This window comes from Paenibacillus sp. FSL R5-0810, assembly GCF_038002285.1.
Taxonomy (GTDB): Bacteria; Bacillota; Bacilli; order Paenibacillales; family Paenibacillaceae; genus Paenibacillus_AQ; species Paenibacillus_AQ lactis.
Genome location: NZ_JBBOCF010000001.1, coordinates 3231959 through 3289629, shown reverse-complemented (window position 1 = coordinate 3289629; position 57671 = coordinate 3231959). Strand labels below are relative to the sequence as shown.

Genomic DNA, 57671 nt, shown 5'->3' with positions numbered 1-57671 from the left:
GCGAGCCGGGGCGCGGGACCCCGGATGTTAACGATGAGGTCAGCGGCCGTTACAAAGGCTCGTTGCGCCTTATGGGGCTGATCCGCCGCTTTGTCGAACGGATGGAGCGCAATGCGCTCCCGGACGAGGACTTCTCGCCTTGGGACGGGGCCGTTCTGAAGCGGGAGGCGATCGCCGAGTGGTTCGAGCAGGAATATAAGCCTTATCCGCTTGCCAAGCGGAAGGAACGGCTGCTTGCCCGGCTGCATCGCTGGATCGAAATGGAGCTGAAGAAATCGCCATCCGGGGCCGTCATGAAGGAACGGAAGAAGAAAGCGTCCCAGCGGGAAAAAGCGTACGCGAACCGGTGGCCGAAATTTGAGCCGCTTGCCCTGTATAAACAGCTGTTTGGGGCATCGAAGGCAGCTGGAGCATGGGTCGAGGAGCTGTCGGCGGAAATTCCGGCCGATGTGCTTAAGGCAACGCGGAAGGATCTGAAGCAAAATATCGTTCGGGAAGAGGATCTGCCGGCGCTGTTATATTTCCACTGCCTGCTCAATGATATTACGGGCGAGCAGCGCTTCGACCATATCGTCATCGACGAGGCGCAGGATTTCTCCCCATTTCAGGTAGCCGTACTGGATCTGTTCGTCAGGGGGCATTCCTTCACCATCCTCGGCGATCTGTCGCAGGGCATTCATGCCTATCGCGGCGTTCATGCCTGGGAGGAAATGAGCTCCTTATTCAAGGAGGAGGAGACCGCTTATTTTGCCCTGACGCGCAGCTATCGGTCGACGATGGAGATTATCGAATTTGCGAACGGTATTTTGGAAAAGGGTGTCGGCAGCGATCTGCTTGCGGTTCCGGTGTTCCGGAGCGGGGATGCGGTGCGTTTGATCCCTTATGCTTCCGGAAGCTCAAGGACGAACGATCTGAAGCGGGCGATGGAGTCACTGATCGCGAAGGATTATCGTACGGTAGCGATTCTGACGCGGACGCTGCTTGAGGCGGAAGAGCTTCACGTAGAGCTGCGTGCGGCATGGCCGGAGCTGAACTTGATCGACGGCAGCGAAGGTACGTATCAGGGCGGATACTCGGTGCTGCCGGTCTATTTGTCCAAAGGCCTTGAATTCGATGCAGTCATCGTTGCGGATGCAGATGCGGGACATTACGCGGAGAAAGCTTGGGATGCCAAGCTGATGTATGTTGGCTGTACCCGGGCACTGCACGAGCTGTGGCTGCTGCATGGGGAAGCGCGTCCTTCTTACGTGACGGCGGAGGCATCGGATATTACAGCCATTGGCTGGCCGTGACGTCGTGATACAAGGATACATGGCCGGATATGAATCGATTGCATAGGCATTGACTACGAGCGGAAATAAAAATGCTAGACTAGGGATAGCCCCTGAAGTTAGCGGTTGCTGCATGCACCGTTTCTTCAGGGGCTATTTCCTATGGCGGGGAATTCGTCCTTTGTCTATTCCATACAGCGAAATACACGCCAATAAACGCAAATAAACGCACGGAATAAGTATTCTATCCCAGCATCCGGTACGAATCACCGAGATGGCCGATATACCGAAGCAGCGTCCACACGATGAGGGCAGCAGCTGCCAGCAGCGTTCCCGAGAGAATCGCAATTTGCATTTTATTTCTTTTCATAACAACCTCCGTCGATGCTTATCGAATTACCGGAAGGATTGGCCCTCGTCCCGGCGGATTTCCTGCTTGTATTCCCATATCCGAATAGCAGAGCGGATCAACACGTACAGGGAGTACAAAAGCTGGAGCGAAAGAATGATATAGATCATTCGAATGGCGAGAAGATGCTCTGTCAGAGCTTCAGGCTCATAGATTTGGAAGAGCACTTGATTGTGCTGGGCATGAATGCACATTATGAGCAGACTCGCCCCGATTCCGATGGCCGCATGAACCATTTTCCGCTTGGCGTTCCGGATCTTCATGCCCGCTTCCACCCTCCCCTTAATAACGGCTTTATATATATTTAACGCTCACAAGTAGAAAAAAGTTAGGATAGATCTAAAATGAATCTAAAACGGGAGGATGAATCAAAAAGCAAATGCTCGACGTCAACTCCGAATCGTGTGGGAACGAACCGGACCGACCATCTCTCTGGGAGTGAGAGAATGAACCGCCGCCGCCATCTCTCGGGGATGGGAATGAACCGCCGCTGTCCATCACTCGGGGCAGTGTAGGGAATGAAACGTCGCCGACCATCACTCGGGGCAGTGTAGAGAATGAACCGGCGCCGACCATCACTCGGAGCAGTGAGGGAACGAACGGCTGCCGTCCATCGTGCCGGCAGTGCGGGCACGCCTGCTGCATATATGATATGATAAGGTGTGATAGATTTTAAGGGGCCAGGGTCTGGCCGACGACTGATCTAGAGACAAGGAAGTGTAGCAAATGGATTTATTCAGTTACGGACGCGAAGCCGACCGGGATTCCAGGCTGCTGGCCGACCGAATGCGGCCGGTTTCGCTGGATGAATATATAGGACAAGAGCATATCATCGGGCCGGGGAAGCTGCTCCGGCGAGCCATCGAAGCGGACCAGGTATCATCTATTTTGCTGTACGGTCCTCCCGGATGCGGCAAAACGACGCTCGCCCATATTATTTCACAGCAGACCAAAGGCCATTTTGTCCGGCTTAATGCGGTTGAGGCCTCGGTTAAGGATGTGCGGGAAGTCATTGAACAGGCTCAGAGCAACCGCAGCTTGTACGGTACGAAGACGATTCTGTTCCTGGACGAGGTGCACCGATTCAATAGTTCCAGACAGGATGCGCTGCTGCCGGCGGTTGAGAACGGAACCATCATCTTCATCGGAGCGACAACGGAAAATCCTTTTCATTACGTGAACGGGGCCTTGATGAGCCGGTCCACGTTGTTTCAATTGCAGCCTTTAACCAAGGAGCATTCGCTGATTGCGATGCGGCGCGCGCTGACCGATTCCGACAAGGGACTTGGCTATATGGATTTGATCGCGGATGACGAGGCGCTGGAGCATATTGCCACGATGGCTAACGGCGACATTCGCCGGGCCTTGAACGCCCTTGAATTGGCGGCCATGACCACGCCCCCGGATGAAAACGGCACCGTTCATATTACGCTAGATGTGGCCGAGGAATCGATCCGCAAGCCCCTCGTGAAGGCGGATGAATCCACGCAGTACGACGTGCTCTCCGCCTTCCATAAGAGCATTCGGGGCTCGAGCGATGCGGCGGTGTTCTGGTTCCTGTACGCCGTCGAAAAGCTGGGGATGGACCCGATAGTGTTCATCCGGCGTCTTATCGCCGCAAGCAGCGAGGATATCGGCCTTGCCAACCCGCAGGCGATGGTTCAGGCTGTCAGCGCCTTGGAGGCTTATAGGAACAACGGCTGGCCCGAAGCGAAGCTGAACGTTGTCCAAGCGATTGTGTTCGCGGTAGAGAGTCCGAAGTCCAATGCAGTCGTTGAGGCCATATCCCGCGCCATGGCAGCTATGGACGAGGTGAAGTCGGCGGAGGTTCCACTGCACTTGCGGGATGCCCATTATCAAGGGGCAATCAAGCTTGGGCATGTCGGATATAAATACCCGCATGATTATCCAGGGCATTACGTGAAGCAAGAGTATTTGCCGAAGGAGCTATCCGATCGGGTGTTTTATCAGGCGACGGAACAGGGGAACGAGGCGAAGATTGCCCACAATCAGCGGCTGAGACGTGAACAATAGGCGTTTTCGGGATGCAGGGAAGCAGGAATGCAGGGAAGCAGGAATCCAGGGATGCAGGGATGCAGGGATGCAGGGATGCAGGTATGAGCAGCTCGTCCTGGGCGGGCACTAATGATTTAAGGGAGGATGAAGATGAGAATAGGGAAAAGAAGCTTTGTCATATTACTGTTATCGATTGGTGTTGTGCTGGGCGGTTGTTCAGCCAAGAGCGGCCAGGAGCAGGCGCCTGACGGACAGGCTGCGGAGTCTGCGCATGCCCATGGACACCAGACGCAGTTGGCCAACGGAGACCTTCAGGAAATGACAGCTTCGGCCGATGTGCTGCCTGAATTTTTGAAGGGCCAGACGAGCGAAATTCAGACCATTTATGCATTGTCCGCTCAGGTGAGCGACGTGCTGAAGCATATACCCTGCTATTGCGGGTGCGGGGAAAGTGCCGGGCATCAAAGCAATCTAAACTGCTTCATTGATGAAATTCGCGAAGACGGGAGCGTCGTATGGGATGATCACGGCACCCGTTGCGGTGTATGCCTTGACATTGCGGTGGAATCGGCAAAAATGAGCAGTGAGGGCAAGAGCTTAACGCATATTCGCCAGACGATCGACGATAAATATGGTACCGGCTATGCAAAACCGACCCCTACGCCGATGCCGCCAGCGGAGAGCTGATTGGCTGTCTGGTGTGCACCGTGCAAACTGAGATCTGTGTGTGATCTAATGGTTTGTATAAGGAGATGCTGGGCTGATTGACGACTATAACCCTTGAAGCGCTTATTCACGATCATACAGGATCGGAAGAGGCGCTTTTTTTTTTTTGCATGATTACGGGTCCCGTTCAGCTTGACAGATCCCTTAATGGATTGATGGAACGGTCCTTCTCGAAAGAAGGATACCCTGCATTGTTAACCGATTTTTCAACGTACCGTGATCGAAGTCACAGCTTAATACTATATGTAGATTATAAATTATTATTCGTACACCATATATAGTATTCAAAGTGATAGATGGATAAGGAGCTGAGACGTCACATGAAGGTGATCAAGCGTGATGGAAGCGGGGCGCCCTTTGAGGCAGGCAGGATCGTGAATGCGGTGGACAAAGCTTTTGCAGCCGTTGAAGGCAACGCGCGGAAGGAGGCCTCCGTTCGGATCGCAGGATTCGTAGCCGAAGCGCTGCGGGGGAAGGAACGGATTACGGTCGAGGAGATTCAGGATCTGGTCATTCGGCATTTGCAGCAGGAGGGATTTCGGGAAGTGGCTGCGGCTTACCGGAAGTACCGGGAGTCCCGGGACTTGGAGCGGATTAGGCGGGGCGAGCTGTACAAAATCAGCAGCGACGTGCTCTTGTCGGCCAATCCCGATCTGCTGAGGGAGAATGCGAATTTGAACGGTGAATCGTTCAGTGGAAAAATGAGCAGGATTGGCTCGGAATACAGCAAGTGGATGGCAAGCCGCTTTGTGCTTCCCCCAGAGCTTGCGAATGCCGTACGGGAAGGATCCATTTACGTCCATGACCTGGATCAGTACGCGCTCGGCACGACCAACTGCATCTTCATCCCCTTTGACCGTCTGCTCGCCGGAGGCTTTAATACGGGTAACGGTTCGGTACGGCCGCCGAAAAGCATCATGACGGCGATGGCGCTCGTGGCGATCATTTTCCAATCCCAGCAGAACAGCCAGTACGGCGGCGTCTCCGCGAACAAAATCGATTGGGACCTCGCACCGTACGTTGGCCAAACGTTCCGGCGGCATTTCCGCAAGGGTGCGGCTTATCTCGGAGATGCCGAATCTTCACCAGGGACGGCCGATTGGAATGACGATGAGCTGTACATCGACAACCAGCAACTGAAGGAGAACGCTCCGCGAATTTACCGGTATGCCTATGAAGAAACGCTGAATGAGGTGAGGCAGGCCGCCGAATCGCTAATCCACAATTTGAACACGATGAGCAGCCGGGCCGGGGGGCAAATCCCGTTCACGTCGCTCAATTACGGCATGTGCACATCGACGGAAGGCCGCATGGTATCCCATGCGCTCCTGGATGCCACGATGAACGGACTCGGGCGGGGGGAGACGCCGATTTTTCCGCAGCATATTTTCCAGTGTAAGCGGGGAGTGAACCAGGCGGAGGGCGAGCCCAACTACGACCTGTTCCTGAAGGCGGTCGAATGCTCCAGCCGCAGGCTGTACCCGAATTTCGTCAATGTGGACGCTTCATTCAACCTGCCGTATTACAAGCCGGACGACCCGGATACCATCATTGCCACGATGGGATGCCGAACCCGGACGATCTCCGACCGCTTCGGGCGAAACCGATTGAGCGGCAAAGGCAATCTGTCCTTCAACACCGTCAATTTGGTCAAGTTGGGGATCGAGCATGGCATCGTCCTGCAGCAGCGGGGGAAGCCGGATCTTGAGGGCTTTTTGTCCAGGCTCGATGATTGCATAAGGATCGCTGTAGCCGGTCTGGTTCACCGCTTCGGGATCCAAGCCGAACAGCCGGCGAAGGCGTCCGATTTCATGATGAGGGAGGGCGTATGGGAAGGCGGAGAGAAGCTCGCGCCGGAGGATAGCGTAAGGGAACTCATCAAGCACGGCACCTTGGCGGTGGGCTTCATCGGGCTGGCCGAATGCCTGAAGGCGCTGACCGGATGCCATCACGGCGAGGATGAGGCGGCCTTTCAGCTCGGCCTCGAGATTGTCCGCCATATGCGGCGGCGATGCGATGAAGCCAGCGAAACCCATAACCTGAACATCACCTTGTTTGCCACGCCGGCTGAAGGCTTGTCCGGGAAATTTACAAGGCTGGACCGTAAGCAGTACGGCGTAATTGAGGGTGTTACCGACCGGGAGTATTACACGAATTCTTTTCACATTCCCGTCTATTACAGCATGCCCGCTTATCGAAAAATTCGCTTGGAGGCTCCGTTTCATGGGCTGTGCAACGCCGGAGCGATCTCGTACGTGGAGCTGGACGGCAGCGCAAGGCTGAACACGAAGGCCTTCCAAGACATCGTCCGCTTTGCCTTGGACGCCGATATCGGCTATTTCTCCGTGAACCATCCGATCGACCGCTGTCTAAGCTGCGGGCATGAGGGGGTAATCGGCAGCATTTGCCCGCAGTGCGGGATCTCCGAAGGGGAGGGGCGCTTCCAGCGGCTGCGGAGGGTGACGGGATATTTAACCGGCAGCTATACCGAGCGTTTCAACTCCGCGAAGCAGGCGGAAGTGAGAGACCGGGTGAAGCATCTGTGAACCTGATCGGCTATGTTCCGGAAAGCATTAGCGAAGGCGAGGGACTCCGGGCAGTGCTCTTCATCAGCGGCTGCCGACATGCCTGTCCGGGCTGCTTCAATCCGGCGTCTTGGGATTTTGAGGCAGGGGTTCCTTTCACGGAGGAAGTGTCCGCGCGGATCCTTCGGGATATCGCCTCCAATCCTCTGATCGATGGATTGACTTTATGCGGAGGCGACCCGTTCTTTTCGCCGGAGGAGTGCACTGCCTTTGTAGAGAGCTTCCGTTCACTCTGTCAGGACAAAACCGTATGGGCTTATACAGGCTTTACATTCGAGGCACTCATGCGGCACCCGAAGCGGCGCGAGCTGGCGCTGCTGTGCGATGTCATTATCGACGGACGGTTCGTGCTTGAGCTGAAAGATGTGTCGCTGCCTTTTCGCGGCAGCTCTAACCAGCGGCTCATCGATGTGGCGGAGACCGTGTGCAGAGGGGCAATCACGGAGTATGTGTTGTGAGCATGTTCATTGAAGTGGCTTTACAAGTCCCGGTGCGCAATCACTCCGCATGTGGATCATGCAACAAATGGGGATGAGTATCTTCACAAGTCCGGTTGTGTGGGATCACTCCGCGTGCGGATCATGCCTCCAAATGAGGCATGAATCGGCCTCACAAAGTCCCGGTGCGCAATCATCACTCCGCATGCGGATCATGCCTCCAAATGAGGCATGAAATGGCCTCACAAAGTCCCGGTGCGCAATCATCACTCCGCATGCGGATCATGCCTCCAATCTCTGTTGTCCACTAATTTTCTTGGAATTGTCTCCAATGTCGTAAAAATTAGCGGACAAAGGAGAGCGCTGACGCTTTTCCGGCATGATTCCGCCTGCTCCGTTGAAGTCTTTGTTCGTGGGTGTTGGAGCATGCCCTTTGGGTTTCATTGCAGCTTGGATACGCTGCTGTAGGCCGTCGAACAAGACCCTCTTAGGGACTTGTTCACTCCCAAGGGGCTCAAACCGGCGTCACAAAACCCTTTTGGGGACTTGTTCGCTCCCAAGGGGCTCAAACCGTCGTCACAAGCCCCTTTTTGCTCTTCTGTCAAGAAAGTAGACACCTCTAAGCTAAGCTATACACTCGTAATAGCACTGCTCAAAACGCACCGGGGACATATACCCAATCGTACTGTTAGAACGTTTTCGGTTGTAAAAAAATTCAAGGTACCGGTACAGCTTCTGCCCGGCTTCCTCTTTTGTTTTAAACTTAGGTTTGCTGTAAATGAATTCTCGTTTCAGGATACTGTGAAACGCTTCAATACAGGCGTTGTCGTAGCAGTTTCCTTTGCGGCTCATGCTGGGCTTCATGTTAAATTGCTTCAACTGTTCACGGTACTCTTTAGCGGCATATTGCGAACCGCGGTCGGAATGGTGAATCAATCCCTTCGGTGGCTTCTTCGCAGCATACGCCATCTTTAGGGCATCGAGGGTAAGGTCTGTGGTCATCCGATCGCTTAGCTTCCAACCGACGATTTGTTTGGTGTACAGATCCAGGATGCTCGCAAGATAGAGTTTCCCTTGGCGGCAGGGGATGTACGTGATGTCAGCGACCCACTTTTCGTTGGGCTTTGTGGCTTTGAAATTTTGTTCCAATACGTTAGGGGCAATCGGGAGATCATGTTTGGAATCGGTCGTAACCACTCGGAACTTACGGGCCATGCATGAACGAAGGCCATGTTCGCGTAGAATGAGGCCCACCGTACGTTCCGATACCGTCCATCCTTCCTTCACCAGCTCGTTTCGTATTCGGGGACTGCCGTAGGTTTCATCGGAGTCATAGAAGTGCCATTTCACGCGTTCAGTCAGCGTTGCCTTACGTTTTTCCCGTTCAGAAGCTTCAGAGGTACGCCATTTGTAATAACCGCTCCGAGACACGTGAAAGAGAACGCACATCTTCTCCAATCGAAACTCGGAGCGATGATCTTCGATAAACTGGAACCTTAGTTCTTTTCTTTGCTGAAGATGTGCATGGCCTTTTTTAGAATCGCAATTTCTTCTCTCAAATCATCAATTTCGCGTTTTTGGTCTTCGATAAGTTGGGTTTGCTGACGTAAGGTTTCCCCATGATTGACAGGCTCGTGCTCGAATGCTCGATACTTTTTGACCCAGTTACGTAATGTGCCTGGATTAATGTTCAACTCATCGGCGATCTGCTCCAGCGTCTTCGACTGTTCTTGCACGTACTTTACGGTTTCACGCTTAAATGTCTCGTTATAATGCTGCCTGTTACCACTCATATTTTTGACACCCTTTCGTCTGCTTTGTTTCATTATCGTTTTATCACTAAGGGGTGTCCACTTTTTATTCTAGCTGCATTTAGGGACTTGCTCGCTCCCAAGGGGCTCATAACGGCCCGACAAGTCCCTTTTAGGAACTTGTTCGCTCCCAAGGGGCCAAAACCAGCGTCACAAGACCCTTTTAGGGACTTGCTTACCCCGGCGCCCCCCAAGTCGGTTGGGGTGGTATGTCCAACGTCATTGCCTTTGGGGTTTACGGACGTCCATCGGCGGATCCCCTTCACCTGCTAGGTTTCAACGTACGCACATTCTCCCCTCGATGCACTGCTTCCCGTACGAACATGGTTCCTCTAAGTACATACTCTTTATAAAGCACATACTCTCTCTAAAGCACATACTCTCTGTAAGCACATGCTTCCCGTAAGCACATTTCTCTTGTGCACGGTTCGGGTCCGGGGAGGGTTGATATGGCTACCGCACATAGAGATATGGTTGCAGGCCCTTAGAAATTTAGCTGCCGAACGTGGCTGCCGCCCAAAGAATTACTTACTAAAGAACATGCCATAGAATCATCCTGCCCACATAGAAAAATGCCTGCCTACCATAGAATCTTCCTACTCACCTTAGAGACAGCTGGGCATTTCAGTCTCGTTCCGGCAGAAAAAATGCACCTCCGTTGTCACCTCACCACTTTCCAGTGAGGTATGACAGAGGTGCATTTTTATGTTGCATTGAGGTCGAATTAGCCGACAATCAAATGCTTCCTAATTTAGCCGCCAGATTAATACGGGATTTTATCCGCGGATTCGATCGTTCCGCCGCCAAGGCATTCTTCGCCTTGATAGAACACGACGGCTTGTCCCGGAGTAATGGCTTTTTGCGGCTTTGCAAACGCCACATGCACCGTGCCGTCTTCACGCGGCGTAAGCGTCACTTCCTGGTCTGGCTGACGGTAACGGAATTTGGCGGTGCAGGTGAAGGCGGCTTTGGGCATAGCGTCCGCGCCTGCAATCCAGTTGACTCCCGAGGCGATCAATCCTGTTGAATACAAGCTTGGATGATCTCCTTGCACAACGTAAAGAATATTGTTGTTCAGATCTTTGTCAGCCACAAACCAAGGTTCGCCCGAGCCGGATCCGCCAATGCCGAGACCTTGGCGCTGGCCGAGCGTATAGTACATGAGACCGTCATGACGGCCTTTCACCTCTCCGGTGACGATATCCACCATGTCGCCGGATTGGGCCGGCAAGTACTGGCTCAGGAATTCCTTGAAATTCCGTTCGCCGATAAAGCAAACGCCGGTGCTGTCTTTTTTCTTCGCGGTGTACAGACCGGCTTCCTCCGCGAGGCGGCGCACTTCCGGTTTAGGCAAATGCCCGATCGGGAACATGGCTTTAGACAGCTGCTCCTGGTTGAGTGCATTCAGGAAATAGGTTTGGTCCTTGTTGCCATCGACACCACGGAGAAGATGGAATTGCCCGTTCTCCTCGGTGACGCGCGCGTAATGGCCGGTTGCCACATAATCGGCTCCGAGATCGAGCGCTTTGTTCAGGAACTCGCCGAATTTGATTTCACGGTTGCACATGACATCAGGGTTCGGCGTTCTTCCGGCTTTATATTCATCAAGAAAATAGGAGAATACTTTATCGAAGTACTCCTTCTCGAAATTGACGGTGTAGTAGGGAATGTCCAGCTGTTCGCATACCCGGCGCACGTCTTCCGCATCCGCTTCGGCGGTGCAGTAGCCGAATTCGTCGGTATCGTCCCAGTTTTTCATAAAGATGCCGATTACTTCATAGCCCTGCTGCTTGAGCAGCAGCGCCGTTACGGAGGAATCGACTCCCCCTGACATGCCGACAACGATCCGAGTGTTCTTATTATCTGTAGACATCGTTATCACCATTTTCATCTTAAATTGTGCCCATGACGTATTTTAACATACTTTCGCCAAGGTTCCCATGCTTGGATATGTCCACTCAGGGTGAACAAATTTTTACGATTTGATCCGGATTATTAGCCATTGGCATTCAGGATATGGTACCATAAGCTGAGGGTAATGATCGGAATACGGAGAAAACTCAGAATTAGCAGGAATCGAGCATACGTGTACCGTATTTATCGTGTTATCCGATTCCCCTAACAGCATGTTCAAGTATGGACATCATATACAAATATTCGAAAGAGGTGTCACCTTTGAAGATATCAACTAAAGGAAGGTACGGATTGACGATTATGATGGAGCTGGCCGCCAAATTCGGCGAAGGCCCGACCTCGCTCAAAAGCATAGCGGAGAAGAATCAGCTCTCGGAGCATTACCTGGAGCAGCTGATCGCGCCGCTTCGGAACGCAGGTCTGGTCAAGAGCATTCGCGGCGCATACGGCGGCTACATCCTGTCCCGCGAGCCGGCTTCGATTACGGCGGGGGACGTCATCCGCGTGCTCGAAGGGCCGATCTCACCGGTGGATTTTACGGAAGAAGACGATCCGGCGAAACGGGATTTGTGGCTTCGTATCCGCGACAGCATCGCCGAGGTACTGGATTCCACGACGCTTGATAACCTCATCAATTTCCAGGAACAGTCCGCTGCGGACAATTACATGTTCTATATTTAATTCGAAGGCTGAAGCATTAACCGGCTAAGCCACATATAATCAAGGGGTATTGCGTCTCTCTGTGGTATCCCTTGATCTATAACATGATCCCACGTTTTCTACAGATCGCCTCCGCGTCAACTTGGAAGTTTGAACTCCTTTGTTATCTGATCTGATCGATCGCTCCATATGCCTTCCGAATGGGGTAATCTCATTCCATCTGTAGCTGTATCCGACATCTTCACCGTTTCATTGCTTTTTCGCTCCATGATTAGAACCCGCCTTCCCCGGACATGCCAGGTAGCTTTCTTATATGGCATGCGATGTGCCGGAGAAATCGAAATCACCAAAACTCGGTGAAGAAAAAAGATGAGTTAGCATAAGGGAACATCGGGACAAGCGGAACGAAATCCCAAGAACATAAGCTTGACAGCTCGTTGTTGAACAAAAAGGCTTTAAATGAAATAGAAGGGGTAACAATATGGGTTGGTCGGTGTCTAATGATGTAGGCAAGTGAACTTAGACTAAAAGGGGAGAAATTATGAGTAGAAGCTGGCAAGAGGATATGAATCTTTGCCATTCGGTTGATGAGGAAAGTAAATCTGCCGCGTTAAAATACTGGCTTGAGCAAGCAGCAGCAGAGAAACAAAGGGCGGATACGCTCAATAACGCAGTAAAAGAAGCCATCGACATTTGCGAAAGCATGACGGAGTCCGATGACCCCCTGGAGATTCTTGAGCAAGCGTTGATTAAATTGCAATTAGTCGTGTCTCTTCCATTGAATAAGGGAAGCTTGAATACTATGAGCAGCTGGAGCTTTGGAGAAACGAGTTTTAAGAAAGAAAGTTTATAGAAAACAGTTTATAGAGAATAGGCTCCTTGGTCGTTATTCTTGATCCGTTGACTTCTGTTTTTGTATGCCTGGAAGGGGGGTATAATTACAACCTTTTTGTTGTTGTTTTGTTTCAGAAATTTTTCATGAGAAGTTGCAGAGCTGGGGCTCATCGTATATGCTATTATCGGGTTGTGATAAAAAGAACTTCCACGAGCCAAAGGGATGAACAGCCCTCCTGAGCTTATTTAGAATCCATGACAGAAGCCAATGAGGTTTTCATCGATAAGCTGCGGATAAGAGACCACATTTTTGCTGTAAAGCTTCCTTAATGTTTTAGCATAAAAATCACATTCCGGCATATGGGCGCGATCACGATGAAATGACGAATCGCCTAACCGCCTAATCTCCTTAATCGCCGGAAATGTGAATACTCGACTAATATCAAGGTGCGTGAATAAACATGAAAACCGTGTATTTGGATCATGCGGCCTCGACACCGATGCATCCGGCCGTCGCGGAAGCAATGATGGACATCATGACGAACTGGCACGGCAATGCTTCGAGCGTCCATGCATATGGACGGGAAGCGAAGAAGATTGTGAACGGGGCGCGGGATCGAATCGCGTCCCTTTTGGGATGCCAATCGGATGAGCTGGTATTTACCTCCGGCGGCACCGAGAGCGATAACCTGGCTATCTTCGGCATCGTTGAGGCGGCTGGGGTAAGCGGCAAGCATGTCATTACCTCCGCGGTGGAGCATCATGCGGTGCTTCATGCCTGCCAAGAGCTGGAGAAGAGAGGCTGCGAGGTTACCTACATTCCGGTCGACCATACCGGTCGCGTCTCGGTAGAGGACATCGCCGGCGCCATCAAGGAGAACACCGTGCTTGTTACGATTATGTATGGGAATAACGAAGTAGGCACCATCCAGCCGATAGCCGAGATCGGCGAGCTGTGCGCAAGCCGTGGCGTCGTATTTCATACGGACGCCGTGCAGGCGCTGGGATCTGCTCGAATATCCTGCCGTGACCTCCCCGTCGATATGTGGAGCTTCTCCGCTCACAAAATTAACGGCCCGCAAGGTGTCGGCGCTTTGGTGGTCAAACGGGGATTGAGCTTGTCACCGCGTCTATTTGGCGGGCTGCAGGAGAAGAAGCGCCGTGCCGGAACCGAGAATATGGCGGGAATTGCCGGATTTGCGGCGGCAGCGGAGCTCGCCGTTAACGGGATTGAGCAGCGGCTTGCGCATTATCGGCTGCTGCGGAACACGCTGCTCGAGGAGCTTCGCCGATTGATCGGTGAGGAGGCTTTTGCGATCAACGGAAACCAGGAGTACTACCTCCCGCATGTGCTGAATCTCAGCTTTCCTGATGTGAGCACCGAGACGATGCTGATGAATCTGGATATGGAAGGCATAGCGGCTGCAAGCGGCTCGGCCTGCACCTCGGGCTCGCTGGAAATCTCTCATGTGCTTCAGGCCATGAAGCTTCCGGACCCGATTTTGCGATCTGCGATTCGATTTAGTTTCGGTTTGGGTAATACTACTCAAGAAATGGAGTTCACGGCCCAAAAAATTGAAACCATCCTTAAACGGCTGCGTAAATAAATGTTGAGGGATTTCTCTTTTCGCTAATAAAGGGGGTATGCGTTCATCCATTTCATCCTTAGAAGCCGAGGGGCTGGCTGCATGCCATGCTGGATTGCCGGTTTCAAACAAGCGGAGGATGAGGAGGTATCCATCTAGCAATGAAGCTTCAGGAAATGATCGGACTGGCTGTATTCGACGTGGAAAACGGTAAAGAAATCGGAAAAATCCACGATTTTATACTAGATGATAACTGGCTGATAACCGGATTGGAACTTGAAGGCAGAGCTTTGTTCTCCACACATGTGAAAAGCGTTGCATGGGAAGACATCGTAGCCTATGGAGAAGATGCCGTCATGATCCGGAGCCAAGAGGCCGTACGGAAGGTAGGAACGGGCGAAATTGGCTTAACTTACCTTACAGGCAAGCGTAAATTGAAAGAAATGCAGGTCCTGACGGAGGACGGAGTTCTGCTCGGACGTGTTTCGGATGTTTATTTTGAGCAGGAACAGGGCAATACAATATTAGGATTGGAAATATCCGACGGTTTTGTATCGGATTTGATCGAAGGCCGCAAATGGCTGCCTTGCACAGCGGAAATGGCTGTCGGTGAACATGCCGTAATGGTCCCCCCGATGAGCGAACAGCGTCTGGAAAAAGCCATTAATTCTGTGAACGGATAGGGTGAAGTAGGATGAAATGTCCAAACTGTAGTTCCAAAGATATCGGAAAAATCGGCTCCCACCAGTTTTACTGCTGGGGATGCTTTATTGAATTGACGGTGAACGGGGAGAAGATGTCCGTATACCAGGTTGAAGAGGACGGCACGCTCAGCTCGCTGGATGATTTATTCTTCGGCGATGAGATGCAGCCGGAGTTCCCGCATTTGCACGCCTCTTCCTAAAGAGCGCGTACATATTCTCAGAGAATAGGGCCTTCCCGCCGGATCCATGGAGATCTTCCGCGAGGGAGGTCCTTTTTCTATGAACCAGAGGAACTGAATGTTAGATTAAATCCGGAAGCTTGGACATATACTACAGGGTAAGCTTTTGCCGTAAAGGAGAGTGCCCTGTGGAACAGCTGACCGAGAGCAAGTGGTTTCGCTTTTTAATATGGCTGCTGCTTGGACTGATTACCCTTTATTTTGTATGGCTTCTTAGGCCTTTATTTCTCGATGTCTATCGTTTTGTCAAAGCGGTGCTTGCTCCGTTTCTGATAGCCATGATCATATCCTATGTCCTGAATCCGATTGTATGCATGCTGTCCGACCGTAAGGTCCCGCGAAGCGCTGCGGTGCTCCTGATCTATGCGGTGTTCTTGGCCGCACTTGCCGTCATTCTCATCAATTTGATTCCGATGCTGATACGGCAGCTGGAGGAATTAAACGAGCATCTGCCTGAGCTGACGATGAACGCGCAGTCGCTGATGACCAGTCTGGATAGCCGTCTGCTGCCGCCGGGCGTACGAACCGGGGTGAACAGCTGGTTTCTGACCATCGAATCGAGGCTGGCCGGAGGCATCTCGGACTTTATGGACAATATCGGCAATGCGATTAACATATTGTTCAATGTCATGATCGTGCCGTTTCTCATTTTTTACATATTAAAAGATTTCGAGGTGTTTCAGCGGACGACCGTTTCCTATCTGCCCCGAAGCCACCGCAAGTCGATCGTTATCCTGCTTAAGGACATTGATAATGCCCTTGGCAATTATGTCCGGGGGCAGTTTCTCGTTTGCCTCATTATCGGTATTCTCGCATACATCGGTTATATGATCGTAGGCATGCCGTATGCGCTGCTGCTTGCCAGCATCGTGGCCGTGTTCAACATCATTCCGTATTTGGGGCCTTTTCTGGGCGCCGCTCCGGCGCTTGTTATGGCTTCGACCCTTTCATGGAAAATGGTGCTGATGGTCGCGCTCGTCAATATGGTGTGCCAGACGCTCGAAAGCAATGTGATCTCTCCGCAGGTGGTTGGGAAGAAGCTGCATATGCATCCGCTTCTTATCATATTCGCCCTGCTTGTCGGAGGCCAGATCGCGGGAACTGTCGGCCTTATTCTCGCCGTACCTGTCTTTGCAGTGCTGAAGGTCCTCTTGCAACATGTGTTCGCTTATTATGTAAGGCGGAAATCGGGCTGAGATCCGAGCAGACGTTGACGATCGGTGGCGACGGATTGACAATAAGCCGTTTCCGTGGATATACTTGAAATATTAAACGAATATTCGTCCAAATCGATGAGAAAATCCCAGTAAGCTTCGTGCACCTTGCCCAGAGAACAGGTTCCTTTCGGCGGATCGATGCGATCCAATACGAATGGCTGCGAGAACCTGGAAGCGTCCAAGCTGAAATGCTAATTTTTGAGTGTGAACAAAATTCACCGGGTGGCTGCCGTTATCCAGCTGCAATGAGGCGATCGTCGCATGTCTTTTCGGTTAACCAACCGGACGGATTCTTGCACGATAACCAGGGTGGTACCGCGAGAACATCGTCCCTGAACTATTTCAGGGGCGTTTTTGTGTTCGGGTTAATTTGGCCCGGGCGTTATATTATGACTGGAGGATGCTAATGATGAAAGCAAGTGAAATTCGATCCAAATGGCTGGCGTTTTTCGCCGAGAAAGGCCATCACATTGAGCCAAGCGCTTCGCTTGTCCCGCACAACGATCCGTCGCTGCTGTGGATTAATGCAGGCATGGCGCCGCTGAAGCCGTACTTTGACGGCCGGGTGATCCCGGACAATCCGAGAATCGCCAACTCGCAGAAATGCATTCGTACCAATGATATCGAGAATGTCGGCAAGACGCGCCGTCACCACACGTTCTTCGAAATGCTCGGAAACTTCTCCATCGGAGACTACTTCAAGGAAGAAGTCATTACCTGGGCATGGGAGTTTCTGACCGACAAGAAGTGGATCGGGTTCGATCCGGAGCGCCTGTCCGTCACGGTATACCCGGAGGATGAGGAAGCGTTCAAGCTGTGGAACGAGAAGATCGGCCTGCCCGAGAGCCGGATTATCAAGCTGCAGGACAACTTCTGGGATATCGGGGAAGGGCCATGCGGACCATGTACCGAGATTTTCTACGACCGCGGGGAAGAGTATGGGCACGGAGCGCCGGAAGAAGAGCTGTTCCCGGGCGGCGAGAACGAGCGCTGGCTTGAGGTATGGAACCTCGTATTCTCGCAGTTCAACCATAACAAGGACGGCAGCTACACGCCGCTTCCGAACAAGAACATCGATACGGGTGCAGGACTTGAGCGTTTTGCCTCCATTTTGCAAAATGTCGATTCCAACTTCGATACCGACCTGTTCCAGCCGATCATTCAAAAGACCGCTGAGCTTGCCGGTGTGAAATACAAGGAGAAGGCGGAATACGACGTGGCGCTCAAGGTCATTGCGGATCATATCCGCACCGTCGCCTTTGCAGTTGCCGACGGCGTGCTGCCTTCTAATGAAGGACGGGGCTATGTCATCCGCCGTTTGCTCCGCCGTGCGGTTCGATACGGGAAGGTGCTCGGTCTTGACAAGCCGTTCATGTTCACGTTGACCGGCACGGTCGGCGACATTATGGGCGCCTACTATCCGGAGGTTGTGGAGAAGCAGGCGTTCATCGAGAAGGTAATCGCAACGGAAGAAGAGCAGTTCCACAAGACGCTCTCCGACGGGCTGGCGATTCTGGCAGAGATGAGCGCGGAAGCGAAGAAGCAAGGCCAATCGGTCATTAGCGGCGCCGATGCGTTCAAGCTGTACGATACCTATGGTTTCCCGTTCGATTTGACGGAGGATTATGCGGCTGAGCACGGCCTGAGCGTCGATCGCGAAGGCTTCGACGAGGCGATGAAGGAGCAGCGCGAGCGTGCGCGCAAAGCCCGCCACGAAACGGAAAGCATGAAGGTTCAAGGCGGGGTTCTGTCCGATTATACGGTTAAAAGCGAATTTGTTGGATATAATGACACCGTTCGCGATGCGAAGGTGCTGGCCATCATTACGGATGATCAATTTGCCGATGGAATCGGCGAAGGACAGTCCGCCCAGGTCATTCTGGATGCAACGCCGTTCTACGCCGAAAGCGGCGGCCAGGTCAGCGACCAAGGCGTGCTTGAGGGCGATACGGTACGCGCAAAAGTAGAAGGCCTGTTCAAAGCCCCTCACGGACAGCATGTGCATTTTGTAACCGTGGAGGCAGGCGAACTGAAGGTAGGCGACGTCGTAGCCGCCAAGGTGGATGCCAGCCTTCGAAATGATATCGTGAAGAACCATACGGCAACCCACTTGCTGCATAAAGCGCTGAAAGAAGTGCTTGGCGAGCATGTCAACCAGGCGGGCTCCCTTGTCGAGCCGCAGCGGCTGCGCTTTGACTTCTCACATTTCGGCAGCATTACCCAAGAGGAGCTGGCCGAAATCGAGCGCCGCGTCAACGAGCAAGTGTGGAAGAGCATCCCGGTGGTCATCGACCTCAAGCCGATCGATGAAGCGAAGGCTATGGGAGCGATGGCGCTGTTCGGGGAAAAATACGGGGATATCGTCCGCGTCGTCCAAGTCGGCGATTACAGCATCGAGCTGTGTGGCGGATGTCATGTGGACAATACGTCCCGAATCGGCATCTTCAAGCTGCTCGGAGAGAGCGGCATCGGCTCCGGCGTGCGGCGGATCGAAGCTGTGACCGGGCGCCATGCCTATGAGTACCTGGAAGGACAGCTGGATCTTCTCAAGCAGGCATCAAGCCTCTTGAAGAGCAACATCTCTGACGTGCCGAAGCGAATTGAGGGACTGAACCAACAGCTGAAGGAGCTGGCCCGTGAGAATGAATCGCTGCAAGGCAAGCTGGGAGCGATTGAGGCCAGTCAGCTGACGGATAAAGTGAAGCAAGTGGGTGAAGCCCAGCTGCTGGCGGCTGAAGTTCAGGCCGGCGGCATGGACGGACTTCGCAGCATTGCGGATGAGCTGAAGGGCAAGCTGCCGAATGCGATCATCGTACTCGGCGCCAAAGTGGGCGAGAAAGTGAACTTCGTCGTAGCTGTGCCGCAGGATCTGGTGAAGCAGGGCTATCATGCAGGCAAGCTGGTGAAGGAAGTCGCTTCGGTCTGCGGAGGCGGAGGCGGTGGCCGTCCGGATATGGCCCAGGCTGGCGGCAAGGATGCATCCAAGATGGCCCAGGCTCTCCAGCGGGCAGAGGAGCTTGTCGCCCAAGGCGTTTAATGCGTTGTCCTTCGGTGGTGTACAGCGGGCGGGGACGCATTCGCTGTACACTATCCTGAATTTTTTGGAGCACCCTCTAAATATTTCGCTTTGGATTTCCGTAGAGACGACGGAGTATGGTATGATATAACAAGATCAAGCTGGTAAATTTTCGACGAGGCATGGTTTACATGTTCTTTGAAGAAGCGAGGTGTGTCACACATGGACTCCATGGATAAGACAGTCAAGTTCAATGTAAAAGGTGATGAGAAGGAGGTTTCCGCTCAGGACATTTTACTTTCGGTATACGACTCGTTGGTCGAGAAGGAGTACAATCCGATTAACCAGATCGTGGGATATCTTTTGTCCGGGGACCCTGCTTATATACCTCGGCACAACAATGCCAGAAGTTTGATCCGGAAGAAAGAGCGAGATGAATTGATTGAAGAACTGGTCCGGTTCTACTTAGCCAGTCACCGTTAGGAGTATAGGGAATGCATAGAATCATGGGATTAGATTACGGGGACCGCAGAATCGGGATAGCCCTAAGCGACGTATTCGGATGGACGGCCCAAGGGCTCGAGGTCGTCGAACGCCGCCGGGACGGGAGCGAGCTGAACCGAATCGCCGAGCTTGTAAAAGAGCATGAGGTTGGTGAGATCGTGGTCGGCCTTCCGAAAAATATGAACGGCACGATTGGTCCCCGGGGTGAAATCTGCATGGAATTCGCAGGCACGCTGCGGGATTCCCTAGACTTACCCGTTCACCTTTGGGATGAACGGCTATCAACAGTATCCGCTGAGAGGACATTGCTGGAAGCCGATGTCAGCCGAAAAAAGCGAAAACAGGTCGTGGACAAAATGGCCGCAAGTTTGATATTACAAAACTACTTGGATTCTAAAAGGTGAGGGTGATTACGAATGGCGAATGAGCATATTGGCATGGAAGAAGAACCGGAAATTATTTATATTCCCGATGACGAGGGCAATGAGGAAGAGTTTGAAGTCATCATGAAATTCGAGGTGGACGGCTCCGACGCCAGATACATGATGGTCGTGCCGCGTGAAGCAGCCGATGAGGAGACCGATGAAGTGTACGCCTTCCGCTATGAGGAAGACGGAGATGATCTCAAGCTGTTCATGATCGAGGATGACGAGGAATGGGCGATCGTCGAAGAAACCTTCAATACGCTCGTGGATGAGCTGAATGGGAGCGACGAGTAATGGCGGATTTTTCGGTTGAGAATATCGTGTGGACCCAGGTGCTCAAGGAAGCATTCGGTGAAAGCATCGAGCTTGAGGACGAGAAGGGTCAAGTCGAGGTCTATGATATTGCCGCCGAATTTGAAGTGGATGGCCAAGGCTATGCCATTCTGGTGCAGCCCGACCGGATGGACGAGGAGTACGAGGTGCTCCGGATCGTGACGGACGCAGACGGCAGCTTGCAGCTGGCGACCATTGACGACGATGAAGAGTGGGAAAATGTGTCGGAGCTGTATGATGAGCTGACGTTTCCGGAGGAAGACGAGGATTAAGGGCTGCTGAATCGATACTTACGCGGATTCTCTCGATTTGATTTCAAATGAGTTTATGGAAGGGGCGGACCTGTCCGCCCCTTTTGGTGTGAAGGGATGAGTAGATTGAAGAAACTGGCTATAGCAGCACTGGCGTTGATCCTCATTGCCGGCGGGGCTGCATTCTATGTGTGGAACGGCCTTCAGCCTGTTCAGAGCTCGGATGCCCCGGTAGAATTTACGGTGGAGCCGGGCATGAGCACATCATCCATTGCCGATCTGCTGGAGGACAAGGGATTAATTAAGAACGCCCTACTACTTAAAGGTTATTTGAAGCTTACGAATGAAGGGAGCCGGTTAATGGCCGGCACCTACGAGGCAACGCCCGGCACTCCCTTTCAGGATCTGCTGACGATGATGAATAACGGCGAAGTCAAGCCGGAGGAGATGGTCCGCTTTACGATACCGGAAGGCTTCACGGTCGCTCAAATGGCGGAGAAGATATCCGAGGAAAGCGGGATCGATGAGAAAGAAATTCTGGACCTCGCTGACCAGTCCTCCGGATGGGACATTCCGGTGGTGGCCGAAATCCCTGAGGATCCGGAGCTGAAGCATCATTTGGAGGGCTATCTGTTCCCGGCAACGTACGAGCTCCCGAAGAAGGATTTATCGGCCAAAGGAATCGTGGAGACCATGCTGCAGGAGACCGAAAAGCGTCTTGAAGAAATCCCGAATTGGGAGGAGCAGCTGAAGGCTCGCGGCGTGACGTTCCATGAGCTGATGACGATCGCTTCACTGGTCGAGCGCGAGGTGGTCGTCGATCATGAGCGTCCGCTTGTGGCCGGCGTGATCTATAATCGCCTGGAGCAGGACATGAAGCTGGAGATTGACGCTACGGTGCAGTACTTGCTGGATAAACCGAAGGAGCGGCTGCTTTATGCCGATCTGGAGGTCAAGAGCCCTTATAATACGTATCGCCAGAAAGGTCTCCCTCCAGGGCCGATCGCAAGCCCGAGTCTGGAATCGATCAAGGCGGCGCTGAACCCGGAGAAGTCCGATTACCTGTTCTATGTCACGAAGAAGGACGGGACCCAGGAGCATTTGTTTGCCAAGACGTATAAGGAGCATTTGAAGAACATCGAGACGAGCAAGAAGATGGGACAACAGGAATAGGAGGAATCCTAAAATGAGTAACAAACCCGAATTACTGGCTGCAGCCGGTTCGACGGCTGAAGTGCGAGCTTACCTGGATGCAGGGGCGAACGCTGTCGTCGTCGGCGAGGATCGCTTCGGCATGAGGCTGCCGGGGAGCATGACCTTAGAGGAAATCCGTGAGGCTGCCGAGCTGGCGCACAGCCGCGGCAGCAGCATTTATGTGTGCGTGAACAATCTAATGACCAATGAGCTGTTGAATGATCTGCCGGATTATATCCGGTCGCTGGGAGAGATCGGGATCGATGCTGTTGAATTTAACGACCCATCGGTGTTGACCGCAGTCAAGGAGCATGCTCCGAAGGTCAAGCTTCATTGGAACGCCGAAATGACGGCGACCAATTACTCCACAGCCAACTATTGGGGAAACAAAGGCGCTTCACGCGTCATCCTTGCCCGTGAACTGAATATGGATGAGGTAACCGAAATGAAGCCCCGCCTCGAGCTTGAGGCCCAGGTGCAGATTCATGGCATGACGAATATTTACCACTCCAAACGCCGTCTGGTCAAGAGCTACATGGCTCATCAGGGAAGACCGGTGGAGGAAGGGAACCTCGGCAAAGAGCGGGGGCTGTTCCTCATTGAAGCGGAGCGGCAGGACGAGAAGTATCCGATCTATGAGGATATGAACGGCACGCATATTATGAGTTCCGAAGATATATGTATTCTTGAGGACCTTCATCTGTTGATGGCAGCAGGGGTGGACAGCTTCAAGGTAGAGACTTTGCTGAAACCCCGACACTACAATGAGATTGTCCTCCGTACGTATCGCAAGGCAATCGATACGTACGCAGCCGATCCGTCAGGCTATGCGTTTCAGGAGGAATGGCTTGATGCGATTCGTGAGGTGCAGGATCCGGAGCGGGAATTGTCGTTTGGATTCTTCTATAAGGAACAAGTTTATTAAGGAGTGGACAGCATGGAAGCTATGGCACAGCCAAAATACAAAGGCAAACGCTATCGCCTGGACAAGCCGGAGCTGCTCGCCCCGGCCGGAAATTTGGAGAAACTAAAATTTGCGGTGCACTACGGTGCAGACGCTGTATATATTGGCGGACAGAAATACGGCCTTCGTTCCAATGCGGATAATTTCAGCTTTGAGGAAATGAAGGAAGGCGTAGAGTTTGCGGCCAAGTATGGCGCAAAAGTGTTCGTTGCAACGAACATCTATGCCCACAATGAAGATATTGAAGGAATCGAGGAATACTTGCGGAGCTTGCAGGATGCGGGTATTGCCGCCATTATCGCCGCCGATCCTGCGATCATAGAGGTGGCTAAGCGAGCTGCACCGAAGCTGGAGGTTCATCTGAGCACCCAGCAATCGACGCTCAACTGGCAGGCAGTGAAATTCTGGAAGGATGAAGGGCTCCCCCGCGTCGTTCTGGGCCGGGAGACGAGCCTTGAAGAGATCGCGACGATCAAGGAGCATGTCGATATCGAAATCGAGGCCTTTATCCATGGCGCGATGTGTTCCTCGTTCTCCGGCCGCTGCGTGCTCTCGAACCATTTCACCGATCGGGACTCGAATCGCGGAGGCTGCTGCCAGTCCTGCCGCTGGAAATACGATTTGTTCGAAGACGGAAGAGAGGATGCGGCAGGCTGGGTATCCGAGGAAGACCAGCTCATGCAGCAGGCCGCTTCTGCTCCGGCACCGTTCAAGCCGGGAGTGACCCAGATTCCGCTGTTTCAGCCGCAGGACAATCCGTTTACGATGGGATCGAAGGATCTGTGCATGCTGGAGCATATTCCGGATCTCATTGAAGTGGGGATCGACAGCTTTAAGATCGAGGGCCGGATGAAGTCCATTCACTATGTAGCCACGGTCGTGAACGTCTATCGGCAGGCAATCGACTCCTACATGGCCGATCCGGAGAATTATGTATTGAAGCCGGAATGGATCGAGGAGATTAATAAGGCGGCCAACCGCCCGCTCAATACCGGATTTTTCTACGACACGCCGGATCATGAGGATCATATCTACGAGCCGGAAGAAAAGGCCGTCCCTTACGATTTCGCCGGATTGGTCATGGAATATGACGAGGAGACCGGAATTGCCGTGATCCAGCAGCGGAATCATTTCAAGCCGGGCGACGAAATCGAGTTTTTCGGTCCGGACGGAACGTTCTTTAAACAGGCTGTTGGCCGGATCGAAGACCAGCACGGTCAAGAACTGGATGCAGCCCGCCATCCGCTGCAGCTGGTGCGGATGAAAGTGGATCAGCCGGTGCGCTTCTTTGACATGATGCGAAAACGCAAAAATTAGAATTTTATGGTTCTGTGGAACTACACAAAAAAGAATCCAAGGTCGTTAGACGGACCTTGGATTCTTTTTTATTTAAAATAATTAGGAAAAACAGATTATTTTTTTGCGAAAAGCCAAAGGAAAACACCCCCAATTGACGAAATATAAAGTAACGAATACGTTACGCGGATCCTTTTGATAACGTATCCAAGATTTAATACTATGATTGTGGTAGGTGAACAGCAAAATGTCAGGAGTAGAACAGCATGAACAGAAGCCGAAGAAAGATAAGAAACCCGGAGGGAAGCAGAAGAACGGGGATAAGACCAAGAAGAGCCCTTCGGTTTCACAAGGAATACATAATGCCAAGTCCATGTTTTCTTCCATGGGGGCAGCCGTAGCGCGGATGCCGGTCAATCCATCGAAATCCGTCGGGATCCGGCTGTTTTTGATCTTTTTTGCGGCCATCGTCTTCTTCGTTATCGTATTAGGCTGGTTGTCCTATGACAAGGCGAGAAGCACGATTGAGAAGAATGCGGCGAATGCCAACCAGCAGACCATCATTCAGACCTCGGAGAAGATCGACATCATCCTGGAGAAGTATGAGAGCGCAGGCCGGTCGATATTCTACGATGTTGAACTGCAGAAGCTGCTTGATGAAGTATCGGGCACGAATCTGAGCGATTATGATCGATTTACGATGGAGCGGGAAATCCGGGACAAGCTTTCCAATCAGATCAATTCGGATTCTTCGATCCGGGCGATGTATTTGATTCCAGCCCAAGGGGAGCGGATTTTCTCGGCAGGACAATCCTCGAAGGCATCGCAGACCGTCTTTGAGCAGGCATGGTACAAGGAGCTTATCGAGGGGACCAAGAAGGTCGTATGGCTGCCGTCGGCGGAGGACAGCGGAGCGCCGTACTTTACGGTGGCACGGGCATTAAGCTCCATGAACAACCTGAACTCCAAATATGTCGTGATGTTCGAGCTGAATTCGTCCATCCTCAATCAGCAATTGGAGGGCATCGATCTCGGAGACAACGGGGAGCTTCAGCTCGTAAGCCCGGACGGGACGGTTGTATCGTCCGCGAAGCCTGATCAGGTTGCCGCTCCGACCGAGTGGACCTTTACGAAGGAGCTTTCTGAGGAGTCGAAGACGGACAGTCTGAGAACTCAGGATGCGAACGGAAGAGAAGTTCTTGCGGTTTACAATACGCTGGGCATCAATGATTGGAGATTGATTGGCGCCGTACAGACCGGCGAATTGACGAAGGATGCCAACAGCATCTTGATGATTACGCTGATTGTCGCTGTTGTTGACGTGATCGTGGCGATCCTGATCGGATTATGGATGGTGCGGATGATCGCCCGTCCGCTGGGCAAGCTCAACCTTCTGATGAAGGAAGGGGCGAAGGGCAACTTGAACGTCCGCACCGATCATAAGAGCCAGGATGAGATCGGTCAGCTGTCCGCGAGCTTCAACGATATGATGGAGCAGATTACTTCGCTCGTACAGCAGACGAACAACACGGCTCAGGATGTATTGAAGACCGCTGCGGAGCTTAGCGATGCTTCCAAGAAGACGGCTCTTTCCGCGAAGGAGATCGCCATCGCCACGGAAGAAATCGCGAACGGAGCCAGCAGCTTGGCTGTGGAAGCGGAACGGGGCAGCGATCTGACGAACAATATTTCGAAGCAGATGGAAATCGTCGTGAATGCCAATGAGGAGATGGGCAAATCGGCCCGTCATGTTGAAAGCGCGAGTGAGCTCGGCACGAAGCATTTAAGCGACTTGCTTGATAAGACTCATCAGACCGAGAATATGACACGCTCCATGATGCATAAGGTGGATGGGCTCAAGGAGACGACTTCTTCGGTAGCTAAAGTGTTGGATGTATTGCAGAATATTACGAAGCAGACTAATATCCTGTCGTTGAATGCTACGATTGAAGCTGCCAGAGCCGGTGCCGCCGGACGCGGATTCATGGTCGTAGCCGATGAAATCAGGCAGCTTGCGGACCAGTCCAGACAATCGATCGACATGGTAAGTCAGATCACGGACCGCATCATGGCTGAAATGAACGAGACGGTCCAAGTGCTGCTTGATGCCAATCCGCTGTTCAAGGGCCAGATCGATGCCGTCAAGGAAACGAACGATATCTTCGTATCGGTCCAGCAGCAAATGGTCGAGTTTATCGAACGGCTGGATTCGGTCACGTATTCCATTGACGAGCTGAATCAATCCCAAAGCGTGCTGTCGGAAGCGATGACGAATGTGAGCGCCGTGGCCGAGGAATCCTCTGCAACATCGGAGGAGGTTGCTTCCCTCTCTACGGAGCAGCAGAGCGTCAGCAATCAGCTGGTGAATCTATCCACCAAGCTTGAAAATGTATCCAATGAGCTTAAAGAGACGCTATCGCGTTTTAGGCTGTAATCCGAAAAAACAGGGGCCCGCAGGTCGAAGCGACCGGGGCTCCTGTTTTTTCGCTCTGTATCCCGCTCGGTATCTCGCGTTTTCGCTCCGTATCCCGTTCGGTATCTCGCGTTTTCGATCCGTATCTCGCTCTGATTCGCTCCGAGTCGAAAGCAACCTATGCCCTTCATTCCGGCAGCAACCAAGGTTATGAAGCGATAGGACGGGCTTTAAGAAGAAAGCCATTAATTTAGGCGATTTGGTCAATACTAAGGGCTCACGCGAATCCTAAGTCTGTAAGCATGGTGGGTTGTTTCCCGATGCAAATGGAAATAATGGACATCAACGATTCGCGTGGAGGTAGAGAATTGATGAGGCTGGTCCGTAACCGAAGAATAAAATACGGATGGATCATATTGACCGTGCTCCTGATGATCGTGACGGTTCGCCTGGCATGGGTCCAGCTGGTGATGAAGCATCAGCGGGTGCCGGGGAGCCGGCATACGATGGTGGAAGCATCGCTTATTCAGCGCGAGCGAGGGATCGTGCTCGATTCCGGGCGAGGCCATTTTACCGACAGGCATGGACAAGCCCTGACAGGCGGACTCACATGGGCAGCTGTCTTGTTCCCTGTAACGGAGAAGGAGCTAAACGATTCAAAAACCCAGATCGATCGCCTTGCCAAGATCCTGCGAACGGATGCGAAGCATTTGAAGCAAGTGTGGGGGAAACAGAGGGAGCCCCAGCTGTGGCATGGAAAAAATGCTGCCATTCCGCTTACCTTGTCCAAGGATCAGATCCGGCAAATTCAGGAGCTCCATCTGCCCAAGGTCAAAATTCTTCCTTACGAGCAGCGATATGGAAACCGGCAGTCGGGCATGCAGTGGCTGGGATTCGTGTCGGGCCAGCGAAAAGAAAGCCTGTTTTATCAAGATGAACCGGAGATTACGGGGACCAGCGGATTGGAAAAAACATTGGATGCGCTGATCCGGGGCGATGGTTCAACGATTGTGTATTATCCCGTTAATAGCGGCAATGAAGTCATACAGGATCTGAAACCGATGGTCAAGGCGCCCAGCAATCCCTATTATCCGTTGCGCGTCGTCACCACCGTGGACGCTAAGATCCAGCAAGGGATCGAGCAATTGACCGAGACCGCAGGCATGAAGGAGGGGGCCGTCGTTGTTTTGGACACCCGTAACGCGGATATCGTAGCGATGGTTTCGAGGCCTTTTTACAATCCGGAGTCGATTCAGCCTGAAGACGGGGCCTGGGAAAATCGCGGGATCAAGGCGAAGGCACCCGGATCCATCTTCAAGCTGGTCACGGCTGCGGCGGTTCTCGAGCACGGCTTGAGCACAGAGGACGAGGTGTTTCACTGTGATGGGGAGTACGGGAAGTTCGGGCTGTCCTGCTGGAAGGAAGGGGGACATGGGACGATCGGACTGCGCGAAGGCTTCGCGGAATCGTGCAATGTCGTTTTTGCCGCACTTTCAGAGCGGTTGACGGCGTCCCAAATGCAGTCGGCGGCAGCGGCCCTTGGCTTTGGTCAAACCGTCGGCTGGGAGGCCAGAGATTTTCTGGGGCTCCCCACCTTGCGGCCGCTGGATCTTGAACAGAAAGGGACCGTCTTCTCAGACAAGGCCGATGCGGGTGATGCCGGTGTGCGGGTACAAACGGGGATCGGACAGCGGGATGCGGCGGTTACGCCGCTCCAGGCTGCGAATGCGGTTGTGACGCTGCTTCACGGCGGGGTGAAGACGAGGCCCCGCATTCTGAAGCAGATCCATTATGCCAACGGACAGCTGCTTAAGGAGGCAAGCCCGCTGGCAGAACTGCCGGCCAAGGGAGGGATTTCCCGAAGAACCTCATCCATTCTCCTGGAGTGGATGGAGAATGTTGTTCAGGATGGGACAGGCTCCTCCTTAAAAGACCGGAAATGGAAGCTGGCAGGCAAATCGGGAACCGCCCAGGTAACGATAAAGGGCCGTCCCCGAAATAACCAGTGGTTTATCGGGTACGGCCCTGTGGAGCAACCTCGTTATGCGATCGCTGTGCTGGTCGAGAATCGGAGTCCGAACAGCCGCAATCAGGCAACCGACATCTTCGGTCAGGTTGCAGACTTGCTCGCTTCGTTGGAGTCCGGATCCAAATCGGGATCTGGATCGTCATCGGAATCGTGAACTGAATCGGGATCCGAATCGGAAGGGGGATCCGTTTCGGGCTTGTCCGGCGATGGAGTAAATTCCCATGGGGAGACATCGAATTCTTCGCTTGGCAGATGAATCCATTGCTGCAGATAACCTTGCGCAATCAGCTCTTTAATAAGAATGAGCAGAATCGGCGCCAGGATCAGCCCTGCGACCCCGAATATCGACAGGGAGATCATCATGAAGGACAGCATGAGAAATGCCGACGACACGCCGATGGAATTGCCCGTGATCTTCGGCTCCAGCAGCTGGCGGGAGATGACGACCACGGCAAGAAGAACGATCAAGCCGACCGCAAGCCCCGTGTTGCCGACGATGAACAAATAGATAATCCATGGAATAAGAATGACGGGAACGCCAAGCAGCGGCAACACGTCAAACACGGCGCAAATCAATGCGATGGACAAGGAATTCCCCGTTCCCAGAATGAGCAACCCGATATATACGATCACAAACGTGATGCTCACCAGCTTCAATTGTGCCTTCAAATAGGAACCGATCGCTTTGAAGACGTTATTCTTCAGGAACAGGAATGCGGTTTTGAAGGTTTTCGGGGTTTTATCTTTGGCAATTTTGCGCCAGCTCCCGATTTCCGTGCTCAAGAAGAAGGCGAGAATAATCGCGACCCCGAAATTAGCGATAAAGGCGGAGAACGAACCCATGAAGCCGACGATATAATGTAGGAACGATTGGGCCGCCTCGGTCGCGATGTTGGTGATGTCCTCAAAATATCCGTTCAAACGAAGCGTAAGATCCGGCGGCAGCGCCTCCAGCTTATTCTGCAGGAACAATACCGTTTCCGAGAAATGGCGCTGAAGGGTCCTCGTGTAGTCCGGCAGATTATCTTGAAGGTGCAGGAATTGGGATACAATGATTGCTCCCGCTCCGAACAAGATCCCGAGGATGATCAGCAGGAAGAGCAGAACCGATATCGCTGCGGCAAAGGGCTTTGGAAGGCCCCTTCGGTGAAGAAATCTGGAGAACGGTTCAATAATCAGAAATACCAGAAAGGACAGGAACACAGGGGCGGCGATCTGGTAAAGCTTACTGAATATGAACATAATCAGGTACACGGTGAGTACGATTAAACCAATATCGAATGCGGTTCTCCAATATTTTTTGTACAAGGGAAGCATAGTAGAGTATCGGCTCCTTTAAACTATAATAATTGATACCATTGTACACGATTTAAGAAAAAAAAGCCTATTTCTCAATGTGCTATGCTAAAATAATATAGGGGAGTTACTTAGAAATAGAAATAAAAAGCGGGGAGTTAGCATGCAGACACTACTGCTATGGTTGTTTTATCTTTCATCGTTTTATGCATTTATTCCCGGCATCCTGACCCGGATATTCGGTTTCCGCGTATTCCGCCGAGGTTCGGGCACGAATGAATTTGCCTTGACCTTTGACGACGGTCCAGATCCGTTATATACGCCAAGACTGCTTGATTTATTGAAGCGGTATGATATGAAGGCAACCTTCTTTGTTGTCGGTTCCCATGCCGAGAAGCATCCGGAGGTTGTCAGACGGATTCACCGAGAAGGCCATCTGATCGGGATCCACAATTATGTCCATAAGAGCAACTGGCTGATGAGACCGGTCACGGTCCGCAAGCAGGTGAAGCGGACGGATGATATCATTTACGAGATAACCGGTGAACGTTCGACCTATTATCGGCCGCCTTGGGGAATTGTGAATCTGTTCGATTTTGCCAAGAATACGGGATGTCGGATCATATTGTGGTCCTCCATGTTCAGTGACTGGCGCAGCAAAATCGGTGCCGACCGGTTGACGGAGCGAATCCTGGCCAAGCTTCGCGGCGGGGAGGTCATGCTGCTGCACGATTGCGGCACAACCATGGGTGCCAATCCGGATGCGCCGGAGCAGATGCTCATCGCGCTGGAGCGGGTGCTGGAGGTCGCACAGCAGAAAGGAATGAGAAGTATCCGCGTGGACGAAATGATGGCCAAGGAAAGCAAGTCGAAGGTGAAGAAGGTGTCCCTCCTGAAGCGTATGCTCGTCTCTGTCTGGCTCTTGTGGGAAAAGGGATTTCACGCCCTGTTCTCGCTGGAAACCGTCACGCCTGACGATCCGATGCTTCATTTCCGCAAGCGTGCCTATACAGGCAAGCCGGTCGTGATGGAGGACGGCACCCGGTTGGATAAAGGAGATCAGGTGCTGGAGCTTCATTTTGACAATCGCAAGCTATACCAGATCGGCAGCCGCTCCCGTTCGGAGATGCAGCTGGCCATTCAGATGATCCGTGCGGTGCAGAAGGATTTGCCGACTCTGGCGAATATGGTGCTGGAACGGCCCGAATTTAAGGAAGTTCGCGGTCTGTACGGGGTCAGCATGATATCCCGCGGACCCGAGCAGTTCGGATTCCATGTGCTCGATCTTCCGTCCGGACTGTTTGCAAGCTCGACACGTCTGTACCTAAAGCTTCTGCTAAGCGTGATTCATCCGAAGGGCCAAGCAAGGCTGAAGGAAGGAAGCCAGGTCATGGAGCCGAAAATGCTGATGATGCCTGTGGAGGTACTGATTGAGCGCTACGCGGAAAAGCGGACGCCTTCGGTTAAGCCGCCGACCGAAGAGCCTCATGAGCTGGCGCAAGAGCAGGTTGTGGACTTAACGATAGCGGGTGCCACTGCATCGAGAATGTAATGGTAACAGATTCATATCAGGGTACGAACCTATGCAATAATGACAGATTCATTTCAGAATTATTTTTGAAAAAATAAAGGGTTACTCCTACAGACCGCTATGATCTGAGGGAGTAACCCTTTTGTTGTATTAGATTTTCATGACGCCGCCGGAGCTTGCGTTCGTAACCAGCTTGGAGTAGCGGGCCAGATAACCTGTTTTCACTTTAGGCTGGAACTCGACCCATTTGCTGCGGCGCTCAGCCATTTCTTCTTCGCTTACGCCGAGCAGCTGAATCGTCCGGTTGTTCAGATCAAGCTCGATGATATCCCCGTCCTCGACGAATGCGATCGGGCCGCCCTCAGCCGCTTCCGGTGAAATATGGCCGATGCTGATGCCGCGGGATGCGCCGGAGAAGCGTCCGTCCGTAATCAGGCCGACCTTCGCTCCAAGGCCCATACCGGCGATTTGGGAGGTAGGCGCAAGCATTTCCGGCATGCCCGGTCCGCCCTTCGGACCCTCGTAGCGAATCACGACGACGTGGCCTTCCTTGACTTTCCCGTTCGCAATGCCTTCAAGTGCCTCTTCCTGCGAGTTAAAGCAGATGGCAGGACCCTTGTGGTAGCCGCCAACCGATGGGTCGACTGCGCCTACTTTAATGATCGAGCCTTCCGGAGCAAGGTTGCCGTACAGCACGGCCAGGCCGCCGCGTTCGGAATAAGGACGGTCGATCGGATGGATGACGTCGGTGTCCTGAATTTCGCATCCGGCCACGTTCTCGGCAAGCGTCTTGCCGGTTACCGTAATGCAGTCCCCGTGAAGCGCGCCCGGCTTCTTCAGCAGCTCGTTCAGCACGGCGCTGACGCCGCCGGCCGTGTGCACGTCCTCGATGAAATAGTCCGAAGCCGGAGCCAGCTTGGAGATATGCGGCACGCGGTCAGCCACCTCGTTAATCCGCTCCAGCGGGTAATCCAGCCCAGCTTCATGCGCAAGGGCGAGCGTATGCAGAACGGTATTGGTCGAACCGCCCATCGCCATATCGAGCGCAAACGCATTGTCGATCGCTTCGATCGTTACGATGTCGCGCGGCTTCAAATCCATCTTCACGAGCTCCATCAGCTGCTTCGCCGATTGTCTTACGAACTCTTTCCGTTCCTCGGCAATGGCCAGAATCGTACCGTTCCCCGGGAGCGCCAGACCGAGAGCCTCGGCCAGACAGTTCATCGAGTTGGCGGTGAACATGCCGGAGCAGGAGCCGCAGGTAGGACAGCCGTACTGTTCGAGCTCGAGCAGCTCTTTATCGTCGATTTTGCCGACTTGGTGAGCGCCGACGCCTTCAAAGACGGAGGTCAGCGACAATCTGCGTCCCTTGCTGTCCACGCCAGCCTTCATCGGACCGCCGCTGACGAATACCGTCGGGATATTGACGCGCAGGGCGCCCATGAGCATTCCAGGCGTAATCTTGTCGCAGTTCGGGATACAGACCATGCCGTCAAACCAGTGTGCGGATACGACCGTTTCCAGGGAGTCCGCAATAATTTCGCGGCTTGGCAGGGAATAGCGCATTCCGATATGGCCCATTGCAATGCCGTCATCCACGCCGATCGTGTTGAATTCGAATGGAACACCGCCGGCTTCGCGGATGGCTTCCTTAACGATTTTGCCGAATTCCTGGAGATGCACGTGGCCTGGAACGATGTCGATATAAGAGTTGCACACCGCGATAAACGGTTTGCCGAAGTCTTCCTCTTTAACGCCTGCGGCACGCAGAAGGCTGCGGTGCGGTGCGCGGTCAAAGCCTTTTTTGATCATGTCTGAACGCATTTTTTTGGTTGTCATGATGTCTTGTTTCCCCCCAGATCTATTATGAATTGTTGCGCTTTAGCGCGGTCTTCCGGCAAAGCAGCCGGATACCTCTTAACACCGAAAATAGGTTTTAAATGAGTCTATCACAAAAAGGTAGGTTTTTCTACATGATATTAATAGGAAGCGATGGGGGGAGCGAGGGTCTGCGCGGCAAAAAAGAGCCTGCTCCCCAAATTGGGGAACAGGCCTCCCGGATTGCTTATTTATAGAGGTTGTTCAAATAGGTCGTTTCGTACTTATATTATTTTCGTCCGCCTTTGCGGCCGATCTCCTGATAAAACTCTCGGGAATGATTCCGGGAAGTAGCTTCGCCGCCCTTTTGCCCGATTTCCTGGTAAAACTCGCGGCTGTGGTTGCGTGACGTCGCCCGCCCGCCTTTTTTACCGATCTCCTGGTAAAATTCCCGGCTGTGATTTTTAGCCGTAGCTTCGCCGCCTAAACGGCCGGCTTCTTCTCTAGTCATCTTGCGGTTATTGTTCTGAGCCATCACCAATCCTCCTTATTTTGACATCATTGCTTTGCTGTATCTGTTACTTACCACGCCTCAATTGTCATGAATCACAATATTTGACTAAAGATTGGAAGTTTTTCGTTTGAACGGCACACTGGAAAATTCGGATGGATTTTAGCTTATATCCGCGTTCGATTCATGGTTTAATAATAGTAGAACTTGACGATCGGGGAGGGTCATCCATTGCCGAAACTGCAAATATCAGGAAAGGGACAATCGGTGCCTTTTGAAGGAATTCTGTTTGACAAAGACGGTACGCTGCTCCATTTCTTGACATTATGGGGAGGATGGGCGGAATATGTGCTGGACTCCATGGAGAAGCAGCTTGCGATGATGGGGGCCGGTTTTACTAGCCCCCGGGAGCAGGTGCTCGGGACGAAGCATGATGCGAAAGGGCAGATCTGCGGTTATGATGTTACCGGCCCGCTGGCCATGGGGACCGTGGAGGAAACGACGGGCATGCTCGCCTGGCAGCTATATGCCGCAGGCATGCCGTGGAACGAGGCGATTACTCAAGTCAAGCAAATGACGAAGAATGCCATGTATGAAATCCGCCGCCGCAAGCCGGCCTTTCCGATGACGGGTCTCGAGCAATTTTTGACGAAATGCACGCAGGCATCCGTGAAGCTGGCCGTCGTTACGTCGGACGACACCGCGGCCGCGATGGAGCATATCGAGTGGCTCGGCCTTAGCTCATTCTTTACGGCTATCATCGGCCGGGATCAGGTCCGAAACGGCAAACCTCATCCGGACATGGCGGAGATGGCGTGCAGGCTGCTCGGCATCAAGCCGGAGGAGGCGGTGGTCGTCGGAGACAGCAACGCGGATATGCAGATGGGCAAGCAGGCGGGGGCAGCCCTGGCAGTAGGCTTGTGCGACAATATCGAAGATGCGGCTCATTTGATAGATGCCGATGTTGTCATCTCCGATTATAATGAACTAGAGGTGTATAGATAGACGTGAGGATTTTGATAAAATCCAAAGAGCGGCTTTCAATCAGCAATTTATAGAGCGAAATGGTTTAGTTCGTCTCTAAATTGTACCCGGAGCGGCTGTAGTCAAATTTAGCAAAATCCTGAAACGACAGCACTTTTGGCTGTGTGGAGGTGTGAAGAGTGGAGAACAGGAAAAAGATCGAGCAATTGGCAACATGGATTGAGGCAAGCGATTATATTGTTTTTTTCGGAGGGGCCGGCACGTCTACCGAGAGCGGAATACCTGATTTCCGTTCGGCAGCCGGTCTGTATCAGAGCGAGCATCAGTCTCCGTACCCGCCGGAGGTGATGCTCAGTCACTCATTTTTCATGAAGCACCCGGAGGTGTTCTATGATTTCTACCGGAGCAAAATGCTGCATCCCCATGCGCAGCCGAACGGCTGTCATCGCCTGCTGTCGAGACTTGCGCGCGAGGGCAAGCTGAAAGCGGTCATTACGCAAAACATCGATGGTCTCCATCAGAGCGCCGGCTGCACTGACGTGCTGGAGCTCCATGGCTCGGTTCATCGCAATTATTGCATGGAATGCTCCCGGTTTTTCAGCCTTCAGGACATTTTGGACATCAAGGAGACCGTTCCGCGCTGCCCGGACTGCGGCGGGGTGATCAGACCGGACGTTGTATTATATGAGGAAGAGCTTGACCAGAAGATCCTCATGCGCTCGATTCAGGAAATCTCGACGGCGGATCTGTTGATCATCGGTGGCACTTCATTGACCGTACATCCTGCAGCCGGCCTGGTTTCCTACTTTCAGGGAAGCAAAGTAGCCCTTCTGAATGCGGATCCTACGCCGTATGATCATCGGGCGGGACTCCTGATCGCGGATCGCATCGGCGAGGTCATGACGGAGGTTGACAAGCTGATCCACACCAAGCTGTAATCGTTTTCTTGTCAACGGGCGGCAAAACAGGATAAGATATTTCTTGCAACGGACGTAACCTTAATCGAGAGGCAGGGATATAAGTGACCCATGTGGCTAGCGAAGACCGCTATGAAGGCATGATCTATAACCGCTGCGGGCGATCCGGATTGAAGCTTCCGGCTATCTCGCTCGGCTTGTGGCATAATTTCGGCGGCATCGATACGTATGAGAACGGACGGAATATGATTACGCGCGCATTTGACCTTGGTATCACGCACTTTGACCTGGCGAACAATTACGGACCGCCTCCAGGCTCAGCGGAAGAAACGTTCGGAAAGATTCTATCCAGGGATCTGAAGGCGTACCGCGACGAGATCGTCATCTCTTCAAAGGCAGGCTATTATATGTGGCCGGGACCTTATGGCGATTGGGGCTCGCGCAAGTATCTGGTATCCAGTCTCGATCAGAGCCTCAAGCGGATGGGATTGGATTATGTTGATATTTTCTATCATCACCGGATGGATCCGGAGACGCCGCTCGAAGAGACGATGATGGCGCTCGATCACATTGTCCGATCCGGGAAGGCCTTGTATATCGGAATATCCAACTATTCCCCTGAGAAGACGAGGGAAGCAATCGCGATTCTCAAGGATCTCGGCACGCCGCTGCTGATTCATCAGCCGAGCTATTCCATGCTGGACCGGTGGATAGAGAACGGCCTGCTGGATGTGCTCGAGGAGAACGGTGTGGGCAGCATTGCCTTTACGCCGCTCGCTCAGGGGCTTCTGACCAACAAATATTTGAATGGCGTTCCTGTCGATTCGCGCGCCGCCAGCGCGTCGGTCTTCTTGAACGAAAGCAACATCACGCCGGATGTTCTCCGCAAAATCCGGGCGCTGAACCAGATGGCGGCGGCACGCGGACAGAGCCTGGCTCAATTCGCGCTGGCCTGGGTGCTGCGGGGCGGAAGAGTAACCTCGGCCTTGATCGGTGCGAGCAAGGTGAGTCAGATCGAGGATAATGTAGCTGCCCTGAATCATCTGGAATTCTCCAAGGAGGAGCTCGACCGGATCGAAGCGATCCTGAAGACGGAGACCGAGGATAAGTCGTCCTAGACATCAGGCAGCAGCTTTTAATAGAGATGCTTTTTAAGAACAACGGTATAATCGATTGCTTTGGAAGAAGAGCGTCCCGGGTCAAGATGGTTGACCTTTCGGGATGCTTTTTTGCTAAAGCGGCAGGGACTATGGTTGATCTTGAGCCGAGGTATCCTCGATATCCTTGCGATAGCGGGACGGGGATTTCCCGACCCTGCGCTGGAACTGGCGCGAGAAATAGAGCGGATCCGTCAGGCCCACCGAAGCGGCGACCTGTTCAATGGACAGATCAGGACGCTCGCGCAGCAGCCGCTTGGACTGATCGATTCGCAGGCGGAGCAAATAGGTGATGGGGGTCATCCCGGTTTCTTTCTTGAAGATGCGCGATAGATATGCGCGATTATAACCGAGACTCGCACACATCTGCTCGATCGAGACGGGGTGCGCATACTGGGCAGTCATATAATTGATCATTTGCTTTACCGTGCGCTGAACCTGCGGTTCGCCCAGCAGAACCTGTGCCGGGCGCCCGCCGAGCCGCATGATTTCGGCCCAAATGAGGTAGAGGTAGCCGACGGCGGCCACGTGGGAGCTTTCCTCCTTCGTCTGGAAGCCGGCCTGAATGCGCGAGATGTACCCGGGAATACGGCTCTCGCTAGGCATGTGGAGGACCGGACGCTCAGGCAGCAGGCCGGTGGCTTCCACCTCTACGGCGGCGGCGTCTCCGTCAAAGGCAACCCAGCGGTACCGCCACGGATCGTTGTGGTCGGAGACGTAGCTGACAAGCTGCCCCGGGTGAATGAGAAAGCAGTCTCCGGGCCCGAGCGGGTATGTATCAGCCTCGGTACGAAAGGTTCCGCGGCCTGATTCAATAACATGAAGCAGGAAATGATCGTATATTTTGGGCCCGAGCGCATGCCTGGGGAGCGTCTGGCTTTCGCCGGCAAACCGCACTCTCAGCCTGGAGGCTTCCGGCTGGGCCGGGTTCGATGCAACAGAATAGGTTGTCGGTTTCAATAAAATGACCTTCCTTAACATAGAGTCGAGCTTGCTTGCTACAAGGGATGGAGCTGTTGTCATGCTGTCCGCAATCCAACCTTATTGTATCCTGCAAGGTCACATAAATCCATATGTATCTCACAAGACTTCATTACCGCCAGACGTCAATTTCGCTATACTTGAATCAGTAAATCTACCATATGTACAGGATGGAGTGATTGGCAGTGGACACAAATCAACTTATGGAAGCATTTAAGAATAAGCACGGTGAAAGCAAGCATCAGGCCCGGATATTCAACGCGCCGGGGCGCGTCAATCTGATCGGCGAGCACTTGGATTATAACGGCGGATACGTTCTTCCGGCGGCGCTGGAATTCGGCACCACCTTGATCATCCGTCCGCGCGACGATGACAAGCTGTCGCTGGCTTCAACGAATCTGGCTCACACAGCTGATATCCGCTTGCAGCATATCGGCACCAAGACGGAGGAATGGACGGATTATCCGGCGGGTGTCATCGTGGAGCTGAACAAGCTTGGCGTTACGCTCTCCAGCGGCTACGATCTGCTCTACCATGGCGATATTCCGAATGGTGCGGGTCTTTCCTCCTCAGCGTCGCTGGAGGTTGTGACCGCCTATGCCCTCCTGTCGATGGAAGGCAAGGAGACGGATACGGTGGAGATCGCGAAGCTGTCCCAGCGTGCCGAGAACCAGTTCGTCGGCGTCAACTCCGGCATCATGGACCAATTTGCCGTAGCCAACGGAAGAAAGGACCATGCGATTCTGCTCATGTGCGATACGCTGGAGTATGAGCTCGTTCCTTTCCAGACGGGGGCTTACAAGCTGGTCATTGCCAATACCAATAAGCGCCGCGGCCTTGTAGATTCCAAGTACAATGAACGCCGCAGCGAATGCGACAAGGCGCTTGAAATTTTACAGAAGGAAATTCCGGCGCTGTCGTACCTGGCTCAGCTTAACCCGCAGCAGTTCAAGGATGTTCAGGACTCCATCAAGGATGAAACGGTATCCAGACGGGCCCAGCATGTTGTTGAAGAGAACCAGCGCGTGCTCGACTCGGTGAAGGCTTTGAAGGATAACGATCTGGAAGCATTCGGACAATACATGAACCAATCGCATGACTCGCTTCGCTATCTGTATGAAGTGACCGGGGATGAACTCGATGCCCTGGTTGAGGAAGCGCAGCGGATACCGGGCACGCTTGGTTCCAGAATGACCGGCGCCGGATTCGGAGGATGTACGGTATCGCTTGTTCATGAGGATGCGGTGGAGCGCTTTATCGAAGAGGTTGGCCGAAAGTATGAGGCAAGAACCGGACTGAAAGCCGATTTCTACGTATGCGGCGTTGGTCACGGCGTTCATGAAATAAAGGAGGGCAACTAAAATGGCTATATTGGTAACCGGCGGAGCAGGGTATATTGGCTCGCATACCGTGGCAGAGCTGCTTGAGAAGGGTGAAGATGTGGTTGTTATCGACAGCCTGGAGACGGGACACCGCGAGGCGCTGCTTGGCGGAAAGCTGTATGAGGGGGATCTGCGCGATAAGGCGCTGCTGAAGCAGCTGTTTTCGGAAAATGAAATCGATGCCGTCATCCACTTCGCAGCAAACTCGCTCGTTGGCGAGAGTATGAAGGACCCTGTCAAGTACTATGACAACAACGTCTATGGAACGCTGTGTCTGCTGGAAGCGATGAATGGAGCGAATGTCCGGAAGATCGTCTTCTCTTCAACGGCAGCGACATATGGCGAGCCTGAGAAGGTGCCGATTGAGGAAGCGGATCGGACGCATCCGACGAATGTGTACGGCGAAACCAAGCTGATGATGGAGCGGATGATGGCCTGGTTCGATACGGTGCTCGGCATCAAATATGTCTCCCTTCGCTATTTCAATGCCGCCGGCTCGCATGAAAGCGGGAAGATCGGCGAGGATCACCGGCCGGAGAGCCATCTGATTCCGCTCGTGCTGCAGACGGCGCTGAAGCAGCGCCCGCATATTTCGGTGTTCGGCAGCGATTATGCTACGCCGGACGGCACCTGCGTCCGGGATTATATCCATGTCAGCGACCTGGCGGATGCTCATCTGCGGGCGGTTGAATATTTGCGGCGTGGGGAGCCCAGCAATGTGTTCAACCTTGGTAACGGGCTGGGCTTCTCGGTGAACGAAGTGATCGAAACGTCGAGAAAGGTGACCGGAGCCGACATTCCGGTTGTGATGGAAGCCAGACGGGCCGGGGATCCGGCGGTGCTGGTGGCCTCTTCCGATAAGGCACGCGCTGTGCTCGGATGGAAGCCGGCGCGTACGACGCTTGAGGAAATCATTGAAAGCGCCTGGAGATGGCACAGCAGCCATCCGGATGGTTACGGGAATCGATAAATCCAAGGGGGAGATCAACGATGGATATGACAACTGCAAGCACTCCCGAAGCAAAGCAGGCCCTGTACGCGATCGAAATGCTGGTGAAATATGCCCTGCAGAAAGGCCTGATCCGCGAGGCGGATGTCGACTACAGCCGGAATCTCCTGCTGGAGGATTTCGGGTTCAGCGAGCCGTACCTTGAAGAGGTCAAGGATGAAGTCCCTGAAGGACCCCAGTCCCTGCTCGATACGCTGATCGATTACGGGGCCGCTCATGGCCTCATCCCGGAAAATACGGATACGTACCGGGATTTGCTGGATGCCAAAATTATGGGTCGGCTGATGGCAAGGCCTTCGGAAGTGGAGCAGGCCTTTCAAATCTTGAAGGAGGAGCAGGGGATTGAGGCGGCTACAAGCTGGTTTTATAACCTCAGCATCGACTCCAATTACATCCGCATGGACCGTGTGGCCAAGAACGAGTATTGGAAGCATCCGAGCGAATACGGGGATATCGAGATCACGATCAATCTGTCCAAGCCGGAAAAAAGCCCGAAGGAAATCGCGATGGCAAAGCTCCTTCCTCCGCCGGTCTATCCCAAATGCCAGCTATGCCGCGAAAATGTCGGGTATGCAGGCAGGGTAAACCACCCCGCCCGCCAAAACTTGCGCATCCTGCCGCTTGAGCTGAACGGGGAGCCGTGGTTCTTCCAATACTCGCCATACGTTTATTACAACGAACACTGCATCGTGTTTCATCGGGAGCATGTTCCGATGAAGCTGACGACGGAGACGCTGTCCCGCCTCTTGAGCTTCGTGGATATATACCCGCACTATTTCCTTGGCTCGAATGCGGATTTGCCGATTGTCGGCGGCTCCATTCTGACGCATGACCATTTCCAGGGGGGACGGCACAACTTCCCGATCCAGAATGCCCCCCGCGTACTCGGGTTCGTCCACTCGCAGTTCCCGGGTGTATCGGTCGACATCGTGAAATGGCCAATGTCCGTAATCCGGCTCGCCTCGAAGGACCGGCAGCGGCTGCTGGATTGCGCGTCCCAAATTTACGAAGCCTGGAAATCCTACAGTGACCCGGAAGCGGATATTCTGGCTTTTAGCGAGACGGATGGAGCGCGTGTCCGACATAACACGGTGACTCCGATCGCGAGAAGACATGCGGACGGCGGGTATGAAATGGATTTGGTGCTGCGCAACAACCGGACGAGTGCAGCGTATCCGGAGGGGATTTTTCATCCGCACCGCGAGATGCACCATATCAAAAAGGAAAATATCGGTTTGATCGAGGTGATGGGACTTGCCATCCTCCCGGGCCGGCTTAAGGTGGAGCTTGACTTGATCGCCGATATATTAGCCGGCAACGAAGAGCTTTACGCCGCCAGTCGGCAGCCGGATCACCCGCTTGCCGTTCACGGCGAATGGATTCAGAGCCTGCGGGAGCGTCTGCCGGCCGCGTCGGACAAAGCGGAAGCCGCGGAGTGGATACGCCGGGAGGTAGGTCAGAAGTTCACCACGATTCTGGAGCATGCAGGCGTTTATAAACAAACAGCGGAAGGGCAGCAAGCCTTCAAGCGCTTCTTGAGCAGCATGGGCTTTGTGACGGACCAGGGATAAATGCCGGAGCCGAAGGCAAAACATCCGGAGTAAAGCATCTGCGCAGCGTCTTAAGAGAGCTTCATCTCCGTTTTGGCACCAGCCTTGAAGGATGAGCCCCTATAGCGGCCGTTCCTATGCAAATCGCAGGCAGGTTTTCGAACCTCCTTTTGCATAGGGACGGCTTTTTTCATGGCCAAACGATAGGGTACGGATGGCGCCAAACCTTGCATGCAATTGCTTCTCTTGCGCTCGGTCAGGTGTCTGTTTGTTATGTCCTACGGGAATGGGGTAAAATGATAGAGCAGCAAAGACACATTAGCACAATCCCATTACACTTATTGGAGGTACGCAACATGAGACCTTTTGTATTTCATAATCCGACCCGGCTGATATTCGGGAAAGGCAAGCTGAGCGCCCTGAAGGAGGAAGTGTCGAAATACGGCAAGAACGTACTGCTCGTATACGGCGGCGGGAGCATCAAACGAAGCGGCCTGTATGATCAGGTCCTCTCCTTGCTAAAGGAAGCGGGAGCATCCGTAACAGAACTGGCCGGCGTTGAGCCGAATCCGCGTCTGTCCACGGTCCACAAAGGCGTTTCGCTCTGCCGTGAGCACAGCATCGATCTGATCCTGGCCGTAGGCGGGGGGAGCGTCATTGACTGCTCCAAGGCGATTGCCGTCGGAGCCAAATACGACGGGGATATGTGGGATTTCGTCGAGCGCAAGGCTGCCCCGCAAGGAGCGCTTCCGCTTGGCACCGTACTGACCATGGCCGCAACGGGCTCCGAGATGAACGGGGGCTCGGTCATCACGAACGAAGCAACGAAGGAGAAAATGGGATGGGGAAGCCCGTGGGCGTATCCCGCGTTCTCGATTTTGGATCCCGTACATACGTTCACGCTTCCTCGCGATCAGACGGTATACGGCATCGTTGACATTATGTCCCATGTTCTCGAGCATTATTTCCATCAGGATACCAATACCCCGGTTCAGGACGGCTTCTGCGAGACGATTTTGCGCACGATGATCGATACGGCGCCGAAGCTGGTCGAAGACCTGGAAAACTACGAACTGCGCGAGACGGTGATGTACTGCGGCACGATGGCGCTCAACGGCATGATTAACATGGGGATGGCCGGCGACTGGGCAACCCATAATATCGAGCATGCGGTATCGGCTGTGTACGATATTCCGCACGGCGGCGGCCTGGCGATTTTGTTCCCGAACTGGATGAAGTATAATCTGCCAGCACAGCCCGCACGCTTCAAGTCGCTTGCGGTCAATGTGTTCGGGGTGGATTCTGCCGGCAAGACCGACGAAGAGGCCGGACTCGAAGGCATTGAGGCGCTCCGCCGTTTCTGGAGCTCGATTGGGGCTCCTAGTACGCTGGGAGACTACAACATAGACGACTCCGAAATTGAGGCCATGGCCGACAAGGCGATGCGCTTCGGTCCTTTCGGTAACTTCCGCAAGCTGCAGCGCGAGGATGTTGTCGAAATTTATAAAATGTCGCTGTAAGCTCAGCGGATTAGGAACAATGAAGCTAAAACATTAGTATTGGGGCTGCAAGCAGCCTTCCAAGAAGCTGTCCTTCACGTGGAAATATTCTACGGCTGGGCGGCTTTTTTTCATGTATAATGGGGTGATATGAAGAGATTTCCATACGATTACGGCAAATAATTGAAACTTTAGCAAACTTTTTGCCGTATTACTTGTTATACACAGTGAGGGATTCGAGAGGGGGCAATCATCATGGAAGCGTTATATTGGGGCTGTCTGATCGGAGGCATTCTGTTCGCCGTCGTCACCGTGCTGCTCGGAGATATTCTCAGCTCGGCGCTGGACGGTCTCCTGGACTTTTTGTCGGTTGATTTTTTTAATCCGGTTGTGATTGCAGGAGGAATCACCGTCTTCGGCGGAACCGGGATCATGCTGATGAAATATACGGACTTGGCGGCAGGAGCCCATATTACGCTGTCCATATTAGCGGCAATCGGGATCTCGATTATGGTCTACTTCGGCTATGTCAAGCCGATGGAGAACAGCGAGAATTCCACGGGCTTCTCCATAAAGGAGCTGGCAGGGCGAATTGGTGTCGTTACGGTACCGCTGCCGGCCGAAGGCTTTGGTGAAGTCATGATCAAGGTAGGCGCAGGCAATACGACGCATATTGCTTCAAGCTTTGACCGCAGCGTTCTGCCCGCCGGGATCCGGGTCGTGGTCATCGACGTCGTTGATGGTGTCCTCCGTGTGTCCGAACTGGAAGAACGAAAAGGAGATGAATGAGAACATGCCAGAGTATTTGGTTATTCCGTCGATTGTTGTAGGTGTCCTGATCGTGCTGGGCCTTGCATTCTGGGCTCGCTACAAGACGGTCAGCCCGGATGAGGCGATGATCGTGACAGGATCTTTCCTCGGCAGCAAAAATATTTCGGAGGACGAATCCGGCCGCAAGATCAAAATCGTTCGAGGCGGCGGAGCGTTTATTCTGCCGGTATTTCAGCGGTCCGAGTTCGTTTCGCTGTTATCCCATAAGCTTGACGTGATGACGCCGGAAGTGTACACAGAGCAGGGCGTTCCCGTCATGGCTGACGGGGTTGCGATCATCAAGGTCGGCAGCTCCATTGAGGACGTGGCTACAGCTGCCGAGCAATTCATGGGCAAGCCGATTGAGGCGCTGAAGGGCGAAGCGCAAGAGGTGCTGGAAGGTCATCTGCGCGCGATCCTCGGTTCAATGACGGTTGAGGAAGTATACCGGAATCGTGACAAGTTCGCCCAGGAGGTTCAAGGGGTCGCTGCGAGAGACTTGAAGAAGATGGGGCTGCAAATCGTTTCGTTCACGATCAAGGATGTGCGGGATAAGCACGGCTATCTGGAAGCGCTGGGTAAACCGCGGATCGCAACCGTAAAGCGGGATGCGGAGATCGCCGAAGCGGAAGCCGTCCGGGATGCTCGGATTCAGAAGGCCCGCGCCGAAGAAGAAGGACAGAAGGCCGAGCTTCTGCGCGACACCAATATCGCCGAAGCCGAGAAAGAGAAGGAACTGAAGGTCGCCTCCTTTAAGAAGGAGCAGGATACGGCCAAGGCGGAAGCCGACCAGGCCTACCATATCCAGGAAGCTCGGGCGAAGCAGACGATGGTTGAGGAGCAGATGAAGGTTGAGCTCGTCCGCAAAGAGCGGGAAATCGATCTGCAGGAAAAAGAAATCATGGTTCGTCAGAAGCAGTACGATGCCGAAGTGAAGAAGAAGGCGGACGCGGACCGCTATGCGGTAGAGCAGGCTGCGGAAGCGGAGAAGGCGCGCAAAATGCGGGAAGCGGATGCAATCCAATACTCGATCGAAACACAGGCAAAGGCTTCGGCCGAGCAAAAGCGTCTGGACGGTCTTGCTGTCGCCGATGCCGAGCGCGCGAAAGGTACTGCCGAAGCGGAGGTTATCCGGCTGCGCGGTATTGCCGAGGCGGATGCGAAGGAAAAGCTGGCCGAGGCGTTCCAGAAGTTCGGCGAGGCTGCGGTGCTCGATATTATCGTGAAGATGCTGCCTGAGCTTGCAGGTAAAATTGCCCAGCCGATCTCTTCTATCGATAAGCTGACGGTTGTCGACACAGGGAATGGCGAAGGCGCCGCTCGGGTGAGCAATTATGTAACGGAGCTGATGTCAACCGCGCCTGAAATGCTCAAGAGCGTATCGGGAATTGATGTGGAGGCGTTGATCCAAGGGCTGACGAAGAAGCCGGCCGAGGTCCAGAAGCCGGCTGCCATTGAACCAGAGCTTGTACCGGTTGAAGCGAGTGCAGCGAAGGAAGAGTAGAGCCGGACGGCTTGCCATTTGAAACGAATGCAGCATAGACCTTAGAGCTGTCAGCTGTCGGTTGAAGCGAATGCAGCATAGACAGTCAGCTTGCCGGTTAGAGCGAATGAACATAGAGCCGGCAGCCTGCCGCTGGAATCGTTCGAGATATGAAGGATGCTGGGTTCATCCAGCGGCAGCCTGCTGGCAAGCCAGTTCTCTTTTCCCTGAATTGAATGCCGCTTGAGCAGGACCGGAGAGCCGTGATTATGGAGGACATCGTATTCTTTTTTGCCGCAACCTCATATTTCTGATAAGATATCCGAGTATACGCGTTTGATCAAAAGAGGTGCGAATGTGAGCAGCTTACAAGTGGCTAAAGTTTTAAATAATAACGTAATCATAGCGATACATCCCCAGCATGGAGAGGTTGTCGTCATCGGCAAGGGAATCGGCTTCGGTCAGAAGAACAAGGACCGGATTCCGGTATCGGCCGTGGAGAAAATGTTCATTCTGACCAAGCCGGAGGAACAGGAGCAGTATAAGCAGCTGGTCCCGCATATCGATGAGAAGCTGATCGAGGCGATGAATGAGATTGTCACGCACGCCGAGAAAACGAGCGGTTCTTCCCTGAACGAGCATATTCACATTGCATTGACCGACCATATTGCTTTTGCAATCAAACGCCATGCCCAGGGACTGTATATTCATAATCCCTTTTTATATGAAACCCGTGAAATGTATCCGGAAGAATACAAAATGGCGGCGTATGCGGTTCGGACGATCCATGAGAAGCTTGGGGTCGATTTAGGGGAGGAAGAGATCGGATTCATTGCGCTGCATATTCACGGGGCGCTTACCAATCAGCATATATCGGAGGTTCGCAAGCATTCGGAGCTGATCGCCGATCTGGTACATACCGTGGAGCAGCAGCTCGATTATGTCATTCCGAAGGATTCGCTTGATTATTCCCGGCTGTTAACGCATCTTCGGTTCGCTTTGGAACGGGTCCGCAGAGGGGAAGCGGTTCAGGAGGCGAGTGCGCTTGACGGTCTGCTCAAACGGGAGTACCCTGAGATTTATTCCTTGGCCTGGAAGCTGACAAAGATCATGGAGCGGCGTCTGAAGAAGCCGGTTTACCCGGCCGAGGCCGGATATTTGACGATTCACCTTCAACGTCTGGTACAGCGAAAGCAGCAGGATGAGTAAAAGTGAAGATTTTATGAAGCCTTGGCAGTTGGTAGTTGCAACCGTGTACGAACGGTGATACAATACGAACAGTTCATAAGTAAAACAGCAAAATCGACGTGTAACTGATTCGATCAGGCATGAGGATTGCAGGAATTTGGTTGTTATTACCCATTTTCGGGTAATCTAATCCATAGGATTAGAGACCAACCGGTTCCCGTAATTGCTCATGCCTTTTTTTGTTGTTTTATGCTTGCAACACCATTTCACACATTTGTGACAACAACTAGATAGAGGGTGAGAATCGTCATGTTTAAACGACTTTTCGGCGTTTTGCAAAGAGTCGGTAAAGCGCTGATGCTGCCCGTAGCCATCCTTCCGGCTGCCGGTCTGCTGCTCGGACTGGGCAACATGCTCGTCAATGAGGATTTCCTCAAGTATGCGCCTTGGCTTGATGCCGCCTGGGTACAAGCAGCTGCGACCATCATGATGAACGCGGGACAGATCGTGTTTACGAATCTGCCGCTGCTGTTCGCGGTCGGGGTAGCCGTCGGCTTGGCCGGAGGCGAAGGTGTAGCGGGTCTTGCTGCGATTATCGGGTATCTGGTCATGAACGTAACGATGGGAAGCGTCATTGGCGTAACCCCTTCCATGATCGGCACCAATTACGAGTATGCCAGTGTGTTAGGCATCCCGACATTAGCCACCGGGGTGTTCGGCGGAATTATCGTCGGCATACTTGCTGCCAGCATGTACCGAAGATTTTTCAATATGGAGCTTCCATCCTACCTGGGCTTCTTCGCCGGGAAACGGTTTGTTCCGATTATGACGGCTGCGACTTCGCTATTGCTTGGTTTATTGATGGTCGTGATCTGGCCGCCGATCCAGTCTGCGCTTAACACCGCATCCCATTTCATGCTGGAACAAAATTTGACGCTGTCCGCATTCGTATTCGGCGTCGTGGAACGCGGATTGATTCCGTTCGGTCTGCACCACATCTTCTACTCCCCATTCTGGTTTGAATTTGGGGAATACTTTAATCAGGCAGGTCAAATGGTACGCGGTGATCAAAATATATTTATGGCCCAGCTGCGGGACGGCGTGGAATTTACGGCCGGTACGTTCATGACCGGTAAGTTCCCGTTCATGATGTTCGGTTTGCCCGCTGCCGCGCTGGCCATCTACCACGAGGCTAGACCGGAGCACAAGAAATATGTCGCCGGCATTATGGGTTCGGCTGCCCTGACCTCGTTCCTGACAGGAATCACGGAGCCGCTTGAGTTCTCCTTCCTGTTCGTGGCGCCGCTGCTGTTCGCAGTCCATGCGCTGTTCGCCGGACTGTCCTTCATGACGATGCATATTCTGGGCACGAAGATCGGCATGACCTTCTCCGGGGGGCTTATCGATTACATGATCTTCGGCGTCATCCCGAACCGGACACCGTGGTGGAATGTGCTGATCGTCGGCGCGATTCTGGCGGTCATCTACTATTTCGGCTTCCGGTTCGTCATCCGGAAGTTTAATCTGAAGACGCCTGGCCGCGAAGATGCCGCGGCTGCGACAGACTCGGGCTCGAAAGCTGCGGGAAGCAGCAAGGACGAGCTGCCGTCCAATATTCTGACCGCACTCGGCGGACAGACGAATATCGCTCATCTGGATGCTTGCATTACCCGTCTTCGGGTGGAAGTCAAAGACAAGGGCAATGTCGATAAAGCCAGATTGAAGCAGCTCGGAGCATCCGGAGTGCTTGAGGTCGGCAACAATATCCAGGCGATCTTCGGAACCCGTTCCGATACGATTAAATCGCAGATCCAGGATATTATTTCCGGGAAAGCAGCTCCAGCTGAAACAACCTCTGCCACGGCGGTTTCGCCTGGGGAGGACGCACCGGTTCAACCAGTCGTCTCGAATGAGCAGGCTTGTGATACGGATGCAGCGGAAGGGACGCTTGTCTCGGAGCAGATCGTGTCTCCGGTAGACGGCGAGCTGATGGATATATCCCATGTGCCGGATCCGGTCTTTTCGGAGCGCATGACAGGCGATGGATTCGCCGTTGTGCCTCATAACGGAACCATTGCTTCACCGGTCAACGGCAAAGTGTTCAACGTATTCCCAAGCAAGCACGCGGTCGGCATCATGTCGGACGGCGGCAAGGAAGTGCTCGTCCACATCGGCGTAAACACCGTGAAGCTGAAGGGACAAGGATTTACCGTGCTTGTCGAGGAAGGCGATGCTGTAACCGCAGGACAGCCGATCATGCAGGTCGATCTGGAGTATGTGAAGGAGAATGCGAAATCCATCATTTCTCCGATCATCTTCTCGAATCTGCCGGAAGGCGCAGCGGTTAAGCTGAACAAAACCGGTGATGTAAAGAGCGGCGAAGAGGCCATCATCACGATCACCAAGGGGTAAACTTCTTTGAATGAGCAGGCTTATGCTATGCTAGAAATAACTTAAATTATAAAAACCGAAGAAAGTAGGATGATGAACATGCAACAAACTTTCAGAATTATCGACGAAGACGGAATCCATGCACGCCCTGCAACAGCGCTGGTTAACACAGCCAACAAATTCCAGGACACGAATTCTTTCGCGGAATCCAACGGCAAGAAAGTGACGTTGAAATCCATTCTTGGCGTGCTGTCCCTCGGTCTTGAGCAAGGTGATACGCTGACGCTGATTACTGAAGGCGGCAACGAGAGCGAAGCGCTTCAAGCGCTCCAAGAAGTCATGATCAACGAAGGGCTAGGGGAACTTCATGAATAATCTGAAAGGAATCGCGGCATCGGCTGGTATTGCGATTGCCCGGGCTTTCATCCTCGAGCATCCTGATTATTCGATCAGCCAAAAGCAGGTAACGGACGTAGATGCCGAGCTTGCGAAGCTGGATGCCGCTCTGGCTCAGTCCCAAACTGAGCTGGAAGCGATCAAGGCACGGACGCTTCAGGAGCTTGGAGAGAAGAAGGCTGAGATTTTCGAATCTCACCTTCTCATTCTGAACGACCCGGAGCTGATCGATCCGGTTAAGGAGAAAATCAAGTCCGAATCGGTTAATGCAGAATATGCCTTAAACGAAACGGCAACTCAGTTCATCCAAATGTTCGAGAACATGAAGAGCGCTTATTTGCAGGAGCGGGCTGCCGACATGCGTGATGTTACGAAGCGCATCCTGAAGCATTTGCTTGGACTGAATTATGTCAGCCCTTCGGAAATCAGCGAGGAAGTGATTGTCGTTGCCGAGGATTTGACGCCTTCGGATACGGCGCAGCTGAACCGCAAGTACGTGAAGGGCTTTACGACGAACATCGGCGGCCGGACCTCGCATTCGGCCATCATGGCACGGTCGCTTGAAATCCCGGCCGTTGTCGGAACGAAGAATGTGCTCTCCTCGGTTCAGAGCGGCGACCTCATGATCGTTGACGGTCTGGAAGGCGATGTCATCATCAATCCGACCGAGGCGATCGTAACCCAATATCGCGCCAAGCAAGAAGCTTATGCCAAGCAGGTTGAGGAGTGGAAGAAGCTCCGTACCGAGCCAACCGTGTCGAAGGACGGCGTGCATGTCGAGCTGGCAGCCAATATCGGTACGCCTAACGACGTGGCCGGCGTATTGGATAACGGAGGCGAAGCGGTCGGCCTGTACCGTACAGAGTTTCTGTATATGGGCAGAGACAAGCTGCCTTCCGAAGAAATTCAATATGTCGCGTACAAGTCGGTCCTGGAGAAAATGGAAGGCAAGCCGGTTGTCGTCCGGACGCTGGATATCGGCGGCGACAAGGAGCTCCCTTACCTCGATTTGCCGAAGGAAATGAATCCGTTCCTCGGTTTCCGTGCGGTTCGTCTGTGCCTTGACCGCCAGGACATATTCAGAACGCAGCTGCGGGCGCTGCTTCGCGCCAGCGTTCATGGCAATCTGCGCATCATGTTCCCGATGATCGCTACACTCGGTGAATTCCGGGAAGCCAAAGCCGTTCTTGAAGAAGAGAAGGCGAAGCTGGAGGCCGAAGGAATCCAGGTTGCGAGCAATATCCAACTGGGGATTATGGTCGAAATTCCGTCAACGGCGGTTCTGGCTGACCAATTTGCCAAGGAAGTGGATTTCTTCAGCATCGGCACCAATGATCTGATTCAATACACGATGGCGGCGGATCGTATGAACGAACGCGTATCCTATCTGTATCAGCCGTACAATCCGGCGATTCTTCGCCTGATTAAAATGGTCATTGACGCTGCCCACCGCGAAGGCCGCTGGGTCGGCATGTGCGGCGAAATGGCCGGCGATTCAACGGCGATTCCGATTTTGCTCGGACTGGGGCTGGATGAGTTTAGCATGAGCGCAACCTCGATCCTTCCGGCACGCAGCCAGATCAGCAAGCTGTCCCGCGCCGAGATGCAGACGCTCGCAGCGAAAGCGCTGGAGATGGGAACCGCGGAGGAAGTGGTCGAGCTGGTTCGTGCGATCGACGCTGCGAACGCGTAATTCATCGAAGCTATTCGTTTTGCGCCATTAACTGGGTCATAACTTGATATTCCCAAGGGAATCTTGAACATCTTTTTCCAAGTAAATGATGAATTGACGGCATCTGTCCACCCGGACAGATGCTATTTTTTATCTCGTGGCAGAATTAAAAGATGCTATTGCTGACCTCTCCCAATAAGTTTATCAGCTTCGATTGATGACCGAAATTTTCATTTTCATTTGGTTCCGGCTGCATTCTCGCAGAAAAAAGAAAGACACCAGGCAAATTTGCTTGTATAATAGCCTAAAAAATATGGGGATTTGGCATGAACCCAAACCAAATGAAGGCTTTTGACATATATTGATATATGAAAGCGTTTTACATTCAAATGCTGGAGGTCTGTCTCATGATTCAGGTACCCATACTGGATGCGAATCTACTTTTAAAGCGACGGTGAGGATGAATATGGACATGATCAAGAGCTGCACGAGCGATCGACTGGGAGCGTTCTACAGCAAACAGGGAACTGCCTTTCAGGTTTGGGCTCCTGCTGCGAAGAGCGTTCGGCTGGCGCTGTATGAAAGTGCCGGCGATTACAATGATAATGGTCTTGTGACAAACCATGAGGGCGGAGAACGATATGTTATGGAACGCAGCCCGGATGGAACATGGAGTGTACATGTCCATGGGGATTTGCACGGGAAATTTTATATGTATGAGATCCGATCCGAAGACAGTAAGTTATGCTACGGGGTGGATCCATATGCAAGAGCTGTCTCGGCCAACGGCTGCCGCGGAGCGATCATCGATCCGGCCGTTACGAATCCGGAGGGCTGGGCGAATGATGTACGGCCGCCGCTGATTCAGCCGACCGATGCCGTGGTGTACGAGCTCCATGTACGCGATTTCTCGATTCATACCGATTCGGGGATGAAATATAGAGGGAAATTCAAGGCTTTCACCGAGCGGGGACTCAGGGACGAGGACGGCAATACGCTCGGGTTGGACCATCTGATTGAGCTTGGCGTCACGCATGTGCATCTGCTGCCGATCTTCGATTTTGCCACGGTCAATGAGCTTGACGGGTACGGCTCCGACTCGATCAGCAGCCAGTACAACTGGGGCTATGATCCGCTGCACTACAATGTCCCCGAAGGATCGTACGCAACCGACCCGGCGGACCCTGCCGTCCGGATCCGGGAGCTGAAGGAAATGATTCAGGCGCTGCATGCCTGCGGAATCCGTGTCGTCATGGACGTCGTATACAACCATACGTTTACGGTGGATGACGGGCCATTCGAGCGGTTTGCTCCGGGATATTTTTACCGCAGGGACTGCGGCGGAGCTTTATCCAACGGCTCCGGGGTCGGGAACGAGCTGGCAACGGAGAAGCCGATGGTGCGCAAATTCATCAAGGATTCGCTAAGGTATTGGGCAGAGGAATATCATATCGACGGATTTCGGTTCGATCTGATGGGGCTCATCGATACAACCACCATGAAGGAAGTGGTTCGGGAGCTTCGGGAGGAGGTTGATTCGTCGCTGCTGTTTTACGGCGAGCCGTGGACCGGAGGGCTTAGCCCGCTGGCGGAGCAGACCGTAAAGGGCACCCAGAGGGGCCAAGGCTTTGCGGTATTCAATGATCATTTCCGTTATGCCATCAAGGGCGATAATGACGGGCAAGGACGAGGTTTTGCTACCGGCGAGCCGTGGACGGAAGGGGCCATAGCGGAAGGAATGATGGGGTCCATCCACGATTTCGCACAGGATGCTAGCGAAACGATAAATTATGTCACGGTTCATGACAACTTGAATCTGTGGGATAAAATCCTGATAACATTGGGAATGGACCAGGAGGCGGGTCTGCTTCGGCTGCATGACGGCAGGCTGCAGAACGGGGGCAGCCTCTGGGAGGCAACGGCAGCTTCCCGGCCTTACGCCGGCGTCCAAGCGGATCAGGTCATGTCATCGGATCCCGTCCGCCGCAGCCTGCTTGCCAACGGGATCGTGCTGCTCTCCCAAGGGATTCCGCTGCTCCACGCTGGTGACGAGCTGCTCCGGACGAAATTTGGCGACCACAACAGCTACCGGAGCGGTGATGCCATAAACGCCATCCGCTGGTCCAACAAGAAGCTGTTCAAACCGGTGTTCGACTATTATAAAGGCCTGATCCATCTTCGCCGTTCGCAGCCGGCCTTTCGGTTGTCGAAGCGCGAGGAGATTGAGCGTCGAATGCAGGTGCTGCACGCCAGCGACCGATTGGTTGCCTGTCGTATTCAAGGCGGCTCCGGCAGCGGGGAATGGAGGCAAATCGTCGTCATTGCCAATGCAAATGAGCAGGATTTGAAGGTCGAACTGCCGCCTACCCCATACCGCTGGAACATCGTGGTCAACGAAGAACGAGCTGGCACCGAGCCGATCAAAACGACGGACCGGGCGTCCATCCGGGTACCAGGGGTATCCCTGATGGTGCTGTATGAAGACCGCAATGCGCTTAAGGACGGATTAGTAAAGATTGAGCTGGAATACGAACGCAAGGACGGCAAGTACGAGGGCTGGAACGCCTGGGTGTGGGGAACCGGCGTGCAGGACGGCAGCGTTCCGTTATCGCAAGGGGTGGACACCAAGGCCAGGGCGGTAATCTATGCGGCTGCGGGCGTTCGGCGAATCGGTTGCATCCTTCGGCTGCGCGAGTGGGAGAACCGGGAAGGCGATCAGGATTATTATATCGACATTCCGCCCGAACAGAAGACGGTCCGTTTCTCGATGCAAAGCGGCAGCGAGGGATGGTCCGTGACCCGGCGCAGCGGTGTTGCCAGTTAGGGAAGCTGCGAGTTATGTGTGGCATCAAAGAAGGAGCCATCCTTATCAACGAAAGGATGGCTCCTGTTTTATATTTCAAAAGGGGTAATGCTTATTACCCTGAGCGATTCGAAGTGAAACATTCTACGAAAAAATGATTAGCTAGCACAAAAAAAGGGTAATAATGAGATAGACTTTGTTTTCGATAAAGGAGGATTTTCACTCATGGCAAAAGGAAACAACGTTCAACTCACCGCACAAGTACGAAATGAATTTACAAGGGGTTCACGTCGAGCGCTTCGAGAGAGAGGCGGCGTTCCGGGTGTTGTATACGGCGGGGGCGACGAAAGCATTCCCGTAGCCGTTGATTTGAAGGAAACGGCCAAGCTGTTTCATACCGGACGCTCGGAAGTGTTCCATCTGGACATTCCAGGCTCTGGCCAGATTCCCGTATTGATTAAAGATATACAGAAGAGACGCGGAAACGTCGCTCATATTGATTTTCTTCGCATATCGATGAATAAGCCTGTACGTGTCAGCATTCCGGTCGAATACCATGGAACCGCACCCGGCACCAAAACGGGCGGCATCCTGCAAACGCAGGTAACAGAGCTTGAAGTCGAGGGACTGCCGGGCGAGCTGCCGTCAACGCTTGAAGCAGATGTATCCTCGCTCGAAATCGGCGATAAGCTCACCGTTGCCGACATTCAAGTGCCTAAGGGCATTACCCTGCATGCCTCGGACGAGGAAGTGCTTGCCACGGTTATCGTACCACGGGCCGTCGAGGCAGCCGAGACGGAGGAGCCTGCAGAGGCAGACGAAGCTGCGGCCGAAGAGAAGACAGAGGAATCCTAACGAGCGGATTATATAAAGGCGCCTGCATGAACTGGTATCAGCTCATGCAGGCGCCTCTTATTTTAGACTTGCCGGCCATGGAAAGGGGCTGCAGGGGCGTGACCGGGAAGCTCATCCCCGGGCACGGTTACGGCTTGTCCTTGAGGTCATGAATGCCTTTGTAGCTTTGCGGGGTATCCCCAAAGTATTTGTTCCAGATCGTTAAGTAGGTTCCATCCTGCTGCATGGTAGCCAGTGCATTGTTAACCGCAGCGAGCAGATCGGGGTTCCCTTTCACGAATGCGGCGGATACTTCGAATACCTCCCTGGATGAAGCGGCCGCTTGCACCGGCAGGTCCGGGAGCTGCTGCTTTAGATTGGTGACGGACAGCTGATCGGTGATCACCGCATCGATGCTTCCCTTGACCAGCATGTCAGCGGCTTCCCGGATATACTTGGCAGGCACGATCTTCGCTCCGTGCTTCTGGGCAATGCCTTGATAGGCTCCCGTCGGGTTCAGGCCGACCCGTTTGCCCTTCATATCTGAAAAAGACCGAATCCCCTCTTCACCCGTGCGGACCAGTAACACAGGTACGGTTGACAGATAGGCGATGGAGAAATCGTACAATTCCCGTCGGTCGGGCCGGTCTTCGATTTGATTAAATACGGCATCGTATTTACCTTCGGTTAATCCGGGGAGAAGACGATCCCAGGACTCTTCAGTAAATTCAGCCCGGAGATCCATATGGCGTGCGACCTCTTCGGCAATCTCCACATCAAACCCCGTAAGTCTTCCGCCGGTACCGCGATAGCTGAATGGAGGATAGTCCCGCTCGGTTCCGATCCGCAAAGTGCCGCGTTCGACGGCATTGCCAAGCAGGTTTCCTGTGTTGACCCGGTACGGATTGACTCCCATATTCGGCGTCGGCACCCGGTCCTGGCTGTCGAATGTACAACCGGGAAGCAGCAACGTGCTTGCAAGGGAGAGCAGCAAGAGCAGGCTGACAGATCGTTTCGCACGTGTTCCGCGCATGATTGATATCATCCTTTCTATGTTCAAGGCCCTATGACGGCCATACCGTAACGTTATCTTTTCCCAAAGGATGACCGGGCTATTCGCGCTTTTTGATATAATGGGAGTTTAGAAGCCGCTGAAACGGGATCGCTGAAGCGGAAAGGATAAAGAGGATAGGTTAAAAAGGCAAAGCGTTCGATGAGTTCCCTTGCTTACGAAGGAATCCGAAATAATAAAAAGCCTTCAGGCTCACCGCGCTTTGCGGATCTGCCTGAAGGCTTCAAAGTCCATTGCCTTAACGGTCATTAACGGGCCATCCAGCCGCCGTCAACGCACAGAATATGACCGTTCATATAATCGGAAGCGGACGAGGCCAGGAATACGGCAGGACCGCCGATATCTTCCGGCTTGCCCCAGCGTCCTGCCGGAATCCGTTCAGTAATGGATGCCCGGCGCTCCTTGTCTTGGCGAATCGCTTCGGTGTTATCGGTTTCGATATAACCCGGCGCGATGCCGTTTACCTGAATGCCGCTGGCTGCCCACTCATTCGCCAAGGCTTTGGTCAAGCCGGCAACGCCATGCTTGCTGGCCGTATATCCCGGCACATTAATCCCGCCTTGATAGGACAGCATGGAGCAGATATTGATCATTTTGCCGCTTCCGCGCTCGATCATATGCCTTCCCGCAAGCTGGGACAGCATAAAGACGGTGTTCAGATTCAGATCGATCACGTCGAGCCAGTCCTGCACCGGATGATCTTTGGCTGGGGTGCGCCGGATGATGCCGGCGTTGTTAACGAGGATGTCAACGCGTCCATTCAGCTCCAGCGCCTGATTGAACGTATCCTCCAGTTTGCTGTGATCGCTTAAGTCAACCCGAATTTCCGAGGCCTTCCTGCCGAAGGACTTTACGGCTTCAATCGTTTCCGCGCTTGTATTCATGGATACCGCAACGATATCGGCTCCCGCTTCAGCGAGAGCGATGGCGATTCCCTGACCCAAGCCGCGCGCCGATCCGGTGACCAGCGCGGTTTTGCCTGTTAAATCAAACCTGTTCATGTGCAGTTGAATCCCCTTTCCCGGTCTAATATTCTCCACTCTAGCCCTCACAGCTTGGCATCTGCCAAGAAAGCGAATGCGAAGCGATGCGATGTGTGCTATTCCAATTTAATGCCTGCGGCGATGTAGCGGCTGTACGTTTCTTCCGGCAAGCCTTGATCAGTAATGATCCCGGAAAGCTCATGCAGCGTGGAAAATGTTCTGAGCGCCGTTTGGCCGAATTTGTGATGGTCAACAACCGCGTATACCTCGAGCGAGGTGTCGATCAGAGCCCGTTTGAAGGCGATCAGATCGCCGGTATAAATCGATAACCCGTGATCGATATGGACACCGGTCGCAGAGATGAACGCCTTCTGTATGTTCAGCTGCTTCACATACGCTACGCCTTCGGGGCCGGCAAGCATGTTGCGCACGCGATACCCGCCCGGTACGACGAGACGAACGCTGCTCTTTGAAGCCAGCTCGCTGATAATATAGACATCATTGGTAATGACCGTCAGGTCCTTATCGCCCAGCTTGCGGGCGATTTCCAGTGTCGTGCTGCCTCCATCG

Annotated in this window: 49 protein-coding genes (2 of these 49 running past the window's edge); 37 read left to right on the top strand and 12 right to left on the bottom strand. The window is 53.3% G+C overall.

The window, feature by feature from the left end; translation table 11 throughout:
- Positions 1 to 1292: the 3' portion of a HelD family protein gene (locus tag MKX76_RS14885; protein ID WP_341034072.1), read on the top strand. The gene continues 880 nt to the left of window position 1, outside the view; 1292 of the gene's 2172 nt are visible here — the last part of the coding sequence; its start codon lies off the left edge, out of view; it ends in the stop codon at positions 1290 to 1292.
- Positions 1293 to 1515: 223 nt separating this feature from the next.
- Here MKX76_RS14885 and MKX76_RS14880 read toward each other — a convergent pair whose 3' ends face one another.
- Positions 1516 to 1641, bottom strand: a complete 126-nt coding sequence (locus MKX76_RS14880; RefSeq protein WP_341034071.1) for a hypothetical protein — start codon at positions 1639 to 1641, stop codon at positions 1516 to 1518.
- A 26-nt stretch (positions 1642 to 1667) separates the two neighbouring features.
- A complete protein-coding gene (locus MKX76_RS14875; RefSeq protein ID WP_028404996.1) occupies positions 1668 to 1943 on the bottom strand; it encodes a hypothetical protein in 276 nt (91 codons plus the stop codon).
- A gap of 463 nt (positions 1944 to 2406) precedes the next feature.
- Here MKX76_RS14875 and MKX76_RS14870 point away from each other — a divergent pair, with 463 nt between their 5' ends.
- The 4 genes from MKX76_RS14870 to nrdG all read left to right on the top strand — a co-directional run bounded on the left by MKX76_RS14870 (position 2407) and on the right by nrdG (position 7465).
- The gene (locus tag MKX76_RS14870) at positions 2407 to 3714 is read left to right on the top strand and encodes a replication-associated recombination protein A (protein WP_341034070.1); all 1308 of its coding nucleotides are present in this window, start codon (positions 2407 to 2409) and stop codon (positions 3712 to 3714) included.
- Between the two features lie 132 nt (positions 3715 to 3846).
- Positions 3847 to 4383 carry a PCYCGC motif-containing (lipo)protein gene (locus MKX76_RS14865; protein ID WP_007133190.1) on the top strand — a complete coding sequence of 179 codons (537 nt, stop codon included), beginning with the start codon at positions 3847 to 3849 and terminating at the stop codon, positions 4381 to 4383.
- A 359-nt stretch (positions 4384 to 4742) separates the two neighbouring features.
- Complete coding sequence (locus MKX76_RS14860; protein WP_341034069.1) at positions 4743 to 6968, top strand: anaerobic ribonucleoside triphosphate reductase; 2226 nt, start codon at positions 4743 to 4745, stop codon at positions 6966 to 6968.
- Positions 6965 to 7465, top strand: a complete 501-nt coding sequence (gene nrdG, locus MKX76_RS14855) for an anaerobic ribonucleoside-triphosphate reductase activating protein (protein WP_341034068.1) — start codon at positions 6965 to 6967, stop codon at positions 7463 to 7465. The genes MKX76_RS14860 and nrdG overlap by 4 nt, the downstream gene beginning before the upstream one ends.
- Before the next feature lie 603 nt (positions 7466 to 8068).
- Here nrdG and MKX76_RS14850 read toward each other — a convergent pair.
- The 3 genes from MKX76_RS14850 to mnmA all read right to left on the bottom strand — a co-directional run bounded on the left by MKX76_RS14850 (position 8069) and on the right by mnmA (position 11128).
- Positions 8069 to 8929: an IS3 family transposase gene (locus MKX76_RS14850; protein WP_251537007.1), complete on the bottom strand. Its 861-nt coding sequence runs from the start codon at positions 8927 to 8929 to the stop codon at positions 8069 to 8071.
- An 11-nt stretch (positions 8930 to 8940) separates the two neighbouring features.
- A complete protein-coding gene (locus MKX76_RS14845; RefSeq protein ID WP_007129247.1) occupies positions 8941 to 9237 on the bottom strand; it encodes a transposase in 297 nt (98 codons plus the stop codon).
- A 781-nt stretch (positions 9238 to 10018) separates the two neighbouring features.
- Positions 10019 to 11128 (bottom strand): tRNA 2-thiouridine(34) synthase MnmA, encoded by a 1110-nt coding sequence (mnmA, locus tag MKX76_RS14840; protein WP_208604290.1) that lies wholly within the window; start codon positions 11126 to 11128, stop codon positions 10019 to 10021.
- A 302-nt stretch (positions 11129 to 11430) separates the two neighbouring features.
- Here mnmA and cymR point away from each other — a divergent pair, with 302 nt between their 5' ends.
- The 16 genes from cymR to MKX76_RS14760 all read left to right on the top strand — a co-directional run bounded on the left by cymR (position 11431) and on the right by MKX76_RS14760 (position 28988).
- On the top strand, positions 11431 to 11850 hold the full coding sequence (gene cymR, locus MKX76_RS14835) for a cysteine metabolism transcriptional regulator CymR (RefSeq protein WP_007129249.1): 420 nt from the start codon (positions 11431 to 11433) through the stop codon (positions 11848 to 11850).
- A gap of 520 nt (positions 11851 to 12370) precedes the next feature.
- Positions 12371 to 12682 carry a hypothetical protein gene (locus tag MKX76_RS14830; RefSeq protein WP_028405002.1) on the top strand — a complete coding sequence of 104 codons (312 nt, stop codon included), beginning with the start codon at positions 12371 to 12373 and terminating at the stop codon, positions 12680 to 12682.
- Between the two features lie 442 nt (positions 12683 to 13124).
- On the top strand, positions 13125 to 14270 hold the full coding sequence (locus MKX76_RS14825) for a cysteine desulfurase family protein (RefSeq protein WP_341034065.1): 1146 nt from the start codon (positions 13125 to 13127) through the stop codon (positions 14268 to 14270).
- A gap of 140 nt (positions 14271 to 14410) precedes the next feature.
- Entirely contained in the window at positions 14411 to 14932 is a 522-nt protein-coding gene (locus MKX76_RS14820; RefSeq protein WP_007129252.1) for a PRC-barrel domain-containing protein, read from the top strand.
- Between the two features lie 11 nt (positions 14933 to 14943).
- Complete coding sequence (locus MKX76_RS14815; protein ID WP_007129253.1) at positions 14944 to 15153, top strand: hypothetical protein; 210 nt, start codon at positions 14944 to 14946, stop codon at positions 15151 to 15153.
- Between the two features lie 167 nt (positions 15154 to 15320).
- A complete protein-coding gene (locus MKX76_RS14810) occupies positions 15321 to 16388 on the top strand; it encodes an AI-2E family transporter (protein ID WP_007129254.1) in 1068 nt (355 codons plus the stop codon).
- 430 nt (positions 16389 to 16818) lie between these two features.
- Positions 16819 to 19446, top strand: coding sequence for an alanine--tRNA ligase (gene alaS / locus MKX76_RS14805; RefSeq protein WP_341035046.1), 2628 nt, complete (start codon positions 16819 to 16821; stop codon positions 19444 to 19446).
- A gap of 201 nt (positions 19447 to 19647) precedes the next feature.
- Complete coding sequence (locus MKX76_RS14800; RefSeq protein ID WP_007129256.1) at positions 19648 to 19908, top strand: IreB family regulatory phosphoprotein; 261 nt, start codon at positions 19648 to 19650, stop codon at positions 19906 to 19908.
- 11 nt (positions 19909 to 19919) lie between these two features.
- Positions 19920 to 20333, top strand: a complete 414-nt coding sequence (ruvX, locus tag MKX76_RS14795) for a Holliday junction resolvase RuvX (RefSeq protein ID WP_007129257.1) — start codon at positions 19920 to 19922, stop codon at positions 20331 to 20333.
- Positions 20334 to 20345: 12 nt separating this feature from the next.
- Positions 20346 to 20648, top strand: coding sequence for a DUF1292 domain-containing protein (locus MKX76_RS14790; protein ID WP_007129258.1), 303 nt, complete (start codon positions 20346 to 20348; stop codon positions 20646 to 20648).
- Positions 20648 to 20959 carry a DUF1292 domain-containing protein gene (locus MKX76_RS14785; protein ID WP_007129259.1) on the top strand — a complete coding sequence of 104 codons (312 nt, stop codon included), beginning with the start codon at positions 20648 to 20650 and terminating at the stop codon, positions 20957 to 20959. The genes MKX76_RS14790 and MKX76_RS14785 overlap by 1 nt, the downstream gene beginning before the upstream one ends.
- A gap of 105 nt (positions 20960 to 21064) precedes the next feature.
- Positions 21065 to 22111: an endolytic transglycosylase MltG gene (mltG, locus tag MKX76_RS14780; RefSeq protein WP_341035045.1), complete on the top strand. Its 1047-nt coding sequence runs from the start codon at positions 21065 to 21067 to the stop codon at positions 22109 to 22111.
- Positions 22112 to 22124: 13 nt separating this feature from the next.
- On the top strand, positions 22125 to 23057 hold the full coding sequence (locus MKX76_RS14775; RefSeq protein ID WP_341034064.1) for a peptidase U32 family protein: 933 nt from the start codon (positions 22125 to 22127) through the stop codon (positions 23055 to 23057).
- Positions 23058 to 23069: 12 nt separating this feature from the next.
- Positions 23070 to 24413, top strand: coding sequence for a peptidase U32 family protein (locus MKX76_RS14770; RefSeq protein WP_341034062.1), 1344 nt, complete (start codon positions 23070 to 23072; stop codon positions 24411 to 24413).
- 226 nt (positions 24414 to 24639) lie between these two features.
- Entirely contained in the window at positions 24640 to 26826 is a 2187-nt protein-coding gene (locus tag MKX76_RS14765; RefSeq protein ID WP_341034061.1) for a methyl-accepting chemotaxis protein, read from the top strand.
- A gap of 350 nt (positions 26827 to 27176) precedes the next feature.
- Positions 27177 to 28988: a peptidoglycan D,D-transpeptidase FtsI family protein gene (locus MKX76_RS14760; protein WP_341034060.1), complete on the top strand. Its 1812-nt coding sequence runs from the start codon at positions 27177 to 27179 to the stop codon at positions 28986 to 28988.
- Here MKX76_RS14760 and MKX76_RS14755 read toward each other — a convergent pair.
- Entirely contained in the window at positions 28916 to 30151 is a 1236-nt protein-coding gene (locus MKX76_RS14755; protein WP_341034059.1) for an AI-2E family transporter, read from the bottom strand. The genes MKX76_RS14760 and MKX76_RS14755 overlap by 73 nt on opposite strands.
- A gap of 142 nt (positions 30152 to 30293) precedes the next feature.
- Here MKX76_RS14755 and MKX76_RS14750 point away from each other — a divergent pair, with 142 nt between their 5' ends.
- Positions 30294 to 31682: a polysaccharide deacetylase family protein gene (locus MKX76_RS14750; RefSeq protein ID WP_028405009.1), complete on the top strand. Its 1389-nt coding sequence runs from the start codon at positions 30294 to 30296 to the stop codon at positions 31680 to 31682.
- A 129-nt stretch (positions 31683 to 31811) separates the two neighbouring features.
- Here the strand turns inward: MKX76_RS14750 and ilvD are convergent, their stop codons facing one another.
- Together ilvD and MKX76_RS14740 are read right to left on the bottom strand one after the other, a co-directional pair.
- Complete coding sequence (gene ilvD / locus MKX76_RS14745; RefSeq protein ID WP_007129267.1) at positions 31812 to 33500, bottom strand: dihydroxy-acid dehydratase; 1689 nt, start codon at positions 33498 to 33500, stop codon at positions 31812 to 31814.
- Between the two features lie 268 nt (positions 33501 to 33768).
- Complete coding sequence (locus MKX76_RS14740; RefSeq protein ID WP_007129268.1) at positions 33769 to 34014, bottom strand: KGG domain-containing protein; 246 nt, start codon at positions 34012 to 34014, stop codon at positions 33769 to 33771.
- Between the two features lie 207 nt (positions 34015 to 34221).
- Here MKX76_RS14740 and MKX76_RS14735 point away from each other — a divergent pair, with 207 nt between their 5' ends.
- The 3 genes from MKX76_RS14735 to mgrA all read left to right on the top strand — a co-directional run bounded on the left by MKX76_RS14735 (position 34222) and on the right by mgrA (position 37009).
- Positions 34222 to 34995 (top strand): HAD family hydrolase, encoded by a 774-nt coding sequence (locus MKX76_RS14735; protein ID WP_028405010.1) that lies wholly within the window; start codon positions 34222 to 34224, stop codon positions 34993 to 34995.
- A 158-nt stretch (positions 34996 to 35153) separates the two neighbouring features.
- Positions 35154 to 35912, top strand: coding sequence for an NAD-dependent protein deacylase (locus tag MKX76_RS14730; protein WP_210095596.1), 759 nt, complete (start codon positions 35154 to 35156; stop codon positions 35910 to 35912).
- An 83-nt stretch (positions 35913 to 35995) separates the two neighbouring features.
- Positions 35996 to 37009 carry an L-glyceraldehyde 3-phosphate reductase gene (gene mgrA / locus MKX76_RS14725; protein ID WP_341034057.1) on the top strand — a complete coding sequence of 338 codons (1014 nt, stop codon included), beginning with the start codon at positions 35996 to 35998 and terminating at the stop codon, positions 37007 to 37009.
- A 129-nt stretch (positions 37010 to 37138) separates the two neighbouring features.
- Here the strand turns inward: mgrA and MKX76_RS14720 are convergent, their stop codons facing one another.
- A complete protein-coding gene (locus MKX76_RS14720; protein ID WP_341034056.1) occupies positions 37139 to 38029 on the bottom strand; it encodes an AraC family transcriptional regulator in 891 nt (296 codons plus the stop codon).
- A gap of 185 nt (positions 38030 to 38214) precedes the next feature.
- On the opposite strand from MKX76_RS14720, the gene MKX76_RS14715 reads away from it, so the two are divergent.
- The 12 genes from MKX76_RS14715 to MKX76_RS14660 all read left to right on the top strand — a co-directional run bounded on the left by MKX76_RS14715 (position 38215) and on the right by MKX76_RS14660 (position 55067).
- Entirely contained in the window at positions 38215 to 39390 is a 1176-nt protein-coding gene (locus MKX76_RS14715) for a galactokinase (protein WP_028405013.1), read from the top strand.
- Position 39391: 1 nt separating this feature from the next.
- The gene (gene galE, locus MKX76_RS14710) at positions 39392 to 40381 is read left to right on the top strand and encodes a UDP-glucose 4-epimerase GalE (protein ID WP_028405014.1); all 990 of its coding nucleotides are present in this window, start codon (positions 39392 to 39394) and stop codon (positions 40379 to 40381) included.
- Between the two features lie 20 nt (positions 40382 to 40401).
- Positions 40402 to 41991 (top strand): UDP-glucose--hexose-1-phosphate uridylyltransferase, encoded by a 1590-nt coding sequence (locus tag MKX76_RS14705; protein WP_341034055.1) that lies wholly within the window; start codon positions 40402 to 40404, stop codon positions 41989 to 41991.
- Positions 41992 to 42326: 335 nt separating this feature from the next.
- Positions 42327 to 43490, top strand: coding sequence for an iron-containing alcohol dehydrogenase (locus tag MKX76_RS14700; protein WP_007129276.1), 1164 nt, complete (start codon positions 42327 to 42329; stop codon positions 43488 to 43490).
- A 234-nt stretch (positions 43491 to 43724) separates the two neighbouring features.
- Positions 43725 to 44258, top strand: a complete 534-nt coding sequence (locus MKX76_RS14695; RefSeq protein ID WP_007129277.1) for a hypothetical protein — start codon at positions 43725 to 43727, stop codon at positions 44256 to 44258.
- A gap of 4 nt (positions 44259 to 44262) precedes the next feature.
- Entirely contained in the window at positions 44263 to 45783 is a 1521-nt protein-coding gene (locus MKX76_RS14690) for a flotillin family protein (protein ID WP_341034053.1), read from the top strand.
- 336 nt (positions 45784 to 46119) lie between these two features.
- Positions 46120 to 46971, top strand: a complete 852-nt coding sequence (gene glcT / locus MKX76_RS14685) for a glucose PTS transporter transcription antiterminator GlcT (RefSeq protein WP_007129279.1) — start codon at positions 46120 to 46122, stop codon at positions 46969 to 46971.
- A gap of 288 nt (positions 46972 to 47259) precedes the next feature.
- Positions 47260 to 49362: a glucose-specific PTS transporter subunit IIBC gene (gene ptsG / locus MKX76_RS14680; RefSeq protein ID WP_341034052.1), complete on the top strand. Its 2103-nt coding sequence runs from the start codon at positions 47260 to 47262 to the stop codon at positions 49360 to 49362.
- A 78-nt stretch (positions 49363 to 49440) separates the two neighbouring features.
- Positions 49441 to 49716 (top strand): HPr family phosphocarrier protein, encoded by a 276-nt coding sequence (locus MKX76_RS14675; RefSeq protein WP_007129281.1) that lies wholly within the window; start codon positions 49441 to 49443, stop codon positions 49714 to 49716.
- Positions 49709 to 51430: a phosphoenolpyruvate--protein phosphotransferase gene (gene ptsP / locus MKX76_RS14670; RefSeq protein ID WP_341034051.1), complete on the top strand. Its 1722-nt coding sequence runs from the start codon at positions 49709 to 49711 to the stop codon at positions 51428 to 51430. The genes MKX76_RS14675 and ptsP overlap by 8 nt, the downstream gene beginning before the upstream one ends.
- A gap of 451 nt (positions 51431 to 51881) precedes the next feature.
- Positions 51882 to 54233, top strand: a complete 2352-nt coding sequence (gene pulA / locus MKX76_RS14665) for a type I pullulanase (protein ID WP_341034049.1) — start codon at positions 51882 to 51884, stop codon at positions 54231 to 54233.
- A 204-nt stretch (positions 54234 to 54437) separates the two neighbouring features.
- Positions 54438 to 55067 (top strand): 50S ribosomal protein L25, encoded by a 630-nt coding sequence (locus MKX76_RS14660; RefSeq protein ID WP_007129284.1) that lies wholly within the window; start codon positions 54438 to 54440, stop codon positions 55065 to 55067.
- Positions 55068 to 55194: 127 nt separating this feature from the next.
- Here MKX76_RS14660 and MKX76_RS14655 read toward each other — a convergent pair whose 3' ends face one another.
- The 3 genes from MKX76_RS14655 to MKX76_RS14645 form a co-directional block, all read right to left on the bottom strand.
- The gene (locus MKX76_RS14655; protein ID WP_007129285.1) at positions 55195 to 56079 is read right to left on the bottom strand and encodes a transporter substrate-binding domain-containing protein; all 885 of its coding nucleotides are present in this window, start codon (positions 56077 to 56079) and stop codon (positions 55195 to 55197) included.
- A gap of 287 nt (positions 56080 to 56366) precedes the next feature.
- Complete coding sequence (kduD, locus tag MKX76_RS14650) at positions 56367 to 57119, bottom strand: 2-dehydro-3-deoxy-D-gluconate 5-dehydrogenase KduD (RefSeq protein ID WP_028405022.1); 753 nt, start codon at positions 57117 to 57119, stop codon at positions 56367 to 56369.
- Positions 57120 to 57217: 98 nt separating this feature from the next.
- A protein-coding gene (locus MKX76_RS14645; protein ID WP_007129287.1) for a DeoR/GlpR family DNA-binding transcription regulator crosses the window boundary here: on the bottom strand, positions 57218 to 57671 show its 3' portion. 296 nt of this gene lie beyond the right edge of the window; only the last 454 of its 750 coding nucleotides appear in the window; its start codon lies off the right edge, out of view; its stop codon occupies positions 57218 to 57220.

Bases quoted from the DNA above. Each gene is read 5' to 3' on its own strand.
- MKX76_RS14880 (WP_341034071.1), bottom strand. From the start codon at position 1,641: ATGAAAAGAAATAAAATGCAAATTGCGATTCTCTCGGGAACGCTGCTG.
- MKX76_RS14875 (WP_028404996.1), bottom strand. From the start codon at position 1,943: ATGAAGATCCGGAACGCCAAGCGGAAAATGGTTCATGCGGCCATCGGA.
- MKX76_RS14870 (WP_341034070.1), top strand. From the start codon at position 2,407: ATGGATTTATTCAGTTACGGACGCGAAGCCGACCGGGATTCCAGGCTG.
- MKX76_RS14865 (WP_007133190.1), top strand. From the start codon at position 3,847: ATGAGAATAGGGAAAAGAAGCTTTGTCATATTACTGTTATCGATTGGT.
- MKX76_RS14860 (WP_341034069.1), top strand. From the start codon at position 4,743: ATGAAGGTGATCAAGCGTGATGGAAGCGGGGCGCCCTTTGAGGCAGGC.
- MKX76_RS14845 (WP_007129247.1), bottom strand. From the start codon at position 9,237: ATGAGTGGTAACAGGCAGCATTATAACGAGACATTTAAGCGTGAAACC.
- mnmA (WP_208604290.1), bottom strand. From the start codon at position 11,128: ATGTCTACAGATAATAAGAACACTCGGATCGTTGTCGGCATGTCAGGG.
- MKX76_RS14830 (WP_028405002.1), top strand. From the start codon at position 12,371: ATGAGTAGAAGCTGGCAAGAGGATATGAATCTTTGCCATTCGGTTGAT.
- MKX76_RS14825 (WP_341034065.1), top strand. From the start codon at position 13,125: ATGAAAACCGTGTATTTGGATCATGCGGCCTCGACACCGATGCATCCG.
- MKX76_RS14820 (WP_007129252.1), top strand. From the start codon at position 14,411: ATGAAGCTTCAGGAAATGATCGGACTGGCTGTATTCGACGTGGAAAAC.
- MKX76_RS14815 (WP_007129253.1), top strand. From the start codon at position 14,944: ATGAAATGTCCAAACTGTAGTTCCAAAGATATCGGAAAAATCGGCTCC.
- alaS (WP_341035046.1), top strand. From the start codon at position 16,819: ATGAAAGCAAGTGAAATTCGATCCAAATGGCTGGCGTTTTTCGCCGAG.
- MKX76_RS14800 (WP_007129256.1), top strand. From the start codon at position 19,648: ATGGACTCCATGGATAAGACAGTCAAGTTCAATGTAAAAGGTGATGAG.
- ruvX (WP_007129257.1), top strand. From the start codon at position 19,920: ATGCATAGAATCATGGGATTAGATTACGGGGACCGCAGAATCGGGATA.
- MKX76_RS14790 (WP_007129258.1), top strand. From the start codon at position 20,346: ATGGCGAATGAGCATATTGGCATGGAAGAAGAACCGGAAATTATTTAT.
- MKX76_RS14785 (WP_007129259.1), top strand. From the start codon at position 20,648: ATGGCGGATTTTTCGGTTGAGAATATCGTGTGGACCCAGGTGCTCAAG.
- MKX76_RS14775 (WP_341034064.1), top strand. From the start codon at position 22,125: ATGAGTAACAAACCCGAATTACTGGCTGCAGCCGGTTCGACGGCTGAA.
- MKX76_RS14770 (WP_341034062.1), top strand. From the start codon at position 23,070: ATGGAAGCTATGGCACAGCCAAAATACAAAGGCAAACGCTATCGCCTG.
- MKX76_RS14765 (WP_341034061.1), top strand. From the start codon at position 24,640: ATGTCAGGAGTAGAACAGCATGAACAGAAGCCGAAGAAAGATAAGAAA.
- MKX76_RS14760 (WP_341034060.1), top strand. From the start codon at position 27,177: ATGAGGCTGGTCCGTAACCGAAGAATAAAATACGGATGGATCATATTG.
- MKX76_RS14755 (WP_341034059.1), bottom strand. From the start codon at position 30,151: ATGCTTCCCTTGTACAAAAAATATTGGAGAACCGCATTCGATATTGGT.
- MKX76_RS14750 (WP_028405009.1), top strand. From the start codon at position 30,294: ATGCAGACACTACTGCTATGGTTGTTTTATCTTTCATCGTTTTATGCA.
- ilvD (WP_007129267.1), bottom strand. From the start codon at position 33,500: ATGACAACCAAAAAAATGCGTTCAGACATGATCAAAAAAGGCTTTGAC.
- MKX76_RS14740 (WP_007129268.1), bottom strand. From the start codon at position 34,014: ATGGCTCAGAACAATAACCGCAAGATGACTAGAGAAGAAGCCGGCCGT.
- MKX76_RS14720 (WP_341034056.1), bottom strand. From the start codon at position 38,029: ATGTTAAGGAAGGTCATTTTATTGAAACCGACAACCTATTCTGTTGCA.
- galE (WP_028405014.1), top strand. From the start codon at position 39,392: ATGGCTATATTGGTAACCGGCGGAGCAGGGTATATTGGCTCGCATACC.
- MKX76_RS14705 (WP_341034055.1), top strand. From the start codon at position 40,402: ATGGATATGACAACTGCAAGCACTCCCGAAGCAAAGCAGGCCCTGTAC.
- MKX76_RS14700 (WP_007129276.1), top strand. From the start codon at position 42,327: ATGAGACCTTTTGTATTTCATAATCCGACCCGGCTGATATTCGGGAAA.
- MKX76_RS14695 (WP_007129277.1), top strand. From the start codon at position 43,725: ATGGAAGCGTTATATTGGGGCTGTCTGATCGGAGGCATTCTGTTCGCC.
- MKX76_RS14690 (WP_341034053.1), top strand. From the start codon at position 44,263: ATGCCAGAGTATTTGGTTATTCCGTCGATTGTTGTAGGTGTCCTGATC.
- ptsG (WP_341034052.1), top strand. From the start codon at position 47,260: ATGTTTAAACGACTTTTCGGCGTTTTGCAAAGAGTCGGTAAAGCGCTG.
- MKX76_RS14675 (WP_007129281.1), top strand. From the start codon at position 49,441: ATGCAACAAACTTTCAGAATTATCGACGAAGACGGAATCCATGCACGC.
- ptsP (WP_341034051.1), top strand. From the start codon at position 49,709: ATGAATAATCTGAAAGGAATCGCGGCATCGGCTGGTATTGCGATTGCC.
- pulA (WP_341034049.1), top strand. From the start codon at position 51,882: ATGATCAAGAGCTGCACGAGCGATCGACTGGGAGCGTTCTACAGCAAA.
- MKX76_RS14660 (WP_007129284.1), top strand. From the start codon at position 54,438: ATGGCAAAAGGAAACAACGTTCAACTCACCGCACAAGTACGAAATGAA.
- MKX76_RS14655 (WP_007129285.1), bottom strand. From the start codon at position 56,079: ATGCGCGGAACACGTGCGAAACGATCTGTCAGCCTGCTCTTGCTGCTC.
- kduD (WP_028405022.1), bottom strand. From the start codon at position 57,119: ATGAACAGGTTTGATTTAACAGGCAAAACCGCGCTGGTCACCGGATCG.